This window comes from Stenotrophomonas beteli (assembly GCF_001431665.1).
Classification (GTDB): Bacteria; Pseudomonadota; Gammaproteobacteria; order Xanthomonadales; family Xanthomonadaceae; genus Stenotrophomonas; species Stenotrophomonas beteli.
Genome location: NZ_LLXV01000077.1, coordinates 57,672 through 114,833, shown reverse-complemented (window position 1 = coordinate 114,833; position 57,162 = coordinate 57,672). Strand labels below are relative to the sequence as shown.

The window sequence follows — 57,162 nt, the reverse complement described above, 5'->3', positions numbered from 1 at the left end:
CGCCAGCTGCGGGGTGCGGTGCTGGTGGAGTTCGGCGCACTGGGCACGCTGGCCGCGCTTCTTGCGGTGGGTGCGGCCGCTGCCATCGGCGTGGCGGTCTCGCAGAAGGTGTTCGAGCTGCCCTTGCTGCCACCGTGGCCGGGCCTGCTGATCGGCGGCGGGGTCGGCATCGGGTTGAGCCTCCTGGCGGGCTGGTGGGGTACGCGGGCGATCCTGCATACGCCGCCCGCGTTGGCGCTGCGCGAGGCCTGACCCGGCATCCCACCCGAAAGCGTGCCGAGCAAGCTCGGCACCTACCAAAGCGAAGCGAAGGCATCGAGCTTGGCTGGACGCTACCGGGCCTTCTCCACGTACTTGGCGAACACTTCGTCGATCTGCGCGTCCTTCACCTTCTTGCCGGACTGGATCGCTTCGGCCTGGGTGAACAGCGGAATGATCATCGCCATGCCGTCGATCCTGGTCTTCAGGTGCACGCCCGGGGCCTGGTTCAGGAAACCGTCCCAGCGCTGGCGCACCTTGGCCCAGTAACCGGCAGTAGCCTTCCAGTAGTTGCGCGCCGGGGTGAAGTCGACCTCGGTGGTCTTCACGTAGTCGTTGAAGCCGAACTCGCGTGCGATCTCCACCTGGCTGCCGTCGGCGTTGCGCTGCACCTTGGTGTTGAACTGCTCGTGGGTCCAGCCATTGGGCGTGAGCGTGTGGCGGTTGACCACGGCCAGCGCGTTGTAGTCGCTGCGCTGGGTGTACTCACGACGCGGCAACGGCCGCCAGCTCAGGTCGCTGGTCCAGCTCGGCACGTTGTTGGTGTACGTCCATTTACCGGTGCCGCAGTAGCGCGGTGCGTCGCTCACTTCGTACACGCACTGGGTCCAGGCGCCCTGGTTCACCGCTGCGGGAATGCGGCGTACCTGCCAGGTCTGGTCGGCGCTGAACTCGAAACGGTTCGGTGCTTCGTAGACCCAGTCCTGGCGCCAGTGCTTGGTGATGTGGCCGCTCTTCTCGTCCAGCAGCAGGTGCTGCAGCACGATGCGCTTCGGCGTGTCCTCGACCACGATCACCAGTTCGTTGCCGCCGCTGCGCATCGCCGGGGCGCGCTCGTAGCCCGGCTTCAGCAGCACGGTCTCGTCGAACGCGAAGTCCACGGTGTACTCACCCTGCATGGCCAGGATGCTGTCGTGGTCGCGGGCGATATCGGAGGGCTGCGCACTGGCGACGCCGCTGGCGGCAAGCACAAGCAGGGCGCTGGCTGTCTGGAACTTCATCGGGTCTTCCTTCGGGGTTGCAGGTGTAGTGAGAGGCCGTCCGTGGCCGACAGGCGTTCCATCAGCAAAGGATCACAGGCGGATCAGCGGCAGCTCGCCGGAGATGCGGGCCGCCGGTCGCCGCGCGGCATCGGCGCAGCAGCAGTCATCGATCACCAGTTCGCCTTCGGCGCCTTCCATGCGCGCGATGCGGCGCGCCGTGGCTGCGCCCAGCGAGGACAACGTCGAGAGGCTTGCAGCGAGGGTGCGGCCATCGTCGGCGGCATGCAGGCGCAGCGCACACAGTCGCCAGCGCTGGCCACCGAGATGGCCGGCCAGGCGTCGCCACAGGCGTTCGCCGACACTGCCATCGCTGTCATGCTCCGGGCCCGGCGGCAGCGCCGCGACCAGCCGGTCCCAGGCCAGGAAATCGCTGTCGGGCAGCAGGTACAGCCGCCACACGCAGCGTCCGCGGGCATCGAGGAAACACAGGCTTTCGCGCACGCCCTCGCTGTCCACGCCCTGGCAGGCATGCACGCGTATTGCCTGGCGCCAGCCACCGAGCTCGTTGCCGTCGGCGCGGTACAGGCACAACACGGTGCCGAGCGTGGCCAGCTGTGCCGGCGTCGGCCAGGCCGCGCTGCCCTGCGCGGCGATGGCGTCGTTCCTGCGTGCGGACAAGGCTCGGCTCATGAGGTCACCAGGACACGGCAAGGCTGGCCGACAGGGTGCGGCCCGGGCTGGTATAGCGGTCCAGCACGCGGCTGCTCGGCGACAGCGTCGAACCCACGTTGGACCAGTCGATGTAGCGCTTGTCGCCGAGGTTGAAGACGCCAACGTTGAAGGTGGCGCCCGGGGCGAAGTTCCAGTGCGCCATCAGGTCGGCCACACCGTAGCCGGCCGGGCGGTAGACCGTGGCCGCGGTGACACGGTCCTTGCGCTTGACGAAGGTACCGGCCAGTTCGACGCCCCAGCTGTCGGTGTCGTACATCAGGCCGACGGTGCCGCGCAGCGGGTCGACCGAATCCAGCGGCGTGCCTTCGGTCTTGTTGTCGCCACGCGACCAGGCCACCGAACTGCGCAGCGCCCAACCCTGCAGCACCGGGCTGAGCTGCCCGAAGTCGACGCCGGCCTTCAGTTCGGCGCCGTAGATGCGTGCGTCGGCGATGTTGCGCGACTGGAACACCATCAGGCCCTGTGCGTTGGTACCCACCAGCGACTGCGACTCGATGAAGTCCTTGTACTCGTTGTAGTAGCCACTGACGCTGACGTAGGCGGCCGGCGACAGGAAGCGCAGGCCCAGCTCCATGCCATCGCTGGTTTCCGGCTTCAGGTCCGGATTGGGAATGGCGGTGTAGCCGAAGGCGAAGTTGGTGAAGCCGAGGTTGACGTCGTTGTACGGCGGCGAGCGGAAGCCGTGCGCGTAGCCGGCGAACAGCGACCATTCGTCGGTGAAGCGGTAGACCAGGCCGAACTTCGGCGAGACGCTGGTCTTGGTCAGCGTGGCCACCGCCACGCCGGGGTTGTCTTCGGCGAAGATGCTGTCCACCTCCGGCTTCAGTTCGTAGCGGTCCACGCGCACGCCCGGCACCAGCGACAGCTTGCCGTTGGCCATGCGCATTTCATCCTGCGCATACAGGCCCAGCTCGGTGGTCTTGCTGATCGGGAAATCGCGTACCGGGAAGACGTCGGGCAGGAGGGTGGTGCTGGTCTGGCCATTGGCCAGCACCTGGAAGCCATCGCGCTTCTGGCGGATCTCGGTGCGTGCGCCCTCGAAGCCATAGGTCAGCGCGTGCTCGACGCTGCCGGTGCTGAGGGCCTTGTTGAACTGTGCCTGCAGGCCATAGACGCGCTGGTCGAAATTGAACTCGCGGTGGCGACGGCTGCGGTTGGCACGGTCCTCGTCGGTGATCTGGGTGGTTTCGCTGTGCTGGGTATACAGCTGCCAGTGCAGGCTGTCGGCGAAGCCCTTGTCCAGCGCATCCATTTCATGGGCGAACGACACGCGGGTACGGTTCTGCGTGTCGCGCGCCTTCATGCCGGTGGTGGTGGTGCGGTCGATCGAGGACAGCACGTTGGTATCGGTGTTGTCTTCGTTGCCTTCCACGGTCAGGCGGAAGCGCTGGTCCTGGCTCGGTGCGTAGACCAGCTTGGCCAGCCCGCTGCGACCGTCGCGGTCCTGCGGATTGGCGGCGGTACGGGTGTTGTCCAGGCTGCGCACATCGCCCTTGTTGCCGGTTTCCTGGCCCTGGCGATGGTTGATGTTGACCATGCCGCTCCAGTGCTCACCACCGAACGCGCTGGTCACGCCGCCGAGCAGGCCCTTCCACTCACCGTCATAGCCGAACTTCAGCCCGACGTAGCTGTCCTTGCCGTCCTTCAGGTAATCGGCCGGATCCTTGGTGACGAAGGCGACCACACCCCCGAGCGCGTCGGAACCGTACAGCGAGCTGGCCGGGCCGCGCACGATCTCCACGCGCTTGAGCGTGTCCAGGTCGGTGAAGTTGCGGTTGGCGTTGGAGAACGAGCCGATGTTGAAGCTGGTGGGCATGGCGATGCCATCGGTCTGCACGCGCACGCGGTTGCCGTCCAGGCCGCGGATACGGATGCTGCCCAGGCCGAAGCGCACGGCGCTGCGGCTGACCGACAGGCCCGGCTCGTAGCGCAGCAGATCCTTGATGTCCTGCACCAGGTGGCGATCCATCTGCTCGCGGTCGATCACATCGACGGTAGCGGCAACGTCGCTGACGGCGCGCTCGGTGCGCGTGGCGGTGACCTGCACGCGGTCGAATTCGCGCGCCTCGGGGGCGGCGCTGGCAGCGTTAGCGGCGTGGGCGGACAGCGGCAGCGCGATCCAGACGGCAAGGCAGAGGGCGGTAGGGCGGGTCATCGGGTTCGGTCGGTCAGGCAGGGGAACCCCCGGTCACCGGCACACCCGGAAGGTGCACGCGGTAGACCGAGGGGGAGAGAGCGGGCGCGGACGGGTCGCCCACCCTGCCGGCGCTGCCGGCAGGAGGGAGGGAGGCGGACGACCAGACCGCGATTACTTGGTCAGGATCAGCTTGTCGTTGCTGGTGTGCCGCAGGCGGTAGAAGCGGTCGCCGTGCTGGATCAGGATTTCACGACGGCCCTTGAGCAGGGCTTCGCTGTCGATGACCTCTTCCGGCGGAACGACACGGACTGGACGATCGCGGAGGGTCAGCGTTTCGGGGCGCAGCAGTACAGGTTGAGCATTCATGAGCATCTGGACTCGTGCGAGGGACGAGTCAAATGATAATGATTCTCAGTTGACAATCAACAACCATTCTCAATTTCATTGATGAGATTAATGATCGAATTCGAAAATTCGATAGATCACATCAATTCAAGAAGGCCGCGGCGCCTCTGTAGAGTCGAGCATGGCTCGACGCTACAAAGGGCTGTCAGCCGAAGGCGGCTTCGATCTCGGCCCAGCCGGCCGCATCCACCTGCTCCAGCACGTCCAGTGCCTGCAGGTTCTGCAGCAGCTGCTCCACCCGGCTGGCGCCGAGGATCACGCTGGAGACGTTCGGGTTGCGCAGGCACCAGGCGATGGCCAGCGTGGCCGGGGCGTGGCCCAGCGCGCGTGCCACCTCGCTGAAGCGCCGCACCTGGCCCAGCCGGGCCTCGGCGTCGGCACCCAGCACCAGGGCCTGCAGCCATTCCATGCCTTCCCGGCCCAGCCGCGCGTCGGCAGGAATGCCCTGGTCGTACTTGCCGGTCAGCAGGCCCGAGGCCAGCGGCGAGAAGATGGTGGTGCCCAGGCCAGCGCGGGCGTACAGCGGCGCGTACTCGACCTCGACCCGCTCGCGGTGCAGCAGGTTGTACTGCGGCTGCTCCATCGACGGGCCCTGCAGGTTGCGCGCCTGCGCGATGTCCAGCGCCTGCTCGATCTGCGTGGCCGACCATTCCGAGGTGCCCCAGTAGAGGATCTTGCCCTGCCGTACCAGGGTGTCCATGGCATGCACGGTCTCGGCGATCGGGGCGTCTGGATCCGGGCGGTGGCAGTAATAGAGGTCCAGGTAGTCCACCCGCAGGCGCTTGAGTGCGGCGTGGCAGGCATCGGTCACATGCTTGCGCGACAGCCCGCGCTGGGTCGGCCGCGGGTCCTGGGCACTGCCGAAGAACACCTTGCTGGAGACACAGATGCCGTCGCGCGGCAGGCGCAGGTCGGCGATCACATCGCCCATCACCTGTTCGGCGCGGCCGTTGGCATAGCCCTCGGCGTTGTCGAAGAAGTTGACGCCGTGGTCCCAGGCGGCGGCCACCAGGTTGCGGGCCTCGTCGCGCGGGATCTGGTCACCGAAGGTCACCCAGGCGCCGAAGGACAGGGCGGAAATCGGCAGGCCGGTGGAGCCCAGGCGACGGTAGTGCATGCAAATCTCCTGCTGCGGGCCCGCATCCGGGCCGGGATCGAGCCCCATTCTACCTGCCGCCGCTGGGCGCAAGCCCTTGCCGTTGCTGGCCTGATCGGTACCGATGGGTGCGCACACGCTGCTTTTCCTTGCCCCGGCCCCTGCCCTGCACTAGGCTTCCCGTTTTTCGCGACGCCCCAGGGGAGTCACTCACATGGTCGAAGGTTTGGGCAGGATCGGCTTCGGCCTGTTCGGGTTGGCGGTGCTGATCGGCATCACCTGGTTGTTTTCCAACAACAAGCGTGCGGTTGACTGGAAGCTGGTTGCCACCGGAATCACCCTGCAGATCGCGTTCGCGGCGCTGGTGATCCTGGTGCCGGGCGGGCGCGACGTGTTCGACGCGCTGGGCAAGGGCTTCGTCAAGATTCTCAGCTTCGTCAACGAGGGCTCGGGCTTCATCTTCGGCTCGTTGATGGACACCAAGAACTACGGCTTCATCTTCGCCTTCCAGGTGCTGCCGACCATCATCTTCTTCTCGGCGCTGATGGGGGTGATGTACCACCTCAACGTCATGCAGGCGATCGTGCGCGTGATGGCGTGGTCGATCACCAAGGTGATGCGCGTGTCCGGCGCGGAAACCACCAGCGTCTGCGCCAGCGTCTTCATCGGCCAGACCGAGGCGCCGCTGACCGTGCGCCCGTACATCGCCAGGATGACCCAGTCCGAGCTGCTGACCATGATGATCGGCGGCATGGCCCACATCGCCGGCGGCGTGCTGGCGGCCTACGTGGGCATGCTCGGCGGTGGCGACCCGGCGCAGCAGGCCTTCTATGCCAAGCACCTGCTGGCGGCGAGCATCATGGCCGCACCGGCCACCCTGGTCGTGGCCAAGCTGCTGATTCCGGAAACCGGCACCCCGCTGACCCGCGGTACGGTGAAGATGGAAGTGGAGAAGACCTCCAGCAACATCATCGATGCGGCCGCGGCCGGCGCCGGTGACGGCCTGAAGCTGGCGCTGAACATCGGCGCGATGCTGCTGGCCTTCATCGCCCTGATCGCGCTGCTGAATGCCCCGCTGACCTGGTTCGGCGATGTGACCGGCCTGGCCGCTGCCATCGGCAAGCCGACCAACCTGTCGACCATCTTCGGCTACGTACTGGCCCCGATCGCCTGGGTGATCGGCACCCCGTGGGCTGATGCCACCACCGTCGGTTCGCTGATCGGCCAGAAGGTCGTGATCAACGAGTTCGTCGCCTACACCGAGCTGTCGCAGATCGTGAACGGCCAGATCCCCGGCGTGAGCCTGTCCGCCGAAGGTCGCCTGATCGCCACTTATGCACTGTGCGGCTTTGCCAACTTCAGCTCGATCGCGATCCAGATCGGCGGCATCGGCGGCCTGGCCCCGGAACGTCGCCACGACCTGGCCAAGTTCGGCCTGCGCGCGGTGCTGGGCGGTACCATTGCCACCTTCATGACGGCGACCATCGCCGGCGTGCTGACGCACTTCAGTTGAACCCCTGGTTGAGAAAAGATTCCCTATGAGCAGCAGTGTCGTTGTCGTCGGTTCCTTCAATGTCGATCACGTGTGGCGGTGCGAGTCGCTGCCGGCACCGGGTGCGACCATTGCCGGCCGTTACAGCACCGGCCCCGGTGGCAAGGGCTTCAACCAGGCCGTGGCCGCCTGCCGTGCCGGTGCCGACACCCACTTCGTGTGCGCGCTGGGCGATGACGCCGGTGGCGCCACGGCACGCGAACTGGCTGCGCACGATGGTTTCGGGCTGATTGCCGAAGCCAGCAGTGAGCCGACCGGCACCGCAGGCATCTACGTCGATGCCCGCGGCCGCAACACCATCGTGATCGGCCCGGGCGCCAACGCCGCGCTGGGCACCGATTTCCTGCAACAGCAGCAGGCCATGCTGACCAGCGCCAAGGTGGTGCTGGTGCAGCTGGAATCGCCGGTGCCGACCATCGAAGCCGCACTGGCCACGGCCCGCGAAGCCGGCGTCACCACCGTGCTCAACACCGCGCCGGCCGACGCGCCCTCGACCATCGGTCTGCTCAAGCTGGCCGATGTGATCACCCCGAACGAGACCGAGTTCGCCGCCCTGCTCGGCCGCCATGTCGGTGAGCGCGTGGATGCCAACGATGTCGCCGCGCTGGACGGTGCCAGCCTGCACGCGCTGTGCCGCAAGCTGGTCGGCAACGGTACGGTGGTGGTGACCCTGGGCTCGGTGGGCGTGTTCGTTTCGCATGCCGAGGAGAACCTGCGCGGCGATACCCAGCCGTACTACCGCGTGGGTGCAGAACAGGTACAGGCGATCGACACCACCGGTGCCGGTGACGCCTTCAACGGTGCGCTGGCCGCGTCGCTGGCGCAGGTGGCTGATGCCCCGTTCGCCCGCCACGTGCGCTTCGCCAACCAGTTCGCCGGCCGTTCGACCGAGAAGGAAGGCGCCGCTGCGGCGATGCCGCGCTTCACCCCGACCGACGCCGAAGCAAAGTAGATCCACGCCACGCGTGGATGAAGAAGCCCGGGTGTGCAGACACCCGGGCTTTTCTGTTTGCCCTTCAATGAGGCAGATCCACGCCATGCGTGGATGAACGAGACCGGGCAAGCCGCCGCAGCAGCAGGCCCGCGACGATTGCCAGCAGCGCCACGGCAGCGGCCACCACGCCCAGCGAGGCAAGCCCGAAGCGTTCGATGGCGCCACCTCCCAGCAGCGCGCCCAGGCCGATGCCGGCGTTGGCCGCGGACACATTCAAGGTTCCCGCCAGCGCCTGCGCCTGCGGCGCCGCACGCATCACCCGCACCTGGCACAGCGGGAACAATGCGGTATGCGCCACACCCCACAGGGCCAGTGCGATCAGCACGAACGTGCCGTGGCCGGCCAGGCCGACACTGGCCAGCATACCCAGCGCCAGCACCGCGCAGAACACCAGGGTCGCGCCCAGCGGCGCACGATCGACCCAGCGCCCACCCAGTGCATTGCCGATCAACCCGACAGCCCCGAAGCCCATCAGCCACCAGCCCACCTGTGCCGCCGGTACCTGCATCAGCCGCTCCAGCACATCGGCCAGGTAGATATAGGCAGCAAACATCGCGGTGAACACCAGCACCGACAGCAGCACATCGCCCAGCAACTGCGGCTGGCGCAGCACTCGTGCCTGTTCGCCCAGCGCGCGCCGCGGTCCGGCCACGGTGTCCGGCATCCACAACGCCAGCGCGCCGGCCATCAACAGCGACAGGGCCGCCAACAGCCAGAAGCTGCCGCGCCAACCGAGGGCGTCGGCGGCCAACGTACCCAGTGGGATACCGAACAGCATTGCGGCGGTGATACCCAGGTAGACCCGCGCGACCGCACGACCGCCCTGCCCTGCAGGGGCCAGCTGCGCAGCAGTCTCACTGGCGATGCCCCAGAACACCGGCAGGGCCAGTGCCGGCAGCACCCGCGCCAGCGCCAGCAGCCACGGCTGCGTGGCCATCGCGGCCAGCGCGTTGGAACCCGCGAACAACAGCAGGATGGCCACGAACAGGCGGCGCCGGCCGACGTGTGACAGCAGCGCGGTCAACGGTGGCCCGGCCAGCATCACGGTGAACGCGAACAAGGTAACCAGCTGCCCGGCGCGGGCGATGCCCAGGCCAAGGTCGCGCGCCAGCGCCGTCAACAGGCCGACGATCAGGAACTCGGTGGTGACGATGACGAAGGCGGACACCGCCAGCAGGACAACCGAAAGGCGTGCGCGGCCGTTTGCGCGGACAGCGGCCGCGGCGGAATCGAGGGAGGACATGGGCGGGCATCAGAACAGGGGCCGCCAGCCTATTTCCTCCCCGGATTCCGATTGCTGCTATGTTTTCCATCGATTCCGGACAGAAATTCCCCATGCTTCCCACCGAGCGCCTGCGCGGCATCGAGGCCTTCGTCGCCACCGCCGATGCCGGCAGCTTCACTGCCGCCGCCGAACGCCTGCACCTGACCAGTTCGGCGGTGGGCAAGACCATCGCACGGCTGGAGGCACGCCTGGGCGCGCGGTTGTTCGAGCGCAGCACGCGCCGCCTTCGCCTGACCGAGGCCGGTGAGGGCTTCTACCGCACCTGCGTGCGGGTGCTGGGCGAGCTGGCCGATGCCGAGTCGGTGCTGGTCTCGCACGCAGACGCGCCCGTGGGCCGCCTGCGGGTGGATGCGCCGGCCACCTTCGGGCGCCTCAAAGTCTGGCCGTTGCTGCTGCAGCTGGCCGCAGAGTTTCCACAGTTGCATCCGCAGGTGACCTTCAGCGACCGCTTCAGCGACCTCGCCGAGGACGGCGTCGACCTCGCCGTGCGCATCGGCGGTCCCGAGCCGCTGCCCGCCACGCTGGGCAGCCGCCTGCTCGGTTACGAATGCCTGCGCTTCTGCGCCTCCCCGGCCTACCTGCTTCGGCATGGCCAGCCCCGCTCGGCCGCAGAGCTGGCCGGGCATGACGGTGTGCTGTTCGGACGCGCGGACGGCAGCATCGGGCCGTGGCAGGTGGCCGATGGCAGGCAGCGCAGTACACCGCTGCAGGCCCGCGCGCGCCTGGTGGTTGGCAGCGCCGAGGCCCAGGTGGCGGCGGTCGAGGCCGGCTTCGGCATCGCGCAGCTGGCCACCTGGCTGGTCGATGACGCGCTGGCGCGCGGCAGCCTGGTCTCGATCCTGCCGTCACTGGACTGCCGCGGCCTGCCGCTGCGCCTGCTGTGGCCGCAGGGCCGGCAACGGCTACCACGCGTGGACGTGGCCCTGGACCGTCTCGGCGCCGGGTTGCAGATCGATCCGCCGCGCTGAGCGAAGCGCCATCGGCGGCGGTCGCATCGAACAGCTGCGACTGCCGGTCGCATTGCCCGCATCCCGCCCCTCACCCACCATCCGCGCAGCGTTTCAGCGTGGGCAGGACATGGACGGATTCCCCTGGTTGCTGGTTGCCGCCGCCGGTAGTGCCATCGCAGCCTTGCTGCATATCGGCTGCATCGCCTTCGGCGCCGCGTGGTACAGGTACTTCGGTGCCGGCCAGCGCATGGTCCGGCTGGCACAGGCCGGGCATTGGTGGCCGCCGCTGATGACGGCCGGCATCACCGCTGTGCTGGTGGCCTGGACCCTGTACGCACTGGCCGCCGCCGGCTGGCACTCGCCGCTGCCGGCCAGCCGCCTGGTGCTGCCTGGCATCGCCGCGCTGCTGTTGCTGCGTGCCGCGATGGGCTTGGTGCTGGCGCTGCTCCGCCCCGGCTACAACGGCCGGGGCTTCTGGATGGCCAGTTCACTGGTCTGCCTGGGCCTGGGCCTGGCCTTCGCCATCGGCACCGGCCAGGCCTGGGAAAGCCTGGGCTAGCCGCCCACCATCGCCCGCGCGTGGGGACGGTGGAAGCAACCGTCAAGCATCTGCTGATGCCGGTACGGCATGAGGTCGGTGCGGATCGGCCTGAATCCAGGCCCCGCCGACGCCGCCCGGCCTCCGCCCACGCCCTACAATGGGCGCATGCAGATTGGCCCGTACACCATTGCCCCGAACGTCGTGCTGGCGCCCATGGCCGGCGTCACCGACAAGCCCTTCCGCCTGCTGTGCAAACGGCTGGGCGCGGGCCTGGCCGCGTCGGAAATGACCATCAGCGACCCGCGCTTCTGGAACACGCGCAAGTCGATCCACCGCATGGACCATGACGGCGAGCCCGCACCGATCAGTGTGCAGATCGCCGGCACCGAGCCGCAGCAGCTGGCCGAGGCCGCACGCTATAACGTCGACCACGGCGCGCAGATCATCGACATCAACATGGGCTGTCCGGCCAAGAAGGTGTGCAACGCCTGGGCGGGCTCGGCGCTGATGCGCGACGAGCACCTGGTGGCGCGCATTCTGGAGGCGGTGGTCAACGCGGTGGACGTGCCGGTCACCCTGAAGATCCGTACCGGCTGGGACTGCGACCACCGCAATGGCCCGGTCATTGCCCGCATTGCCGAAGACAGCGGCATCGCCGCGCTGGCCGTGCATGGCCGCACCCGCGACCAGCATTACACCGGCCAGGCCGAGTACGCCACCATCGGCGAGATCAAGGCTGCGCTGCGCATTCCGGTCATCGCCAATGGCGACATCGATTCACCGCAGAAGGCCGCCCACGTGCTGCAGCAGACCGGGGTGGATGCAGTGATGATCGGCCGCTCCGCGCAGGGCCGGCCGTGGATCTTCCGCGAAGTGGCGCACTACCTGGCCACCGGCGAGGAACTGCCGCCGCCGTCGCTGGGCGAAGTGCGCGACATCCTGCTCGGCCACCTGCACGCGCTGCATGCCTTCTATGGTGAACCGCAGGGCGTGCGCATCGCGCGCAAGCACCTGGGCTGGTACGCCAAGGATCGTCCGGAGAACGCCGCGTTCCGCGCGGTGGTCAACCGTGCCGAAGACCCGCAGAGCCAGATCGCGCTGACCACCGAGTACTTCAACCGCCTGATCGCCGGGGAACCGGCGCTGTCTTCGGCGGCCTGAGCCGCCAGCCCCGCGTTTCCGAACAGTCGAGCCAGCTCGACGCTACAAGAGCCCGCCGTCATGACTCCGCCGATCTCCTCCCCGACCTACCTGCACGGGTTCTCCGGCACCGAGCAGCAGCGCCTGATGACCCAGGCCCGCCTGCTGGAATCGAGCATCTTCGGCCAGATCGACTACAGCGGCGCGCGGCGCCTGCTGGAAGTGGGCAGCGGCGTGGGAGCACAGACCGAGATCCTGCTGCGCCGTTTTCCCGAGCTGCACGTGACCGGGGTGGACCTGAGCGAAGCGCAGCTGGCGACCGCACGCGAGAACCTGGCCCGCACGCCGTGGTGCAGCGACCGCTACACGCTGCAGCAAGCCGATGCCGGCGAGCTGCCGTTCGAGGCGCGCAGCTTCGATTCGGCCTTCCTGTGCTGGGTGCTCGAGCATGTACCGGCGCCGGCGCGGGTGCTGAGCGAGGTGCGCCGGGTGCTGGCACCGGGTTCGCCGGTGTACATCACCGAGGTGATGAATGCCTCCTTCCTGCTCGACCCCTATTCGCCGCACATCTGGCGTTACTGGATGGCCTTCAATGACTTCCAGTACGACCATGGCGGCGACCCGTTCGTCGGTGCAAAGCTGGGCAACCTGCTGCTGGCCGGTGGCTTCCGCGACGTGCACACCGAGATCAAGACCATCCACCTGGACAACCGCGAACCGGCGCGTCGCAAGACGATGATCGCGTTCTGGGAACAACTGCTGCTGTCGGCCGCCGACCAGCTGCTGCAGGCCGGCTCGGTGGACGAGGAAACCGTGGAAGGCATGCGGCGCGAGTTCCGCCTGGTGCAGAACGACCCCAACGCGGTGTTCTTCTATTCGTTCGTGCAGGGCCGCGCGACGGTGTATTGAGGGCCGAACCAGGCCCTGCCTGGCCGTCGCGCCGATGTTGCGCATCCACGCAAGGCGTGGATCTACGGCGGGGTGTGCCAGATGCGCTGCCACATCACCGCCAGCCGGCCCTTCATCTCGGCCCGTGCCTGCGGGCTGCTGTAGTCGGCACGCAGCTGCTCGGGCGTGATGCCCTGCCACTGCCCGTCCACCTGCTCAGCCACCACGAAGTTGAAGGTGTAGTCCGGCTCCAGCCCCATGCGCAGGTCACTCAGCACCAGCCGGCCGTCCACCACCTGCGCACGCATGAAACCTCGGTTGAACCACTGCAGCCGCTGCACGGCGGGAATTGCAGACGCTTCGCGCAGTGCCTGCACGTTGGACGGATGGCCCTCGAACTGCATCGGCCCATGGTCGGCCAGCAGCGAGCGGTCAGCCACCACGTAGCCGCTGGGTGTCATCGCCACCACCCGCCACAGCAGGGTGTTGAACGGCATCGGCACCGAAAAGCGCGGCGCATCGCCCAGCCCCATCGCCGCCAGGCTCTGCTGCGCGGCACGATCGACCTGGGCCTTGGCAATCAGGCCCCAGCCCAGGTAGCCGCTGCTGACCAGCAGCGCCACGCCCAGCACCGTGCCTGCCCACGGCCGCGCGCGCCCGAACCAGGCCAGAACGCAGCCCAGCAGCAGCCACACGGTGTAGGCCGGGTCGATGATGAAGACGCTGGAGCCCATCGTCGGGTGTGGTCGCAACGGCCACCACAGCTGGGTGCCGTAGACGGTGAACGCATCCAGCACGGGATGGGTGAGCAGCGCGAGCTGGATCGCCCAGAACCAGCGCAGCGGTGACTGCGCGACGCGGCCGTTGCCGAAGCGCTTGAACAACCACCAGATCAGCGTGGCCACCCAGGGCAGCACCAGCAGTGAATGGCTGAAGCTGCGGTGCTCGATCATGTTGGCGACCGGGTCGGCGGCGGTGAAGCCCAGCCACAGCGCATCGAGGTCCGGCAGGGTGCCGAGCGCGGCACCGGCCAGCAGGGCCGCGCGGCGATGGCCGGGCGGAGCGATGGCAGCGGCGACGGCGCCGCCGAGCACGATCTGGGTCAGGGAATCCATGGGCCGATGCTAGCGGCTTGCGGGCGGTGCATGTAGAGCCGCGCCCATGCTCGGCTGACCTTCGTTGCGTCCAACAGCAGAGCACCGCTCGCGCTCTTCTGTAGAGGCACATCTCCCGCGCGCGGCCGTCGAGCATGGCTCGACGCTACAGGGCATCTCAGGCCGCTTGCTTGACGCGCGCGCCCGGCAGCTCCACCAGGGTCTGGCCGTTGTGGTCGAGCAGGCGCAGCGCGCCATCATGGTCTTCGGCCAGCGCGGTCAGGCTCTCCACCCAGTCGCCGTCATTGGCGTAGACCAGGCCATCGCGTTCAACCAGCGCGGCACGATGGATATGCCCGCAGACGATGCCATCCAGGCCGCGCCGGCGCACGTCGTCCAGCCCGGCCTGCACGAAACGCTCGATGTAGCGCTCGGCCGCACCGCTGCGCTTCTTCAGGAACTCCGACAGCGACCAGTAGCGCATGCCCAGCCGACGCCGCACTGCATTCAAGGCCTGGTTGCCGGTGAGGATGCGGTAGTACAGCCAGTCACCGAACTTTTCCTGCAGGCCACCGAAATGGGTCACGCCGTCGTAGTCGTCGCCATGTGCGACCAGCAGGCGGCGGCCATCGGCGGTCACGTGGATGGCGCGCCGGCGCACCTGCATCGCGGGCAGCATCAGCCCGCACACCTGGCGCAGCGAGGCATCGTGGTTGCCCGGGATGTAGATGATCTCGGTCCCCGCACGTCGCAGCGCGTGCAGGGCCTGGATGACCTCGCTGTGCGACTGCCGCCAGTTGGCACGGCGGTGTGCCATCCACCACAGGTCGATGATGTCACCGACCAGGTACAACCGTTCACAGCGCAGCGGCGAGAGGAACCGTGCCAGCTCGGCGGCATGGCAATGACGCGAGCCCAGATGCACGTCGGAGACGAACACTGCGCGCCGCTTCGGCACCAGGTTCGCCAGCGTGCTCATGCCGCTGCCCCCGCGTCGCGCAGATAGCGCTTGCGCTTGTGCGGCCGGATCGCGCACAGGTCCACCTCGATCAGGCCATCGATCGAATCGCTGAAATCAGGATCGACACCGAAGGCAAGGAAGCGTGCACCGCCGGGTTCGCACAGATCGGTGTACTGCCGGTACAGCGTCGGCACGCCGGTGCCGAGCGCGGCCAGGTTGGCCTTCAGCACATCGAAGGCAGCGCCCGCATCCAGTTCGCCGAAACTCGGTGGCGCGGCGAAGTACTGGAACGGCCGGTTCGATTCGGCCAGCCCGGCAGTTCCGCTGTAGTAGCGCTGGTAGTACGCCACCAGCTGCTCGCGCGCATCACGCGGCAGCGCCGCACTGATCGACACCGCGCCAAACAGGTAGCGGATGCCCGGCCGGCACTGCAGGTAGGCGCCGATGCCCTGCCACAGATAGTCCAGGCTGCGGCTGCCCCAGTAGTCGGGCACCACGAAGCTGCGGCCCAGTTCCAGGCCCTCGGCGATGTGGCTGATGGCGTCGTCGGAATAGCGGAACAGCGACGCGCTGTAGAGCCCGGACAGGCCGTGCCGGGCCAGCGCCTGGGCGCCGCGCATGATGCGGTAGGCACCGGCAATGCGCTGCGCCGCCGCGTCCCAGATCACGATGTGTTCGTACTGCGGGTCGTAGTCGTCCAGGTCGCGGCTGCGGCCGGTGCCCTCGCCCACCTGGCGGAAGGTCAGTTCACGCAGGCGGCCCAGTTCCAGCAGCAGTGGTGAGCCTGCATTGCAGCTGGCCAGCAGGATCTGCTTGCCGTCGGCGGTCTGGCCCAACTGCGTGGCCGCCGCGATGCCCACGGCGACCTGCGAGGGCGGCACCGGGGCGGCCAGCGGCTCGGGGCCCGCGCAGGGAACCTCTGTGCCGGCCGAACCATTGCGGCCCAGCGCGTACAGCGCGCGGCGCACGGCCAGCAGCTGCGCCCCGGGATCGCCCGCCTTGGCCAGCTGCATCGGCTCGCCGATGCTCAGCCGTAGCGGGCGGCCACGGCGGGTGAACATCTCGCGTGCCAGCAGGGCGGTACCGGCCGGCTTGAACAGGGTCGAAGCGCCGTAGAACAGCGCCGAGTTGCGCGCCTCCACCCGCACCGGCAGCACCGGCGCACCGGCCGCGCGGGCAAAGCGGACGAACCCGCGCTGCCAGCGGCCATCGCGGATACCGCGCAGCGACAGCCGCGAGACCTCGCCGGCCGGGAACACGATCACGCACTGCTCGGCGGCCAATGCTTCCTCGACGGCATGCAGGCTGCCGCGCTGTGCCTTCCCCCCCAGGATGCGCACCGGCAGCAGCAGATCCTGCAGCGGCGCGATCGCCCCCAGCAGGTCGTTGGCCACGATCCGCACGTCGCGGCGGACGCGGCCGACCGCGTCCAGCAGCGCCAGTGCATCCAGCGCCCCGGACGGATGGTTGGCGACGATCAGCAGGCGACCGGTGGCCGGAATCTTCGCCAGGGCGGCAGGATCCACCTGGTACTGGCCGTCGATGAACTCCAGGCCGGCGGCGACGAAGCCGAAGCCGCGCAGGCCCGAGCTGCGCTGCAGGAAGGCCTCGATCTGGTCCAACCGCGACCAGCGGCCCACGCTGCGCAGCAACGGCCGTGCCAGCTGGCCACGGCGGCCATGGAACCAATCGGGGAAACGTTGCTGGAGACGCTGTTCGAGTTCCTGCATGGCGGATCCACTGATGCCCGGCGGCCGGATTGGCCGACAGCCTGCGCCCGGCAGGCGGCAGCCAGATGGCGGTTCTGGGGCAGAACGATGACGGCCGGCGCGCCTTGACGGCAGGGTCGCGGCCTCCGCGGTCGGGGGAGGGCCAGCCCCCGCCCTTTGTCACGCTGGTGGAACACTGGGCCTCGAGGCTGGGCCCCAATCCCGTCGCGACGGCCCCTGCCGGGCCTACGCGGGCTTAACCACCGGCAACCGGTACCGGTTCACAATGCACAGGCGGCGCACCCCGTGTATCATGCGCGCCCATCTTTCCATCCGAATCAAGGGATATACCGCCTGATGTCCAGCTATCTCTTCACCTCCGAGTCGGTCTCCGAAGGCCATCCGGACAAGGTTGCCGACCAGATCTCCGATGCGGTGCTGGACGCGATCCTGACCCAGGACCAGCGCGCCCGCGTGGCCTGCGAGACCATGGTCAAGACCGGCGTTGCCATCGTGGCCGGTGAAATCACCACCAGCGCCTGGATCGACCTGGAAGCACTGACCCGCAAGGTCATCACGGACATCGGCTACGACAGCTCCGACGTCGGCTTCGACGGCGCCACCTGCGGCGTGCTGAACCTGATCGGCAAGCAGTCGCCGCACATCGCCCAGGGCGTGGACCGCAAGAAGCCGGAAGAAATGGGCGCGGGCGACCAGGGCCTGATGTTCGGCTATGCCACCAACGAGACCGACAGCTACATGCCGGCGGCGATCCACCTGTCGCACCGCCTGGTCGAGCAGCAGGCCAAGATCCGCAAGAAGAAGAACTCGCCGCTGTCGTGGCTGCGCCCGGACGCCAAGAGCCAGGTCACCCTGCGCTATGAAAACGGCGTGGTCTCGGCCATCGACGCCGTGGTCCTGTCGACCCAGCACGCCCCGGGCATCAAGCAGAAGGACCTCATCGAGGCCGTCCGCGAAGAGATCATCAAGCCGGTGCTGCCGGCCAAGTGGCTGCACAAGGGCACCAAGTTCCACATCAACCCGACCGGCAAGTTCGAGATCGGCGGCCCGGTGGGCGACTGCGGCCTGACCGGTCGCAAGATCATCGTCGACACCTACGGCGGCTGGGCCCGTCACGGTGGTGGCGCGTTCTCCGGCAAGGACCCGTCCAAGGTCGACCGTTCGGCTGCCTACGCGGCCCGCTACGTCGCCAAGAACGTGGTCGCCGCCGGCCTGGCCGACCGTTGCGAAGTGCAGGTCTCCTACGCCATCGGCGTGGCTGAGCCGACCTCGATCTCGGTCACCACCTTCGGCACCGGCAAGATCAGCGACGACAAGATCGAGAAGCTGATCCGCAAGCACTTCGACCTGCGCCCGTACGGCATCATCAAGATGCTGGACCTGATCCACCCGATGTACCAGCAGACTGCGGCCTACGGCCACTTCGGCCGCAAGCCGAAGGAGTTCAGCTACCTCAACGGCGAAGGCGAGACCGTCAACGCCACGGCCTTCTCCTGGGAGAAAACCGACCGCGCCGCCGCCCTGCGCGCCGATGCGAAGCTGAAGTAAGAAGCACGAAGGGCCGCGCAAGCGGCCCTTCTTTTTCTGTAGAGCCGAGCCATGCTCGGCTTTCTTTTTGCCTGCGGGCCAGCCCATGCAGTCGAGCATGGCTCGACTCTACAAAGGCGATGCGTGCCCGATACAATCCGCCGCATGTCGACCGAACTGAAAACCCACCAGCTGTCCATGACCGTGCTGATGTCGCCGGAGATGGCCAATTTTTCCGGCAAGGTCCACGGCGGCGCCATCCTGCGCCTGCTCGACCAGGTGGCCTACGCCTGCGCCAGCCGTTACGCCGGCCGCTACGTGGTCACCCTGTCGGTGGACCAGGTGATGTTCCGCCAGCCGATCGCGGTGGGTGAACTGGTCACCTTCCTGGCCTCGGTGAACCATACCGGCACCTCGTCGATGGAGATCGGCATCAAGGTGGTGGCCGAGGACATCCTCAAGCGCAGCGTGCGCCACGCCAACAGCTGCTTCTTCACGATGGTGGCGGTGGATGAGGAAGGCCGGCCGACGCCCGTCCCGCCCTTGCAGCCGGCCACGTCCGACGAAAAGCGCCGCCAGGCCGCCGCGCAGATCCGTCGCCAGCTGCGCCAGGAAATGGAACAGCGCCATCTGGAACTGCTGGCGTCGAACCCGCCCTCGCCGGAGGAATGAGGTAGTGCCGGCCGCTGGCCGGCAACCTCGCGCGTGCTGCCAAACATCATGAGGGTGCCGGCCAGCGGCCGGCACTACGCTTTCGAATTCGCCGGGCCACGCCCGGCGGATGCGCAAGGTCAGCCGGTGTTCTGCACGCCCTGCGAAACACCGTTCACGCACGCCACCAGCGCGCGCAGCAGATCATCATCCTCGCGCCCGCTGGCCCGCCAGCGCTGCAGCAGGTCCACCTGCAGCACGCTGATCGGATCGACATAGGGATTGCGCAGGCGGATCGACAGCGCCAGCCGTGCATCATGGTCCAGCAGCGTCTGCTGGCCCATCAACGCCAGCAGCCAGCGCCGGGTCAGTTCCAGCTCGCGCTGTACCTGCGGGAAGAAGCGCCCGTGCAGGTCGCCCGACAGCTTCGAGAACTGCTCGGCGATGGTGACATCCCCCTTTGACAGCACCATCGCGATGTCATCCAGGAAGGTGCGGAAGAACGGCCAGTCCCGCGCCATCTCGCGCAGCGTGCCCTCGTGGCCGGCCTCCACGGCCGCCTGCAGGCCACTGCCCACGCCATACCAGCCGGGAATGACTGCACGCGCCTGGCTCCAGGCAAACACCCACGGAATCGCGCGCAGGTTGCCCAGCGCCGCATCCTGGCCAAGCCGGCGCGACGGCCGCGAGCCCAGCGTCATCCGTTCGATCACGTCGATGGGCGTGGCGGTGCGGAAGTAATCCATGAAGCCGGCCTGGCCGACGAAACCGCGGTACACCTCGCTGCTGGCAGCGGACACCACATCCATCACCGGGCGCCAGCCGTCCTCGCGCGGCTCGGCGGCGCGTGGGCGCAGGCTGGCGCGCAGCACCGCGCCGGCGGCCTGTTCCAGCGACCGCAGCGCCAGCGCACGGATGCCGTACTTGCGGTGGATCACCTCGCCCTGCTCGGTGACCCGCAAGCGGCCATCGATGCTGCCGCGTGGCGAGGCATCCACGGCATGGGTGGTCTTGCCGCCACCACGGCTGATCGAGCCGCCGCGGCCATGGAAGAAGGTCAGGCGGATGCCAGCCCCGGCGGCCTCCTCCAGCAGTTCCACCTGCGCACGTTGCAGGCCCCAGCGCGAAGCGGCGATGCCACCGTCCTTGCTGCTGTCCGAATAGCCGAGCATCACCATCTGCACGTCGCCACGCGCACGCAGATGCGCGCGGTAGACCGGGTCGGCCAGCAGATCGCGCAGCGTGGCGGTGCCACGCTTCAGGTCGTCCACGGTTTCGAACAGCGGGGCGATATCCAGGGGTACCGTGCCATCAGCATCGACCAGGCCACCGCGCCGCGCCAGCGCCAGCACCGCCAGCACGTCGCTGCGGTCGTGCGCCATCGAAATGATGTAGCTGCCGAGCGCATCGCCACCATGCCGTGCGCGGGCATCGGCCAGTGCGGCGAACACCGCGTCCAGGCGCGCGTTGCCGTCGTCATTGCCGACCGGCAGCGGCGCTTCGCCGCTGGCATGCGGGCCCAGCAGCCGCGCCCGGCCCAATGCATCCAGCGCCTGCCACGCGTCCTCGCCGCCCAGCACCGACGCCAGTGCACGTGCATGCACGCTCGATTCCTGGCGCACGTCCAACCGCGCCAGGTGGAAGCCGAAGGTCTTCACCCGCCACAACAGGCGCTGCACGGCGAAGCCACCGGCATGTTCGCCGCGGTTGGCGCGCAGGCTGTCGAGGATCAGCTGCAGGTCGTCGATCAGCTCGTCCGGGCCGGCGTAAGCGCCCTCGCTGTCATCCAACGTGGCCTGCAGGCGTGCGCGCATGCGGTCGTTGAGCAGGCGGTACGGCATGTCGGCATGGCGCGGCCGCGACTGCACCTGCGGCAGCAGGTGCTGGTACTGCGCCACGCGCGCCTGCAGCGCATCACTCACCCCCACCCGCTCGGTGGACTGGCTGAGCAGGCTGGCCAGCTGCAGCAGTTCCTTCTGGTAGCGCCCCAGCACCGCCTGCCGCTGTGCGTCCAGCGTATTGCGGATGGTGGTGGCGTCCACGTTCGGATTGCCGTCCATGTCACCGCCCACCCAAGTGCCGAAGCGCAGCAGGCGCGGCAGCGGCAGTTCTTCGCCATAGGTATCGCGCAGCGCCTGCTGCAGCGATTCGTACAGCACCGGGATCACCCGGTACAGCACCTGCACCAGGTAGAAGCCGACGTGCTCGCGTTCGTCATCGACAGTGGGCCGCACCGGCGAAGAGTCGGTGGTCTGCCACGAGGCGGTCAGCGCCATGCGGAAGCGCGCGGCATCGGCGGCCGCCTCGCCCGGCGTGCGCTGGCCGTCGAGGTTGTCGACCAGGCTGGCCACCATCAGCTGCTCTTTTTCCAGCAGTGCGCGGCGCACCGCTTCGGTCGGGTGCGCGGTGAACACCGGTTCGATGTCGATGCGTGGCAACCACTGCGCCAGTTCGTCCAGGCCCACGCCCTGCGCCTTCAGGTGCTGCAGGGCATCCTGCAGGCCATCGGGCTGCGGCGCGGCGGTGCCGGCGCGCTGGTAATCGCGGCGGCGGCGGATGCGATGCACGCGCTCGGCGATGTTGACCACCTGGAAGTAGGTGCTGAACGCCCGCACCATGGTTTCGGCCTGCTGCGGCGTGCGCCCGGCCAGGCCTTCGGCCAGCTCCGACAGCGGCGCCTGGTTCTCACGGCGGGCGATGGCGCGGGTACGTACCTCTTCGACATCGTCGAGGAAAGCGGCCGATACCTGTTCCACCAGCAGGTCGCCGACCAGTGCGCCGAGCCGGCGCACGTCATCGCGAAGCGGAAGATCGGGAGAAGCAAACTCGATGCTGCTGCGGTACTCGTTCATCGGCGACGCACAGGCCTCGGTCAACGGATCCAGACCCCAAGCCTATCCCAGATCGGGCGTCGTGCTGCGATGCAAAAATGGTTTCATCTGCACGTATCCACGGCAGACACAGCCGAGCATGGGCTCGGCTCTACAACCATCATGGCGCGCGACACCGTATAGCGCCCGAGCCCATGCGCAGCCGCACAGGCGGCCCCCGTTGCAGGGGCCGCCATCATCGCGCGCGGATCAGCGCTTCTTCTTCGCCTTGACCTGCCCGGCCGGGCCAATGGTCTGCTCCAGCCAGCGCTCGCTCTCGGCCAGCATGGTCATGATCGATTCGCGTGCGCGGTAGGCATGCGATTCGTTCGGCAGCATCACCAGTCGTGCGGTGCCACCCAGGCCCTTCACCGCGGCGAACATGCGCTCGCTCTGGATCGGGAACGTGCCGGAGTTGTTGTCGTCCACGCCATGGATGAACAGGATCGGATCCTTGATCCTGTCGGCGTAGTTGAACGGCGCCATCTTCTGGTAGACGTCCTGCGCCTGCCAGTAGTTGCGCTCCTCCGCCTGGAAGCCGAACGGGGTCAGCGTGCGGTTGTAGGCGCCGCTGCGCGCGATGCCGGCCTTGAACAGGCGCGTATGCGCCAGCAGGTTGGCGGTCATGAACGCACCGTAGGAATGGCCACCGATGGCGATGTGGTCGCGATCGGTCACGCCACGCCGCACCACTTCATCCACGGCTGCCTGCGCGTTAGCCACCAGCTGTTCGATGTAGGTGTCGTTGGGCTCCTTGTCACCCTCGCCGATGATCGGCATCGACGGGCTGGCCAGCACCACGTAGCCCTTGGCCAGGAACGCCTGCGGGCCCCAGTAGCTGACCGCGTTGAAGCGGTACGGCGAATCGGTCACCTGGCTGGCCGCAGCCGCACTCTTGAACTCGCCCGGGTAGGCCCACATCAGCAGCGGCCGCGGGCCGTCGCGCTTGGGGTCGTAGCCCGGCGGCAGCAGCAGGGTCGCGGTCAGATCGACGCCATCCTTGCGCTTGTAGCGGATCTGCTCCTTCTGCACGCCCTTCAACTGCGGCAGCGGATGAGCGAAGTGGGTCAGCGCGCGCGGTGCGGCGCTGGCATCGGCCAGCGACTGCACGTAGAAGTTGGCCGGCTCGTCCGGGCTCTCACGGCTCAGCAGCAGCGAGCTGCCCTGGTTGTCCAGCAATGCCACCGGCAGCGAATAGCTCGGCGCCTGCGAATGGAACAGGCGCGTCGCCTTGCCGCTGGCGATGTCGAAGCGGTCCACGAACGGACGGTCACCTTCCGGCGAAGCACCGGCACCGGCCAGATACAGGCTGCTGCCATCGGGGCTGGTCTGCAGCAGCGAGCGGCCACGATCGTCGCTGGACAACTGCGGACGGCCTGGATCGGAATAGCGGTCCTGCGCATCGCGGTCCCACAGCAGGCGCGGCTCGGTACCGGCGTTGTCCGGGGCGATCAGCCAGGTCTTGGTCCTGCGGGTCTTCCACCACGACTCGGTCAGCAGCGCTAGGTCACCACGGCCCCAGCTGATGCCGGCCAGGCGGCTGCCAAGCTGGGCCAGCGTCACCGGCGGTTTGTCGAACGGGGCGGCCTGCATCAGTACCGCATCGCGCACCCTGGCCTCCCTGTTCGGGTCGCCGCCGTCCTGCGCTTCGGCCCAGACCAGGGTGGCGTCAGCATCACCGCGCCAGCTGATGTCGCGCACGCCGGTCACTTCGGCATCGTTGCCGGTCGGCAGGCCTTCCACCAGCGGGCGCACGGCCACGGTGTGCACCAGCTTGCCGCTGGCACGGTCGATCACTTCAATGCGGCGCGGGAAACTGCTCACCGGCACCACGTAGGAGTACGGCCGCTGCACCGGTTGGCGCAGCACGAAGCGGCCATCCGGCGACACCGAGAAGCCCATGAAGATGCCCGCCGCGCCGATCGCGCGGGTGCTGCCATCCAGGCCGACTTCCATCGGCTGGGTGGTGGCGTAGTAGTCGAACTGGCGCGCGTCGGCCTCGTTCTTCAGCAGGTCCTGGTAGGTCCGGATCGACACCACGCCGCCGCCCTGACTGGTCTGCTGGACGGCGGGGCCGGTCGGGATGCCGTCGGAGGCCGGGGCGGGCCCCAGGTTCGCCGGGCGGGTGAACACCACCAGCCCCCGGCTGTCGGGCAACCACTGGTAGCCACTGCCGATCACCGTGTTCAGGCCGGCCACCAGGCGGCGGGCGCTGCCGGCGGCCACGTCCACCAGCCACAGCTCGTTGGCGCCACTGGCCGCGTCGAGCTGGTTGAAGGCCAGCCACTTCTGGTCCGGCGACCACATCACACTGGCAATCGACAGCGTCGCTGGCAGGCCGCTGATCTGCCGCTCCCTGCCGTCGGCCACGTTCATCAGCCACAGCTTCTCGCCGAAGCTGAAGCGGCTGTCGGAGAACGTGCGCGGGTTGATGCGCAGGCCGGCCAGCTTCAGTTCCGGCTGTGCCACCACCTGGATCGAGGGCAGCGACGGCATCTGCAACATCGCGGCCACGTCGCGGCGCGGCGACAGGTACAACGAGGGCGCACGGGGCGCGTCCACCACCGCCTGCAGCGCCGCCGACGGCAGTTCGTAGCCGTTGACGCCCTGGGCCTGTGCGGCCGCGGGCTGCGGCGCTGCCGCCCAGGCCAGCGGGGCCACTGCCAGCAGTCCCATCGACAGGACCAGGCCGGTCCAGCGCCGTGTGCGGCGCGCGTGCATGCTCATCGTTCCACCTGTGTGATGCGTGAAAACACCGACCTTAACAGTCCGTGCACGCGGCCCCATCTGCCGATGGTTGGGTCATCCGGATGTCATGCCGGCGCCGCGATATAATGGCGGTTCTCCCCTGCCGAGGGGCGCTGCGACCGGATCCCCCGAGGCCCGGCCAGGCTCGGTAAGGTGGCTTTGTAACAACGGCGCCCGGCCAGATGCGAGCACCCGCTCGTCCACAACCGGAGCACACCAATGAACGCTGTTGCCAAGACCTTCTCCACCGAAGGTGATTACAAGATCCGCGACATCACGCTGGCCGACTGGGGCCGCAAGGAACTGGACATCGCCGAGCACGAAATGCCGGGCCTGATGTCGATCCGCCGCAAGTACCAGGCCGAGCTGCCGCTGAAGGGCGTGCGCGTGACCGGCTCGCTGCACATGACCATCCAGACCGCAGTGCTGATCGAGACCCTGAAGGACATCGGCGCCGATGTGCGCTGGGCCTCGTGCAACATCTTCTCGACCCAGGACCACGCTGCTGCGGCCATCGCCGCCACCGGCACCCCGGTGTTCGCCTGGAAGGGCGAGACCCTGGAAGAGTACTGGGACTGCACCCTGGATGCGCTGACCTTCACCCTGGCCGACGGCACCCTGACCGGCCCGGAACTGGTGGTCGACGACGGCGGTGACGTGACCCTGCTGATCCACAAGGGCTACGAGCTGGAAAACGGCAGCGACTGGGTCAACACCGCCTCCTCCTCGCACGAAGAGCAGGTCATCAAGAACCTGCTCAAGCGCGTCGCCAAGGAGCGCCCGGGTTACTGGGGCCGCGTGGTCAAGGACTGGAAGGGCGTCTCTGAAGAGACCACCACCGGCGTGCACCGCCTGTACCAGCTGGCCCAGGCCGGCACCCTGCTGATCCCGGCGATCAACGTCAACGACTCGGTCACCAAGAGCAAGTTCGACAACCTGTACGGCTGCCGCGAGTCGCTGGCCGACGGCCTGAAGCGCGCGATGGACGTGATGCTGGCCGGCAAGGTGGCCGTGGTCTGCGGCTACGGCGACGTCGGCAAGGGCTGCGCCGCCTCGCTGCGTGCCTACGGCGCGCGCGTGATCGTCACCGAGATCGACCCGATCTGCGCCCTGCAGGCAGCGATGGAAGGCTATGAAGTCAACACCATCGAATCGACCCTGGGCCGTGCCGACCTGTACGTCACCACCACCGGCAACCGCGACATCATCCGCATCGAGCACCTGAGCGCGATGAAGGACCAGGCCATCGTCTGCAACATCGGCCACTTCGACAACGAGATCCAGGTCGACGCGCTGGTGTCGTTCGCCGGCATCAAGCACGTCAACATCAAGCCGCAGGTGGACAAGTACATCTTCCCGAACGGCAACGCGATCTTCCTGCTGGCCGAAGGCCGCCTGGTGAACCTGGGCTGCGCCACCGGCCACCCGAGCTTCGTGATGTCCAACTCGTTCGCCAACCAGACCCTGGCCCAGATCGACCTGTGGGCGAACAAGGACAGCTACGAGAAGAAGGTCTACCTGCTGCCGAAGAAGCTGGACGAAGAAGTGGCCCGCCTGCACCTGGAAAAGATCGGCGTGAAGCTGACCACCTTGACCCAGGACCAGGCCGACTACATCGGCGTGCCGGTGGAAGGCCCGTTCAAGCCGGACCACTACCGCTACTGATGTCTTGCCCAGGGTCGGATCCCTTTCCGCAGGAAAGGGTTCTGACCCCAGCAACGGATGCACACGGAACGGGCGCCTTCGGGCGCCCGTTCCGTGTTTGCGTGTGGCCGTATAGCCCGCATCCAGCCCCCACAGTAGATCCACGCCATGCGTGGATGCCCTCCGGCAATAGCCTCGGTCAAGGCAACACATTCCGCACGCGCTACGATGCGCCCATGACCCCGGCCATCAACCTGCTCAAGCGCGAGAAGATCGCCCACACCGTGCGCAGCTACGTGCACGATGCCCACGCCGAATCCTATGGCGGCGAAGCCGTCGACAAGCTCGGCCTGGATCCGGCCCAGGTGTTCAAGACCCTGCTGGCCAGCACCGAAACCCACGAACTGCTCGTCGCGATCGTGCCGGTGGCCGGCCAGCTCGACCTGAAGGCGCTGGCCGAAGCGGCCGGCTGCAAGAAGTGCGAGATGGCCGCCGCCGACGCCGCGCAGCGCGCGACCGGCTACCTGGTCGGCGGCATCAGCCCACTGGGGCAGAAGAAGCGCCTGCGCACGTTCCTGGATGACAGTGCCGAAGCGCTGCCCGCGCTGCATGTCAGCGCCGGACGCCGTGGCCTGGAAGTGGAACTGGCACCGGCCGACCTGCTGCGGCTGACCGCCGGCCACTACGCGGCGATCGGCAAGGCACGTTGATGCGCTGGCCGTGGTCCGCAACGCCGTCGCCCCGGCTTGAGGATGCTCAGGCCGATGTGCTGCTGCAGGATCTGCTGTCACGCGACGCAGAGCGCATCACCGACGCCGCCCGCGTCGTCGCACGACTGTTCAGTGCACCGTCGCTGGACGCCTTGGCCGCGCAGGTGGACCTGATCGAACGCAGCTGCCAAGGCATCGCTTTCGGCGGCATGCTGATCAGCAACCAGGCGCATCTGGAGGCTGCCCTGAAACGGCTGCGTTACTGGCAGGCGCACGCAGGCTGCCTGTGCGCGCTCAATCCCGGCTACCCGTTCTTCGATCCGCGCCGCCTGATCGAACAAGGGCAGATGCAGCTGCTCGCGTTGCAGGAGGCCGAGGATGGTTGGGGCGATTGCCACAACGTTGCCTGCACCCAGTGCGGCCAGCATTGGCAGGCGATCGACCGCGAGTACCATTACCCATGGTGGGAGTGGCAAGCTGTCTGAAGGCCAAGCAGCCACGCATGGCGTGGCTCTACTGCAGCCCGATAGATCCACGCCATGCGTGGATGATGGTCATTCCACAAACTCATACCGCATCGGCACGCGCACGATGGTCAGCGCCGGCGCCGGGCTTCCGGTATCGCTACGCACGAATTGCCAACCGCGCAGCTCTTGCACCGCCGCCTCGTCCAGCACCGCATGGCCACTGGAAGTCTCCACGATCACCGCAGCCACGGCACCGTGCACATCGATCAACGCCTTGAGCAGGCTGCGCCCGGAAAGCCCCTGCTCCATGGCTTCGCGCGGATAGCGCGGCAGCTTGCCGCGCGGCTGCACCCAGGGCAGACCTTCGCCAGTGAACAGGTCCTGGCTGCTGCGCGCGGCGCATCGCTTCGGAGTGCGCAGCAGCAGTGATGGCCGCAGGCTGTCTACCGTCACCTCCGCAGGCGCTGCGCAGGCATGCTGCGCCAGCACCTCCAGTACCTGCTGCTGCCGAAGCAAAGCCTTGCCGTCGCTCGCCGTCACCTCGACTACGCAGCGACCGTCCCGCGGCTGCATCGACAATGCAGTCACCTTCGCATCGCGAAGTCCGGGAACCGTGGCCAGCGGTGCGCACGCGGCGCCAGCCGACGGCGTGGCTGCCAGCACCGGAGTGGCGGGCAGCATGCCCGCCAGCAATAACGGAATCATCCTCGTTCCGGCACCCATGCCCCGCCCTCCATGCGATCGCCTACCCCGATCATAGAGCAACCCCGCACGGCACGGCGCTACGTTCCCTTCGGCCTACGGCCGCCAGTTGGCATTGTTCTCCCAGAACTCCACCGAGCGCCGGTAGGCCTCCCGGTCCAGCGGCACACCGGAGCCGCCTTCCTCCACCCCCAGCGCATTGCGCATCATGGTGATCGGCGCCATCGGCACCTCCTCCGGTTCGGCGGTGTAGATGCAGCCGACGATGCCCCAGTCGGCCTGGATCGGTGAACCTTCCCTGGCCAGCTGCTCGGCGCTGTACAGGATCACCACCAGGTAATTCGCACGCGGCGATTCCACGCCTTCGAACCAGCGCACCAGCACTGGCAGCTCATCGCGGTTGCGCGCCTCATAACCGCTGCGCAGCAGGTGGCGGTTGGCCTCGGTGACCGGCACGGTCAGGCAGCGCGTGCTGGTCCAGTTCTCGTAGACGAACAGCTTGCAGAACGGTGCATAGCCATCGAGCACCTTCAACGGCGCATGCGCATTGAGGTGGGCCTCGAACTGCTCGGCAGTGCAGTCCTGGATGGTGTTGCCGCGTGGCACGCGCGGGAACAGTCGGGGGCGGGCGAAATCGGTGAGGACGATGGACATGGCAGGGCGTGATCAGGGGTTCCACCGCACAGGGTAACCGCCCCGGAGGCAGGCCGGACCGGATGCCGATCGTCACTGGCGCCCGCGTCCGGCTTGCAGCACTCTGCGGGCGACCCAATGCAAGGATCGCCGGCTCATGGATGCAGCACGCGCGTTGCCCCGATCCGCCCGCCGTCGGCGGTGGCCGATCGTACTGGTTGCCCTCCTGCTGGTGCCGCCTTTGCTGTTCGCCGCCGCCCTGGTCTGGCCACTATCGGCACCGCCGTTGCCCGAGCCGGGCAGCAGCCGCGTGATCGTCAACGCACGGGTGGTGGACGTCGTGCACGGGCAGGTCAGCGAGCCGACCACAGTGACGGTACGCAACGGCACCATCACCGCCCTTGGTGAAGACCCGCAGGACACGCAGCTTCCCGTGCTCGACGCCGGTGGCCGCTGGTTGCTGCCCGGCTTCTGGGACATGCACACCCACGCTCTGCAGCTGTCACCGCAACTGCAGTTTCCGCTGATGCTCGCCAACGGCATCACCGGCACCCGCGACATGATGGACTGCCCACAGGCCACCGATCCGCTGATCGCCTGCGTGGCCGACAAGCGCCGCTGGACCGCACAGGCCATCGCCGGGCAGCAGGTCGCGCCGCGCTTCATGCAGGTCGCCAGCTTCTATTTCGAAGACGCTTCGCTGTCGCCGGAGGCTGCCGCGTTGCGGGCACGCACGTACAGCGCGCGTGGTGTCGACGCGCTGAAGGTCTACAACCGCCTGCGCGCGGATACCTACCAGCGGCTGGCCATCGAGGCTCAGCAGCTGCATCGCCCGTTGGTCGGCCATCTGCCCAGGGCGGTACCGCTGGAAGACGCCCTGCAGGCGGGTCAACGCAGCTTCGAACATGCACACCTGTTCGTGCGCCATTGCTTCGACAACGCCGCCGCATGGCGTGGCGGCATGCTGGATGGCGAAGACCCGACCGCTCTGGCCGAACGGATGGTCAGTGGTCATCAGCCCGCGCTTTGCGAAAAAGCGTTCGGCCAGATGCAGGCCAGCGGCGCAGCATTCGTGCCAACCCACATCACCCGGGAGGAGGATGCGCGCTCACGCGATCCCGCCTTCGTCGACGATCCGCGCCTGGCCTATCTGGACCCGCTCTCACGCTGGGCGTGGCGTGATGACCTGCAGGCCACCGTGGCGCGCTATCCCGGCCGACGCGGCGAAGACGCACTGAAGACCTACTTCGAGCATGGCCTGGCGCTCACCGGTGCGGCGCATCGTGCCGGCGTCACCGTCCTGGTCGGCACCGACACCGGGCCAGGCGGCCTCCGCTACCACGATGAACTGCAGTGGCTGCGGCACGCCGGCCTGAGCCAGGCCGATGTGCTGCGTGCGGCCACGCTGCAGGCCGCGCGTCATCTGCAACTGCAGGCATCCCATGGCAGCGTCGAGGTCGGCCGGGCCGCCGACCTGGTACTGCTCGATGGCGATCCGCTGCTGGACACCGGCAACACCCGCCGCATCCACGCCGTGCTGCTGGCCGGCCACCTGTACGACCGCCCGCGCCTGGACGCGCTGCGGGCGTATGCCCGTGCGCAGGCACGCTCGCCGGCGGTGATGGCGCGCCTGCTGTGGGGATTCATCACCAGTCCGGTCAGTGCCGAGCTGTAGCCCCCTTCCCGCGCGAATGCCCGCCAGGGGGCCGCCTCCCCCCTCACAACCTCCTTGCACATCCATCTTGATGAAGCGATATACTAACCCCCATCCGTCGCCGCCGCCCGCGCCATGACCGCCATCAGCTTCGAGTTCTATCCGCCCAAGACCGATGAACAGCGCAGCCAGCTCGACCGTGCCGCGACCCGGTTGAAGGACTACGCCCCCGACTACGTGTCGTGCACCTTCGGCGCCGGTGGTTCGACCCTCAGCTACACCTCCGAGACCGTACGCCATCTCAACCAGCACCACGGTTTCGACGCCGCACCGCACCTGTCCTGCGTCGGCGGCACCCGCCAGGAAATCCGCGAGCTGCTCAAGCTGTACCGCGCCATCGGCTGCCGGCGCCTGGTCGCGCTGCGCGGCGACCTGCCGTCGGGCATGGGCTTTCCCGGTGACATGCGCTACGCCGCCGAACTGATCGACTTCATCCGCGCCGAGCACGGCGATGCGTTCCATATCGAAGTGGGTGCGTACCCCGAAACGCATCCGCAGGCCTCCGACGCACTGGCCGACCTGAAGCATTTCAAGGCCAAGATCGATGCCGGTGCCGATGCGGCGATCACCCAGTACTTCTTCAACCCGGACGCGTACTTCCATTTCGTCGACGAAGTGCGGCGGCTGGGCGTGCAGGTGCCGATCACCCCGGGCATCATGCCGATCGCCAACTTCAGCCAGCTGCGCCGCTTCTCCGAACAGTGTGGTGCGGAGATTCCGCGCTGGATCAGCCGCAAGATGCAGGCCTATGGCGATGACGCCGAATCGGTGCGTGCATTCGGCACGGAAGTGGTGGCCCGGCTGTGCCAGCGCCTGATCGAAGGCGGCGCACCCGGTCTGCACTTCTACACCCTGAACCTGGCCAAGCCGACCACCTCGGTGCTGAAGCTGCTGCAGGGCTGAAAGCACGGCGCGCAAGCGTGATCGGCGCTACCCTGCGAGGATGATCCGGCTTTCCTTCCTGCTGTTGCTGCTGCCGCTGTGCGTGCTGTCGAGCGTCGCCCACGCACAGTCCACGCGCCTGAACCGCTGCACCGATGCGCAGGGGCAGAGCGTCTACACCGACCGGCCCTGTGACAGCGTGGGTGCACGCTCACGGCTGCCGCCGCCGGCACCCACCGGCAACACCGCCCCGCGCGACACCCTGGGTGCGCGCTGCCCACGGCGCCTAAGCGAGCTGGTGGACGCACTGCGCACCGGTATCGTCAGCAACGACGTGAACCGGCTGTCCTCGCTGTACCTGTGGGGCGCGGTGTCGGACGCGGGTGCACAACGCATCCTGGGCCAGCTGGAATCGCTGGCCCGGCGGCCGCTGGTGGACGTGGTGCCGGTGTACCCGCGGCAGGATCAGGACGCCCTGCAACAGGAGGTTCAGCGCCCTGCTGCGCAGGAATCCGACCCCGAGCCGCCAGTGGCACGTCATCCAGTCGGCCTGCGCCTGGAGCAGACGCTGCCGGGCAGCGCGGCGCGCGCGTCCACCGTGCTGGGCCTGCGGCGGCAATACGGGTGCTTCTGGATCACGTTGTGATCAGGAGGGGTCGGATCCCTTTCCAGCGGAAAGGGTTCTGACCCCCGGATTCCGGCGATCGGGTCAGAGCCCCGCGTTGCGGGGATCCGACCCTGTTTGCATCACGCCGGCCACAGCCCTCGGATGGCAGCGATGCCCTGCCCGCCATGGCGGCGCGCTTCGGTGATGTGGCCGCTGCCCATGCCACCCAGCGCGTAGATCGGCAGTGACACCTGTGCACGCAGCTCGGCGAACGCATCCCACCCCAGCGGCACGGCCCCGGGATGACTGGCGGTTTCCTGGACCGGGCCGAGCACCGCGAAGTCACAACCCAGCTGCTGTGCAGCCTGCAGCTGCTGCAGGTCGTGGCAGGACGCGGCGACCAGCTGCCCTTCCGGCAATGGGCGCTGCGGCAGCGCCAGCAGCTGTTCACTGCCCAGATGCACGCCCACCCCCAGCGCACGCGCCAGTTCAATATCGCGGTTGAGCAACCACTGCACGCCACTGCGGCGATGCGTACGCAGCACCTGCTCGAGCATCGCCTGCCGCTGCGGATGGGCCGGCGGCAGGCGCAGCTGGATGCGCTGCTGGCCGGAGGCCACCGCGTGCTGCAGCTGGTCGTGCCAGCGCTGCACGCCATCGGCCGCGTCCGCCGGCGCCGGGGTGATCAGATAGCGGTCGGGCTGGCGCAGCGCGGCCACCACCGGCAGGTCGGCCGGCGGCATCGAATAGCGGCCCAGCTTGTCCTGCGCCACCCAGGTGATCGCCTGCCCTTCGCGGCCGCGTGGCGTGCCCTTCCAGCTGCGCACATGGCGCACTTCCAGGGTCAGGTGCTTGTCGGGGTAGCGCTGTGGCACATCCATCAGCCACTCGCCGACATCGGCCTCGATGCCCAGCTCTTCGCGCAGTTCACGCACCAGTGCCTGTTCGGAGGTTTCGCCGGGTTCGCGCTTGCCGCCCGGAAATTCCCACAGCCCGGCCATGTCGCGGTTGCCGGTACGGCGGTTGAGCAGCACGCGGCCACGGGCGTCGGTGATGACGGCGGCCACGACGTGGATCGATCGGGTGGGAGAAGGCATGAGGGGAGCATGCCCAGAACAGGGCGGCCGGCGCAATCACATCGGAGGGTGGCATCGTCCTGCGCAAAGGAAAGGCCCCGCTTTCGCGGGGCCTTCCGGGGTCAGCTCAGCTGGCCGTGGCAGTGCTTGTACTTCTTGCCACTGCCGCAGGGACACGGGTCGTTGCGGCCGATCTTGGGCTCGTCGCGCTGCATCTGCGCCACACCCTGCCGCGCGGCCTGCACCTGTGCGGCTTCCTCGTCGGCGCTGTAGCCACCGGCGTCCTGGTGCTGGAACTGCGACTGGCTCAGGCGCGCTTCGACCTGCTGGCGCTCTGCCGCTTCCAGTGCCTGCACTTCCTCGTCGCTGCGGATACGCACGCGGGCCAGCAGGGTCACCACTTCGCGCTTGACGTTCTCCAGCATGTCCGAGAACAGCTCGAAGGCTTCCTTCTTGTACTCCTGCTTGGGCTGCTTCTGCGCGTAACCACGCAGGTAGATGCCCTGGCGCAGGTAATCCATCCGGGCCAGGTGCTCCTTCCAGCTCTGGTCCAGCACGGTCAGCATCACATGCTTTTCCAGCGCGCGCATGGTCTCTTCGCCCAGCCCGGCTTCCTTCTCGGCGAAGTGCTGGTTGACGCGCTCCTGCACCTTCACCGCGATGGCTTCGGCGTCCAGCTCCTCGTGCGACTTGACCAGGTCGGTCAGCGACATCTGAAGGCCGAAGTCCGACTCCAGGGTCGCTTCCAGGCCACGCAGGTCCCACTGCTCGTCGATCGAATTGGGCGGCACGAAGCGGGCCACGATGTCGAAGATCACGTCGTCGCGGATGCCATCGACGTTGTCCTTCACCGACTCGGCGTCCAGCAGCTCGTCGCGCTGGGCGTAGATCACCTTGCGCTGGTCGTTGTTGACGTCGTCGAAGTCCAGCAGGTTCTTGCGGATGTCGAAGTTGTGCGCTTCCACCTTGCGCTGCGCCTTCTCGATCTGGCGGCTGACCAGGCGGTCCTCGATGACGTCGTCTTCCTTCATGCCCATCATGCGCATGGCCTTCTGCACCCAGTCGGAGGCGAAGATGCGCATCAGGTTGTCTTCCAGCGACAGGTAGAAGCGGGACGAACCCGGGTCACCCTGGCGGCCGGAACGGCCACGCAGCTGGTTGTCGATACGGCGCGATTCGTGGCGTTCGGTACCGACGATGTGCAGGCCGCCGGCGGCCTTGACCGCATCATGGCGCTTCTGCCACTCGGCCTTCACTGCCGCCTTCTGCTCGTCGGTCGCGCCTTCGCCCAGCTCGTGGATTTCCGCTTCCAGCGAACCGCCCAGCACGATGTCGGTACCACGGCCGGCCATGTTGGTGGCGATGGTCACCGCGCCCGGACGGCCGGCGTTGGCGACGATGGTCGCTTCGCGGTCGTGCTGCTTGGCATTGAGCACTTCGTGCTTCACGCCTGCCTTGCGCAGGTGCTCGGACAGCATTTCCGAGGTTTCGATCGAGGTGGTGCCGACCAGCACCGGCTGGCCGCGCTTGGCGCACTCTTCGATGTCGGCCAGCACCGCATTGAACTTGCCCTTGCGGTTGAGGAACACCTGGTCCGGGCTGTCCTTGCGGATGGTCGGGCGGTTGGTCGGAATCACCACCACTTCCAGGCCGTAGATGCTCTGGAACTCGAACGCTTCGGTATCGGCCGTACCGGTCATGCCGGACAGCTTCCTGTACATGCGGAACAGGTTCTGGAAGGTGATGCTGGCCAGCGTCTGGTTCTCGCGCTGCACCGGCACGCCTTCCTTCGCTTCCACCGCCTGGTGCAGGCCGTCGGACCAGCGACGGCCGGACAGGGTGCGGCCGGTGAACTCATCGACGATGACCACTTCGCCGTCGCGCACGATGTAGTCCACGTCACGCTGGTAGATGGCGTGCGCGCGCAGTGCGGCATTGAGGTGGTGGACCACGGTCAGGTTCTGCGCCGCGTACAGGCCCTCGGTCTCGGCATTGAGGATGCCGGCCTCGACCAGCAAGCGCTCGGCGTGCTCCATGCCCGCTTCGGACAGGTGCACCTGCTTGCCCTTCTCGTCGACCCAGAAGTCGCCCTCGCCGTCTTCGGCTTCCTGCTTGACCAGGTTCGGCACGACACGGTTGACGCGGATGTACAGCTCCGGGGAGTCGTCGGCCGGGCCGGAGATGATCAGCGGGGTACGCGCTTCGTCGATCAGGATGGAGTCGACTTCGTCGACGATGGCGTAGTGCAGGCCGCGCTGGTAGCGGTCGGCCTTGGACAGCGCCATGTTGTCGCGCAGGTAGTCGAAACCGAATTCGTTGTTGGTGCCGTAGGTGATGTCGGCGGCGTAGGCTTCGCGCTTGTCGCTGTGCGGCATGCCCGGGTACACCACGCCCACGCTCAGGCCCAGCCAGTTGTACAGCTTGCCCATCTGCGCGGCGTCGCGGCGGGCCAGGTAGTCGTTCACGGTGACCACGTGCACGCCCTTGCCTTCCAGCGCGTTCAGGTACACCGGCAGGGTCGCCACCAGGGTCTTGCCTTCACCGGTGCGCATTTCTGCGATCTTGCCCAGGTGAAGCACCATGCCGCCGATCAGCTGCACGTCGTAGTGGCGCATGCCCAGCACGCGGCGGCCGGCTTCGCGGCAGACCGCGAATGCTTCCGGCAGCACCTTGTCCAGGGCTTCACCGCCAGCGATGCGCTGCTTGAACTCCGGCGTCTTGGCCTGAAGCTGCTCGTCGGAAAGCTTCTCGATCTCCGGTTCCAGCGCATTGATCTTGGCGACGATGCGGTTGAGCTGGCGCAGCTGTCGTTCGTTACGACTGCCAAATACGCGGGTAAGCAGGCTGTTGATCATTGAAGGAACCGGGTTGGATGGACACGACGCCCGGCCTCCCCTTGGGATCCGTCCGCCGCAAACGAAACAGGGCGCTTGGCGCCCTGTCGATGGCAACACCCATTGTAGCTTGGGACGGGCGCGAGGGGTTTCAACCCCGAGGGGTAGTGCCGGCCGCTGGCCGGGTACGCGTCAGCGCATACGCGCTGGCGCTCCCACGCTTCGCTGCGCGAACCGCGGGCCCCGCTTACCTCGCCTCCACACCCCCGCGCCTACGGCGCTGCCCCCGTACTCCGGGGGCGGTAGTGCCGACGGCAGCCGGCACCCCAATGTGGGATCAGCCGCGGCTGATCCGCCCGACCGGCGTGTTGCCGCCGTCGCCGAGGAACTTGCGCGGGTTGACCACGTTGCCGTTTTCCCACACCTCGAAGTGCACGTGGGCGCCGGTCGAACGGCCGGTGGAACCGGCCTTGGCCACTTCCTGGCCGGCACGGACCAGATCGCCGACCTTCACCACCAGGCGCGAATTGTGCGCGTAGCGGGTGACATAGCCATTGCCGTGATCGACATCGACCACGTTGCCGTAGCCGCCCTTCACGCCGGCGAAGCTGACCACGCCCTCGGCCACCGCCATCACCGGGTCACCGACCCGGGCGTGGAAGTCCATGCCCTTGTGGGTGGCGGCACCGCGGCCGAACGGGTCGGCACGGGTGCCGAAACCGGAGGTCACATAGCTGTTGCGGATCGGCATGCGCGAGGGCACGGCGTTCTGCTGCAGCTGGTGGTCGAACATCAGCGATTCCATCACCGACAACTGGCGGCCTGAAGCAGCGAAGCGCTGCTCCAGCACCTGTAAGTCGGCGTTGACGTCCTTCACCGGGATGTCCGCGGCCGGGCCGCCGGCATCGCCGTCACCGAGGCCGGGGGTCTCGTTGAAGTCGAATTCGCCGTCTTCCAGCTTGCCCATCTGGGTCAGCCGTTCGCCCAGCGCATTAAGGCGGGTGGCCTGGGCCTGCAGCTCGCCGAGGCGGGCCGCCAGCGCGTTGACCTGGGTCTGCGCATCGCGCTTGACCTTGGCCAGCTCCGCATCCTGGCGCTCGACCTTGGCCTGCAGCCGCGAATCATTCAGCGCGCTGGCGCCAATGCCGCCGGCAAGGCCGATAATGCAGCCTACCCCGAGCACGCTGCCCAGCAGGGCGCGGGGGCGGTCCTCGAAATAGAACCGCAAACGCGTGATCGGCGACGCCTTGGCCTGTCCTTCACGCGTTTTGATTACGATCTTTTTGAATGCCATCAGTGAGTTTTCATGTCTGAGCCGAAATCCAGCGTTCGCCCCGCGTCAGTGCCGAAACCGGCGCTGGATGCGGTGATGGCGGACAAAAGCGGGAACCCGCTGCGGCGTGCCTTGTGGCTCGACGCGCTGGACCGTCAGTTGCGCCCCCAGTTGCCGCCCCCCTTGCGCAGCCGTTGCCGGCTGGCCAATGTGGACGGGGAACACCTCGTTTTTCTCGTCGAGTCCCCGGTCTGGCATGCCAAGTTGCGGCTTGCCGAGGCCCAGTTGCTCGACGCGGCCCGTTCCATCGGGCTGAAGGCCACCAGGGTGACCATCAAGACTGCGTCCACCACTCCCTCACGCTCCCCAGCGATCGACAACCGGAATGGCCCCCACGCAGTTTCAGCCGCCACGCACAAAGGGCTACGCGACGCCTTGGCTTGCCTGCAGGACATTCCTTCGAAGCCGAAGAAGCGATCCTGAGGGCAACGGAGCATCCGGCTCCGCTCCCCGTCGCACGTGTCACCACGGCGTGAAACATTTCGGGGGCCGGGTCGCATCCTAGCTGCCATCCGGGGGCCTGTCGTTAGATTGTTGTTAAAACTATGTTAAATTCAGGCTTCCGATCCAACAGGTTCACAAAACCGTGACCTCGAACCCGGCTTGACGATCGCCAAGTGGACTGAATGCGCCAACGCCCGCAGAAACGACAACGCCGCCCTTCAAGGCGGCGTTTTTCTTTTTAATTCAATCGATTACGGAACTCAGGCGTAGGCCGGCGTGGCGTATTCCACCGGATCCGGCGTGGCCGGCGAGTCGAAGGTGACCCATTCCCAGGCCGTGGCGTCGGCCATCAGTGCCCGCACCAGCTTGTTGTTGAGTGCATGGCCGGACTTGAAGCCTTCATAGGCACCCAGCACCTGGCCACCGGCCAGATAGAGGTCACCGATCGCATCGAGAATCTTGTGGCGCACGAATTCGTCGGCGTAGCGCAGGCCGTCTTCATTGAGCACGCGGAACTCGTCCAGCACGATCGCATTGTCCATCGAGCCGCCCAGGCCCAGGTTGCGCTCGCGCATGTACTCCAGGTCGCGCATGAAACCAAAGGTGCGCGCGCGGGAGATTTCCTTGGTGTAGGCCAGCGTCGAGAACTCGATTTCCTGGCGCGACTGCTTGGCCGGGATCATCGGGTGGTCGAACTGGATGGTGAAGCCCAGCTTGTAGCCCTCGTACGGGGTGAAGCGGGCCAGCTTGTCGCCCTCGGTCACTTCGACGGTCTTCAGCACGCGGATGAAGCGCTTTGGCGCATCCTGTTCCACGATGCCGGCCGACTGCAGCAGGAACACGAACGGACCGGACGAACCGTCCATGATCGGCAGCTCGGCCGAGGACAGTTCGACGATGATGTTGTCCACACCCAGGCCGGCCAGTGCCGACATCAGGTGTTCGACGGTCTGGATCTTGGCGTCGTTGCAGGTCAGGCCGGTGCACAGGGTCACTTCGGTGACCAGCTCGGCCTTGGCCGGCACTTCCACCACCGGGTCCAGATCGACGCGGCGGAACACGATGCCATGGTTGACCGGTGCCGGGCGCAGGGTCATGTAGACCTTGTCACCGCTGTGCAGGCCAACGCCGGTGGCGCGGATCGTGTTCTTGAGGGTGCGTTGCTGGATCATGGGGGATGGCCGGAAGTGACACATTAGATTAACACGCACGCTCCCCTACCCTGGCTGAAACGCCAGTAAAGCTGCCGGCAGGACACACCGGCGCGCCAATGGGACGCGCGTGAAGCAGGGCGGCCGGGCCCATCCTGGCCCGGCGCCCGCGTTTTCAGGACATGGTGGCGCAACCCGGGGAGGACAAGCCCCGGGCTACCCCGCTCAGTCCGCCTGGCGGCGCAGGAAGGCCGGGATGTCCAGGTAATCGTTCGGCAGTTCCGCCGCGGCCGGGGCCGAAGCGGCCGGCGCCGACGGGGTGGAGGCCGCCGCGGTGTCGCTGCTGGCACGACGCAGGCCCAGGCCCATGCCGCCGACGGCCTTGGACACGGCGTCGCCGCCATTGTCGAAGTCGCCGAACTCCGGCTGGCCGGTGGTGGCGTTGCGGACCAGCTTGATCGGCGCACGCTCGCCCGGACGCTGGGCCTTGCTGGCCGAGACACGGTTCAGGCCGGTGGCGACCACGGTCACGCGCACCTCGTCCTGCATGTCCGGGTCCAGCACGGTACCGACCACCACGGTGGCGTCTTCGGAAGCGAAGCCATCGATGGTGCGGCCGATCTCGTCGAACTCGGCCATGGTGAAGTCGGCGCCGGCGGTGATGTTGACCAGGATGCCGTTGGCACCGGCCAGGTTCACATCGTCCAGCAGCGGGTTCTGGATCGCCGCTTCGGCGGCCGCCTGGGCGCGGTCATCACCACGGGCGGTGCCGGTACCCATCATCGCCAGGCCCATTTCGGACATCACGGTGCGCACGTCGGCGAAGTCGACGTTGATCAGGCCCGGACGCACGATCAGATCGGCAATGCCCTGCACGGCGCCCTGCAGCACGTCGTTGGCGGCACGGAAAGCCTGGATCATGGTCGCGTTGCGGCCCAGCACGGTGATCAGCTTCTCGTTCGGGATGGTGATCAGCGAGTCGCAGTGCTGGCTCAGCTCCTCGATGCCCTTCAGTGCCACCTGCATGCGGCGACGGCCTTCGAACGGGAACGGCTTGGTGACCACGGCCACGGTCAGGATGCCCATTTCCTTGGCCAGCTGGGCCACCACCGGCGCAGCGCCGGTGCCGGTGCCACCGCCCATGCCAGCGGTGATGAACACCATGTCCGCGCCCTGCAGCGCGTCCATGATGCGCTCACGGTCTTCCAGCGCGGCCTGGCGGCCGACTTCCGGGTTCGCGCCTGCGCCCAGGCCCTTGGTCACGTTGGTACCCAGCTGCAGCTGCAGCTTGGCACCGCAATTCTTGATGGCCTGCGAGTCGGTGTTGGCGGTGATGAATTCCACGCCGTCCACCGCCGAGTTGACCATGTGCGCCACGGCATTGCCGCCGCCGCCGCCCACGCCAACCACCTTGATCACCGCATTGGGTGCCATCTTTTCGATCAGTTCAAAATGCGCCATGTCCGTGTCCTCGTTGTATCCGCTTTGGCTGGCATGGGCATTCGGGCGTCCTGCCCTCGTGCTGCATGCCGACGTTGCGGCTGTGTGGGTTGTGTGTTGCCGGTGTTGCATCGTGTTGCCGGTGTTGCTGCCGGGGGTCACCCGGGTGTTGCCAGGGCCGCGTCAGAACTCGCCGCGGAACCAGGTCTTCAATTTCTTGAACATGCTGCCGGCGCGCCCGGTGGGCAGTGACGGGCGACGCGGGTGTTCGATCTGGCTGCCCATCAGCAGCAGGCCCACGCCGGTGGCGTGCACCGGGTTGCCGACCACTTCGCCCAGGCCGGTCACATGCTGCGGGATGCCCACGCGCACCGGCATCTGCAGCATTTCCTCGGCCAGTTCGACCACGCCTTCCATCTTCGAAGCGCCACCGGTCAGCACCATGCCGGCGCGCACCAGTTCTTCGAAGCCGGAGCGGCGCAGTTCGGCCTGCACCATTTCGAAGATCTCCTCGTAACGGCCCTGCACCGCCTGCGCCAGCGAGTGGCGTGGCATGCGGCGCGGCGGACGATCACCCACCGACGGCACCTGGATGCTCTCCTCGGCAGTGGCCAGCTGGGCCAGCGCGCAGGCGTAGCGCACCTTGATCTGTTCGGCTTCCGGCGTGGGCGTGCGCAGCATGTGCGCGATGTCGTTGGTCACGTGGTCGCCGGCAATCGGCAGCGAGGCGGTGTGGCAGATCGCGCCCTGCACGAACACGGCGATGTCGGTGGTGCCGGCGCCCATGTCGACCAGCACCACGCCCAGTTCGCGCTCGTCGGCGGTCAGCACCGCCACGCTGGAGGCCAGCGAGGACAGCACCAGATCGTCCACCTGCAGGCCGCAGCGCTGCACGCACTTGCTGATGTTGGCCGCGGCCGACTGTGCGCACACCACCAGGTGGGCATGCACTTCCAGGCGCACGCCGGTCATGCCGACCGGGTTGCGGATGCCTTCCTGCGAATCGTCCAGCACGTACTCGCGCGGGATGGCGTGCAGGATCTTCTGGTCGGCCGGAATCGCCACTGCCTTGGCCGCGTCCAGCACGCGATCCAGGTCGCCCCAGGTCACTTCGCCGTCGCGGATCGGCACGATACCGGGCGAGTTCTTGCACTGCACGTGGTTGCCGGAGATCGAGGCGTACACCGAGCGGATCTCGCAGCCGGCCATCAGCTCGGCTTCTTCCACCGCACGCTGGATCGACTGCACGGTCGATTCGATATCCACCACCACACCGCGCTTCAGGCCGCGCGATTCGTGCGAGCCGATGCCGATCACTTCGATCGGGTTGCCCGGCGAATACTCGCCCACCAGCGCCACCACCTTGGAGGTGCCGATGTCCAGGCCAACGATCAGCGATTTGTCACCCTTGCGATTCATGTCCTTTCCTGCGTCCTGCTGGCCGGGGTCGCCGGCGTTTTCGCCGGCGTGGCCGGGGTACCCCAGCTCAGCGTGAAACCATTGGTGTAACGGAGGTCGGCGCGCTCGATCGGCGCGTCCTGGCGGTTGAGCTGCGGCAGCACCTTGACGAAGCGCTGCAGGCGCGAGCGCGCGTCGTCACGGCCGACCACCACTTCAGTGCCGTTGCTCAGCACCAGTGACCAGCTGCCGCGTGCATCCATCGTTACCCGGCGCACATCGACACCGGCCGGTGCGAACAATGCACGCGAGTCGCTGTACAGCTTCATCACTTCTTCGGTCTGGCTGTCCGGGCCGTCCAGCTCGGGCAGTGCCAGATCGGACAACTTCTTCGGCGTGGGGAACAGCTTGCCCTGCTCTGAGACCAGCCGGTCGTTGCCCCAGCGCGCGAACGGCTTGTGCTCGACCAGGGTCACTTCCAGCACGTCCGGCCACTGCTTGCGCACCCGCGCGCTCTCCACCCACGGCAGGGTTTCCAGCGCATTCTGGGCATCCTGCAGCTTGACCGCGAAGAAGCCGGCGCGCGCGTACGGCAACAGCACCTGCTGCAGCTGCTCGGCCGGCACCCGCTTGAATTCGCCATGCACGCGCAGCTTCGCCAGCGGCCAGCGCTCGGCGCCGACCCAGCCATTGACCACGGCCACCACCGGCAGTGCAACCACCGACAGCGCCAACAGCCAGACGAAGATGCGCAGCAGCGCGTTCATGCGTGCGCGGCCTCCAGAGTCTGTTCCAGCACGCGCCACACCAGCTCTTCAAAGCTGATGCCGGCCTGGCCTGCGGCCTTGGGCACCAGTGAATGGCTGGTCATGCCCGGCGCGGTGTTCACTTCCAGCAGGAAGAAGCGGCCGCTGCTGCGGTCACGCATCACGTCCACGCGGCCCCAGCCACGGCAACCGGCGGCGCGGAACGCGGCCAGCGCGATGCGGCGGATTTCTTCTTCGTCGTCACCGTCCAGGCCCGGGCACAGGTACTGGGTGTCGTCGGCGATGTACTTGGCGTTGTAGTCGTACCACTGGCCCTTGGGCACGATGCGGATCGACGGCAGCGCGACATCCCCCAGGATGGCCACGGTCAGTTCGTCGCCGACCACCATCTGCTCCATCAGCAGCTGGCCGTCGTAACGCGCAGCCAGGGCCACGGCCTCATCCAGGCCGGCTTCGTCGGTCACCCGGCTGATGCCCACGCTGGAGCCTTCATTGGCCGGCTTCACCACTACCGGCAGGCCCAGTTCGGCCGCCAGCGCATGTACATTCGACGCATCAACCTTCCTGTACTGCGGCGTCGGCAGGCCCAGCGACAGCCACACCTGCTTGGTGCGGATCTTGTCCATGCTCAGCGCCGAACCCAGCACGTCCGAACCGGTGTACGGCACGCCGAAAGCGGCCATCAGGCCCTGCACGATGCCGTCCTCACCGCCACCGTTGTGGCCGTGCAGGATGTTGAACACGCGGTCGATGCCGCCAGCGGCCAGCGCCCTGGCCAGCGCCGGAATGCCATCCACCGCGAACGCATCGACGCCGCGCGACTGCAGCGCTTCCAGTACGTTGCGGCCCGAATCCAGCGATACCTCGCGTTCGCTGGAGCTGCCACCGAGCAGCACGGCGACGCGGCCGAACCCGGCCGGGTCGGTCACGCGCAGCGGCGGGAAGGTCAGCGCGCTCACGCCTCGCCCTCCACCTTGAAGCCTTCCACCGCGATCTGGGTGGCCACGGCGCCGATATCGCCCGCGCCCATCATCAGCAGCAGGTCGCCGTCCTGCAGCACGTCCGGGAGCACGCTGGCCAGCTCGGTGGCCTTGCCCACCACCACCGGCTCGCTGCGGCCGCGCGCGCGGATGGCGCGGGCCAGCGCATGCGAATCGGCACCGGCGATCGGTTCCTCACCGGCCGGGTAGACCTCGCTCAGCACCAGCGCATCGACGCTGGACAGCACGGCGGCGAACCTGTCGAACTGGTCGCGGGTACGGCTGTAACGGTGCGGCTGGAACGCCACCACCAGGCGCTTGTCGGCCCAACCACCGCGGGCGGCGGCGAACACGGCTTCCAACTCGCTGGGGTGGTGGCCGTAATCGTCGATGATGCGGACCTTGGCACCGCTGGCGGTGGTCACTTCACCCAGATCGTTGAAGCGGCGGCCGACGCCGGCGAAGGCTTCCAGCGCACGCGCGATCGCGTCCGGCGCCACGCCCAGCTGCCAGCCCACCGCAGCGGCGGCCAGTGCGTTCAGCACGTTGTGCTTGCCTGGCAGGGCCAGCACCACTTCCTGGCTGGTGCCCTGCGGCAGGCGCAGGGTGAAGCGCATGCGCGAACCTTCCTGCACCACGTTCTCCGCACGCACGTCGGCCTGCGGGCTCATGCCGTAGCTCATCACGTGGCGCGGGGTCTTCGCCGCCAGTGCAGCCACTTCCGGATCGTCGATGCACAGCACCGCCAGGCCATAGAACGGCAGGCGCTGCAGAAACTCGGCGAACGCGGCCTGCACGCGGGCAAAGTCGTTGCCGTAGTTCTCCAGATGATCGGCATCAATGTTGGTGATGATCGACATCAGCGGGTTCAGGCGCAGGAAGCTGCCATCGCTCTCGTCGGCCTCGGCCACCAGCCACTGGCCACCGCCCAGCTTGGCGTTGGCGCCGGCGGCCAGCAGCTGGCCACCGATCACGAAGGTCGGGTCCAGGCCACCCTCGCTCAGCACCGCCGCTGTCAGGCTGGTGGTGGTGGTCTTGCCATGGGTACCGGCCACGGCAATGCCGCGGCGGAAGCGCATCAGCTCGGCCAGCATGGCCGCGCGCGGCATGATCGGAATGCGCTGGCTGCGCGCTTCCATCAGCTCCGGGTTGTCTTCGCGGATGGCGCTGGAGACCACCACGCAGTCGGTGCCCAGCACGTTGGCCGCAGAGTGGCCGCGCATGATGCGCGCACCCAGGCTGGCCAAGCGGCGCGTGGCACCGTTGTCGGCGTTGTCCGAGCCGGACACCTCATAGCCCAGCGTCAGCATCACTTCGGCGATACCGCTCATGCCGGTGCCGCCGATGCCGACGAAATGCACGCGCGGGAACGCGCGCACCAGGTCGTTGGTGTCGTGCAGGCGACGGATCATGCGCGGCCTCGCGCAGGGCAGGCGCAGTGGCATGCCTTCTTCATACAGCTTCCTCAAGAATGATATCGGCGATGCGCTCGGCGGCATCGACCTTGGCCAGGGCACGCGCGGCTTGCGCCATCTGCATGCGGCGGGCGGGATTTTCGGACAGATCGCGCAGCAGTGCGGCAATGCCGCCGGCCAGCGTTCCGTCCTGCTTCAGCAACACCGCCGCGCCGCGCTCGACCAGATACTCCGCATTACGGGTCTGGTGATCGTCGACGGCGGCAGGGAATGGCACCAGCACGCTGCCGACGCCAACCGCGCACAGCTCGGCCAGGGTCGACGCGCCTGCACGGCACACCACCAGGTCGGCCCAGGCGAACGCTTCGGCCATGTTGGCGATGAACGGGGTGATCTCAGCCTGTACACCGGCCTTGGCATAGGCCTCGACCGCCTCGGCATGCAGCTTCTCGCCACTCTGGTGGCGCACCTGCACCGGCACGTCCGTACCCAGCGCCGTGATGGCCTGCGGCACACCGGTGTTGAGCGCGCGCGCGCCCTGGCTGCCGCCGACCACCAGCACGCGCAGCGGGCCGTGGCGGCCGGCGAAGCGCTGTTCCGGCGGTGCGATGGCGGCAATCTCCGCACGCACCGGGTTGCCGACGAACTCCTCGCCCTTGGCGAAGGTACCCGGGAAACCGGTCAGCAGGCGGCGTGCGTAGCGCGACAGGATGCGGTTGGTCAGGCCCGGCGCGCGGTTCTGCTCATGCACGATCAGCGGCAGGCCGTGCAGGCGCGTGGCCATGCCCCCGGGACCGGAGGCGAATCCACCGAAGGCCACCACCGCGCGCGGCTGGCGCTTGCGGATGATCATGCCGGCCGCACGCAGCGCGCGCATCAGCCTCCACGGCGCACCCAGCAGGGCCAGCTTGCCCTTGCCGCGCAGGCCGGTGATGGCCAGCGTGTCGATGGCGATGTCGTGCTGCGGCACCAGGCGGGTTTCCATCGCGCCCTCGGCACCCATCCAGGTGACCGGCACGCCGCGCTCGCGCAGCACGCGGGCCACGGCCAGGCCGGGGAAGATGTGGCCGCCGGTACCACCGGCCAGGATCATCACCGGGCGGGCGTTGGAAGCGCTGCTCATGACAGCCTCCCGAAGGTCGGTTCCACGCGCGACTGCAGGCGGCTGGTGCCACGTGCAGCGTTCGGCGCAGCGGCAGCCACCGGGGCGGCGCTCGTCGGTACGCTGGCCGCCGCAGGTGCGGCAGCGTCGTCCCTCGGCTCGGCAGCGGCGTCTTCAGCGCCACCGCCGATCCGCACGGCCTGGCGTCGCTCGGCACGCTTGAGTTCATAGGACACGCGCAGCAGCAGGCCCATCGCCACGCAGGTCATCAGCACCGACGAGCCGCCGGAGGAAATCAGCGGCAGGGTCAGGCCCTTGGTCGGCAGGATGCCCAGGTTCACGCCGATCGAGACGAAGGTCTGCATGCTGATCCACAGGCCGATGCCGAAGGCGATATAGCCGGAGAAGTGGCGCTTCATTTCCACGCAGCGCATGCCCAGCCAGAAGGTGCGGCCCACCAGCAGCGCGTACAGGGCCACGATCACGCAGGTGCCCAGGAAGCCGAATTCCTCGGCGGTGACCGAGAAGATGAAGTCGGTGTGCGCCTCGGGCAGGTAGTACAGCTTCTGCACCGAGTTGCCCAGGCCAACGCCGGTCCATTCGCCGCGGCCGACCGCCATCAGCGCGTTGGACAGCTGGTAGCCGTCTCCCTGCTGGTCGGCCCACGGGTCCAGGAACGAGGTGATGCGGCGCATGCGGTACGGCTCGATGATCGCCAGCGCGCTCATGCCGACCAGGCCGATGATCACCGGCATCGACATGCGCGGCATGTTGACCCCGCCCAGCACCAGCATGCCGGCGGTGATCGCCAGCAGCAGGGTCGAGGAACCGAAGTCCGGCTGCAGCAGCAGCAGCACCACCAGCGCGCCGGCCACGCCCAGCGGCTTGAGCATCGCCGGCCAGGTCGCGTTGACCTCGTCGCGGAAGCGCACCAGGTAGCTGGACAGCCACACGATGTAGAGCACCTTCACCGCTTCGACCGTCTGGAACTTGGAGATGCCCAGGTTGATCCAGCGGCGCGCGCCGTTGACGGTGCTGCCCAGGCCCGGCGCGAACACCGCCAGCAGCAGTACGAAGCAGCCCAGCAGCAGCATCTGGTTGTACTGCTCGATGGACTTCAGCTCGGTACGCGCGGCAATCACTGCCAGCACGATGCCAACCGCCAGGAAGATCAAGTGGCGGTTGAGGTAGTAGAACGGGCTGCTCATCAAGGCGATCGAGCTGGACGCCACCATCACCACGCCGACACCGGTGAGCGCGATGATCGCGCCCAGCAGCCACTTGTCGTAGCTGCCTTCGATGGCTTCAAGGCGTGTTGCCTGGCGGGACAGGTCGTTCATCTCAGCGCACCTTCAACGTGGCCAGGCCGATCAGCACGAGCACGACGGAGATGATCCAGAAGCGCACGATCACGCGCGGTTCGGGCCAGCCCTTCAGTTCGAAATGGTGGTGGATCGGTGCCATGCGGAACACGCGCTTGCCGGTCAGCTTGAACGAAGCCACCTGGATCATCACCGACAGCGTTTCGATGACGAACACGCCGCCCATGATCACCAGTACCAGCTCCTGGCGGGTGATCACCGCGATCGTGCCCAGCACCGCGCCCAGCGACAGCGCGCCGATATCGCCCATGAACACCATGGCCGGATAGGTGTTGAACCAGAGGAAGCCCAGGCCAGCGCCGGCAATGGCCGCGCAGATGATCACCAGCTCGCCGGCACCCGGGATCTGCGGGATCTGCAGGTAGTTGGCGAACACCACGTTGCCCGAGGCATAGGCGAACACGCCCAGCGCGCAGGCCACCAGCACGGTCGGCATGATCGCCAGGCCGTCCAGGCCGTCGGTCAGGTTCACCGCGTTGGAGAACCCGACGATCCAGAAGTAGGCGATGGCCACAAAACCGATGCCGGCCAGCGGCAGCGCCACCGACTTGAACATCGGGATATAGAAGGTCAGCGCCGCCGGTACATCAGCGGTCTGGAACAGGAAGATGCCCGCGGCCAGGCCGAAGATCGACTGCAGCAGGTACTTCCAGCGCGACTTCAGGCCGTTCGGGTCGCGACGGACGATCTTGATCCAGTCGTCATACCAGCCGATGGCGCCGAAGCACAGCATCACCGCCAGCACCAGCCACACGTAGCGGTTGCGCAGGTCGGCCCACATCAGCACCGACAGGGTGACGGTGAGCAGGATCAGCGAGCCGCCCATGGTCGGCGTGCCGGCCTTGGAGAAATGGGTCTGCGGGCCGTCGCTGCGGATCGGCTGGCCGCCCTTGAACTGGGCAAGCTTGCGGATCATCGCCGGGCCCAGCCACAGCGACAGGAACAGCGCCGTCAGCGCGGCAAGGATGGCGCGGAACGTCTGGTAGTTGAACAGCCCGAACAGGCTCTCCAACTGCTGCAACCATCGAGCCAGTTCATACAACATGCGGGGATTCCTCTCCTTGCGCCAGCAGCGCTTTGACGATCAGGTCCATGGCACTGCCACGGGAACCCTTGACCAGGCAGCGCACACCAGCGTGCAACTCGTCCTGCAGCGCCTGCGACAGCGCATCATGGGTGGCGAAATGGCGGCCACCTTCACCGAAGGCGGCCGCAGCGGCGGCACTGAGCGGCCCCAGCGCGTACAGCCGCTTGAGACCGGCCGCGCGTGCGCGCAGGCCAGCCTGGGCATGCAGCGCCCCGGCATCCGGGCCCAGCTCACGCATGTCGCCCAGTACCAGCCAGCCCTCTTCCGGGGCCGCGGCCAGGGCGTCGATGGCCGCAGCCAGCGAACCCGGGTTGGCGTTGTAGCTGTCGTCCACCAGCACCGCACCGTTGCGTAGCTGGTGCGCGATCTGGCGCCCCGGCACCGGCTGTGCCTCGGCAAGCCCGGCCGCAACCAGCGCCAGATCGATACCGGCAGCCAGCGCCAGGCTGGCGGCGGCCAGCGCGTTGCTGACGTTGTGGCGACCCGGCAGGCCCAGCACCACGCGGGCCTCGCCGGTCGGCGCGACCAGCACGAACTGGCTGCCCTGCGCACCGGCACGGATATCGCGCGCGGTGACCTCGGCAGTGTGCTCCAGCCCGTAGCGCAGCACGCGGCAGCGCGGTGGGGTGCCGACAAAATGCTGTTCGAACCAGCGCCCGTAGGCATCGTCCACGTTGATCACCGCCACGCCATCGGCCGGCAGCGCTGCGTAGATCGCGCCCTTGGTCACGGCCACGCCGAGCAGGCTGCCCATGCGCTCCAGGTGCGCCGGGGCGACGTTGTTGACCAGCGCGTAGCGCGGACGGGCGATGTCGGTGAGGTAGGCGATGTCACCCGGCTTGCCGGCGCCCATCTCGTAGACGGCGTAGTCGGCATCTTCCGGCGCGTCGATCACCGCCAGCGGCAGGCCGATCTCGTTGTTGCGGTTGCCCGGGTTGGCATAGACCACCTTGTGCGCATCGCGCGCCACCTGCTGCAGGATCGACAGCAGCAGGCTCTTCACGCTGGTCTTGCCGTTGCTGCCGGTGATCGCGAACACCTCTGTACTGCGGTCGCGCTGCATGCCGGTGGCGATCTTCGCCAGCGCCAGCTCGCTGTCGGCCACCAGCACCTGCGGCACGTCCAGCGGCAGCAGGCGCTCGACCAGCAGCGCGCTGGCTCCGCGCGCCAGTGCGTCGGCGGCGAAGTCATGACCGTCGAAACGCTCGCCCCGCAGCGCCACGTACAGGCTGCCCGGGCCGAGGCTGCGGGTGTCATTGCTGACCGCATCGATGGCCACGTCGTCGCCGTGGATCTCGCCGCCGGCCCAGTGTGCGATCAGCGAAAGCAGGGTGCGCTTCATGCGATGCCCTCCCCGGCCTGCGGGCCCTCTTCCGCGTCCTGCGGCCGGGCCACCAGTGCATCCACGCGCGTCGCAGCTAGAACACCGGCCTTGGCCGCCAGCGCAGCGGCAGCCACTTCGGTGTCGTCGAAATCATGGCGCACGCCGTTCACTTCCTGGTACGGCTCGTGGCCCTTGCCGGCGATCAGGATGATGTCGCTGGCACCGGCGCGCTTCACCGCCAGGCCGATCGCGCGCGCGCGGCTGCGCTGCACGGTCACGGCATCGGCGTTCTGGAAGCCGGCCAGGATGTCGGCCACGATCACGTCGCCATCCTCGCCACGCGGGTTGTCGTCGGTGACGATGACCTGGTTGGCCAGGCGCTCGGCAATGGCGGCCATCTGCGGGCGCTTGCCGGTGTCACGCTCGCCACCGCAACCGAACACGCAGAACAACGCGCCGTGCAGGTGGCCGTGCAGGCTGTCCAGCGCCTGTTCCAGCGCGTCCGGGGTATGCGCGTAATCGACCACCACGGTCGGCAGGCCGTCTTCGCCGCCCAGGCGGTTCATGCGGCCACGGATCGGCTGCAGCGCCGACAGCACCTCGGCAACACGCGGCAGCGGCTGGCCCTGCGCATGCAGGGTGCCGGCCACGGCCAGCAGGTTGTCCACGTTGAAGCGGCCCAGCAGCGGCGACTGCACGGCAGCACGCTGGCCGTCGATGATCAGTTCGAAGGCGATGCCACGGCCGTCCAGCTGCAGCGCTTCGGCGCGCACGTTGGCATCGGCCGCACCGCGCGAGCTCAGGCCGATCGGCTGCACGCCCGCCGGCAGGCCGGCGAACAGCTGGCGACCGAACCCGTCGTCAAGATTGATCACCGCCGCCTTCAGGCCCGGGCGATGGAACAGCCGCGCCTTGGCCGCGCCGTAGCTGGCCATGTCGCCGTGGTAGTCCAGATGGTCACGGGTGAGGTTGGTGAACACCGCCACGTCGTAGTGCACGGCATCCACGCGGCCCTGGTCCAGCGCATGCGAGCTGACCTCCATCGCCACCGCGCGCGCACCGGCGTCGCGCAGCTGCGCCAGCAGCGCATGCATCTGCAGCACCAGCGGCGTGGTGAAGCCGGTCGGCTCGACCGCACCATAAAGTCCGGCGCCCAGCGTGCCGATACTGCCACTGGGCGTTCCGAGCAGGTGCCAGGCCTGGGCCAGCAGCTGCACGGTGGAGGTCTTGCCGTTGGTGCCGGTCACGCCGACCATCGCCATCGCCCGCGACGGTGCGCCATGGAACTGGTCGGCCATCGCGCCCATGCGCGCACGCAGGCCCGGCACGGCGATCGCATCGGCCGGTGCCGGCAGCTCAGCCGGTGCCGGCGGTTCGAACAGGATGGCACTGGCACCGGCCGCGCGCGCCTGCTCGACAAAGCCCAGGCCATGCGCGCCGAAACCGGCGATGGCGACGAAGGCATTGCCGGGACGCACGTCACGGCTGTCCAGCACCAGGCCGGTCAGAACGGGATCGTGGCCCGCCAGGGCCACATCCGGAAGCAACTGCGAAAGCAACATCGAAGGACTCATTGCGTGCCTCCCGTAGCGGGCGGCGTCTGGGCGTGCGCGCTCGGCAGCGCAGCGTCGAATTCAGCGGCGGCATCGACCGGCAGTGCGGCCTCGGCCGGCGGTGCAGGCAGGATCGAGGCCGAATGGCCGACCTTGCCGGACTGCTGAGCAGCCAACCACGACTGCAGGTCGTCCAGCGGCACGTCCATCAGGCGCAGCGTGCCTTCCATCACGTTGTGGTAGACCGGCGCCGACACCAGGCCGCCGTAGAACTTGCCGGCCTGGGGGTCGTTGATGACGATGACAGTGGCGAAGCGCGGGTTGGTGGCCGGCACCACGCCGGCGAACAGCGCGTTGTAGTGGCCGCGCTCGTAACCGCCCGGGCCGGTCTTGCGCGCGGTACCGGTCTTGCCGGCCACGCGGTAGCCCAGCACCGCCGCCTGCTTGGCGCCGCCCTGGGTCACCACGGTTTCCATCATCGCCACCACCTGCCTGGCGACGCTCTCATCGATGATCTGATGCGCCTCGTTGCGCTGGCCCTTGACGAAAGTCGGCGCGATCAGCTTGCCGCCATTGGCCAGCGCCGAATAGGCGGTGGCGATCTGCAGCGGCGTCACGTTCAGGCCGTAGCCGTAGGACATGGTGGTCTTGGTGGCACCGTCCCAGTTGGCCGGGCGTCGCACCACGCCACCAGATTCACCCGGAAAGCCGCTGTGTGGCACCGAGCCATAGCCAAAGCGGCGCACGCCGTCATAGAACACCTGGTCCGGCATCTTCGCCGCTACCTTGGCCGCGCCGATATTGGAACTGCGGGTGATCACACCGGTCACGTTCAACACGCCGTTGTTGCGCGGCACGTCGCGGATGGTGAAGCGGGCGACCTGCATGTAGCCCGGGTTGGTGTCGATGACGGTGTCCTTGGTCACCGCACCGGCCTGCAGCGCGGTGGCGATGGTCAGCGGCTTCATCGTCGAACCCGGCTCGACCAGGTCGGTCACCGCGCGGTTGCGGCGCGTATCGGGGATCGCGCCGGTCAGCGAGTTCGGGTTGTAGGTCGGCAGGTTGACCATGGCCAGGATCTCGCCGGTGGTCACGTCCATGATCACCATCGAACCGCCGGCCGCCTTGTTGGCCACCAGCGCGTTGCGCAGTTCCTTGAAGGCCAGGTACTGGATGCGGCGGTCGATGCTGAGGGTCAGGTCCTTGCCCGGCTCGGCGGCGCGCAGCAGATCGCTTTCGACGGTCTCGCCCTTGCGGTTGCGGATCACCCGCTTCGCACCCGGCTTGCCGCGCAGCCATTCGTCGAACGCCAGCTCCAGGCCTTCCTGGCCGCGGTCGTCGATGTTGGTGAAGCCCAGCACATGCGCCATCGCCTCACCCTGCGGGTAGAAGCGGCGGAACTCGCGCTGTGCGGCCACGCCCGGAATCTTCAGCGCGACCACCTTCTCTGCCTCGTCCGGATTGATCCGGCGGCGCAGGTACATGAATTCCTTGTCCGACTTCTGCGACAGGCGGCTGCTCAGCTCATCCACCGACATGCCGACCGCCTGGGCCAGCTCCGGGATGCGCTCGGGCGAACGCAGCAGGTCCTGCGGGTTGACCCAGATCGAGGCGACCGGCGTGGACACCGCCAGCGGCTCGCCGTTGCGGTCGGTGATCATGCCGCGCGAAGTCTTGATCGGCAGCTCGCGCAGGTAGCGGGCCTCGCCCTGGCGCTGGTAGAAATCGCTGTTGATGATCTGCACGTAGGCCGCGCGGCCGACCAGCGACACCGAGCACAGGCCGAGCGCAAGGGCGACCCAGCGCAGGCGCTGGCGCAGGTTGAAGGCGTTGCGCGGGCGGTTGCGGCCGGTCTTGCTCATGGGCGCACCACCACGATGTCGGCGGCCTCGGGGAACTTCATGCCGAGCTTTTCGCGGGCGATGCGGTCAACGCGGTTGGCTTCGGCCAGCGTGGCCTGCTCCAGCTGCAGGCGGCCGAATTCCAGGTTGATGTCATCGCGCTTGCGCTCGGCGCGCGACAGCTCGATGAACGTCTGCCGATGACGGTGACGCACGAACACGACGCCAATCGCCGAGGCAACGGTCGAGGCCAACAGGATGATCAGCAGCAGCCGGCTCATGCGCTGGCCTCCCGCTTCTGCGCCACGCGCAGCACGGCGCTGCGCGCACGCGGGTTGGCAGCCAGCTCTTCGTCGGTGGCCTTGATGGCCCCACCGATCAGGTCCAGCGTCGGCACGAACGCCACCGCCTCAGGCAGGCGGCGGTTGGCCGGCGGCGCCTTGGCCAGGCGGTTCATGTACTGCTTGACGATGCGGTCTTCCAGCGAATGGAAGCTGATCACCGCCAGCCGGCCACCGGGCTTGAGCCGTTCCACCGCCGCACCGAGGCCGGCTTCCAGATCGGCCAGCTCGCGGTTGATGTGGATGCGGATGGCCTGGAAGCTGCGCGTGGCCGGGTGGATCTTGTCTTTCCCACGCGGCATCACCGAGGCGATCAGCTCGGCCAGTTCGGCAGTGCGGGTGAACGGCTGCTTCTCGCGGCGGGCCACGATGGCGCGGGCGATGCGCCGGCTCTGGCGCTCTTCGCCGTAGGTCCACAGCACGTCGGCAATCTCGCGCTCTTCCACGCGGTTGATCCACTGCGCGGCGCTTTCACCGCTGTCCGGATCCATGCGCATGTCCAGCGGGCCGTCCTTGCCGAAGCTGAAGCCACGCTCGGCCACGTCCAGCTGCGGCGACGACACGCCGAGATCGAACAGTACGCCGTCCAGGCCTTCGGCCGTCGCATCCCACTGCAGCAGCTGGGCGAAGCTGCCACGGAAGATGGACACGCGCGGGTCCGGCGCGAAATCGCGCTCGGCTACGGCGATGGCTTCCGGATCCTTGTCCATGACCAGCAGGCGCCCCTCGGGACCGAGCTGGGTGAGCACGCCACGTGCATGACCGCCACGACCGAACGTGCCATCCAGATAACGTCCGTTTTCGATCACCCTCAGGCCTTCAAGGACCTGGGTGTACAGGACCGGCAGGTGCACCGCCGGCGACTGCGACACCGGAAGGTGACCGGTCTGCGCTTCTGGGCGCATCCGGGCACCCCGGCTCACAACTTCAGGTCGAGCAACCCATCACCCAGATCCTCGTCAGACAACGTCTGCTGGATCAGGGCCCGATGCGCCTGCTCGCTCCACAATTCGAACTTGTCGCCCATACCGAGCAATACCGCCTTCTTCTCAATGCCCACCGCACCGCGGTGGCTGGCGGGGATGCTGATGCGACCGTTGCCGTCCAGTTCCAGATGGGCGGCCGAGCCGACCAGCTTCTGCTGCAACAGGCGCACGACGCGCTGGGTGTTGGGCTTGGACATCACATCGTCGCGGACCCGCTCCCATTCCGACTCTGCATACAGCCACAGGCAGCCGGCTTCGAACGGGTTGTAGGTCAAAACGAGACGGTTGTTGCTGGCGCGCGCGACGAGGTCGCGGTAAGCGGTGGGAACCGCCATGCGCCCTTTGTCGTCAACTGTGATGGCCGTCTCGCCCTGGAACACGACGCGTGCACCTATCCTTCGCCCGGTGAAACATTGAACCACGAAAACCCACAAAACACCCGGATTTCCCTCTGATGCCCACCTTAGCAGCGGGCGAAGGGTTGTCAACAACTTTTCAGCAGGGAAATCGCCAGCCGCATCAATGGCTTGCAACAACCTTTAGAGAATTGTTCAAGGCTTATCCACAAGTTGCTGATCCGTCTCAATTTTTGAGATTGAACGGAAGTTCAGGGGTGTGGACAGGGCGTGAAACATCGGCTGCGCATTCATCCGCAGCGGGTCGGAAACGGCGCCGGACTGCGCAAACGGTGCACAATGAAGCCATGTGCCTGCTCGCTCTTGGCTGGATGCACCACCCGCGCTGGCGGCTGGTGATGACCGGCAACCGTGATGAGTTCCACGCCCGCCCGACGGCGGCGCTGGCCCCCTGGCAGGACGAGACCTCCGTCATCGGTGGGCGCGACCTGCGCTCCGGTGGCGGCTGGGCCGGGGTGGGTGCTGCGGGCCGGATGGCGGTGGTCACCAATGTCCGCGATCCACTGGCCGCCCAGACCGGCCCATCGCGTGGCGCACTGGTGGCCGACTTCCTGCGTGGCCGCGACCCGGCTGCGGTCCATATCGAGCGTTTGGCGACCGTGGCCGGCGCCTATGCCCCGTTCAACCTCCTGCTGGCCGATCGCGACAGCCTGGAGTACCTGGGCAACCATCCGGCCGAGCGGCAGACACTCGGCCCGGGCGTGCATGGCATGTCCAACGGTGCGCTGGATGCGCCCTGGCCGAAGACCCGGCGGTTGATGGCGGCCCTTGAAGCCTGGCTGCAGAAAGACGGGGTCGGATCCCTGTCGCAAAGCGAAAGGGATCCGACCCCGGACCTGACCCCGCTATGGACCGCGCTGGCCGACGAACACCGCCCCGCCGACAGCGACCTGCCCGACACCGGGATCGGCCTGGAACGCGAGCGCTGGCTGAGCCCGGCCTTCATCCGCGGCGACGACTACGGCACCCGTGCCAGCACGGTGCTGCTGATCGATGCCGACGGCCACGGCGAGATCCACGAGCGCCGCTTCGGCCCGCAGGGTGTCCCCATCGGACAGAGCCACGTCATTTTCTGACCCGGTCGGCACGACCTGCACGCCGTTGTCGCCATCGACGCGGCGGCAGGCGTCATCGCAACAGGCCTGATACGTCATTCAGTTTCCAGCGGCGACCCTGATCCGCCCGTGCCACGGGGCTCCCGGCATCGCAGCCTGCCCACTGTGTCCTTTTCGCATTCGGCACTGTGTCTATAAATGTCGGCCCTGACCTCCCAGGGTGGTCGCGCCCGGCACTTCGCCGCGCGATCGACCGCAACCACAAGGAGGCCCCATGCGCCGCATCCTCATCCTGCTCGCCACCCACCTGCTCACCCTCGGCCTGGGCTTCGGCCTGGGCGTCTATCTCCTGCCGATCCTGATCGCCCCCGATGACCCGCCGGTCGCGCAGGTGCAGGCGGCCATGAAAGACGCCCCCTACCGCACCACCTTTCGCCGCGACCTCAAGGGCAGTGATGCGGTGCATTGGGCGGAAGGCAACGTCAGCGTCAGCCCGCGCCAGGTCGCGTTCGACGGCAAGATGGGTCCGGGACCGGATTACAAGGTGTACCTGGTCCGTGACTTCGTCGACAACAAGGCCGACTTCCTGAAGGTCAAGGCGCAGGCCCAGCGCATCGGCGAGGTGAAGACGTTCAACCGCTTCCTGGTCGAGGTGCCCGCGAACGTGGATGTGGACGACTACACCACGATCGTGGTGTGGTGCGAGCGCTTCTCGCAGTTCATTTCCGCCGGGCAGTACCGCATGCCGGGCTGAGGACCGCGCGACGTCGAGGTAGTGCCTGCCGTTGGCCGGCAGCACTCTGTCCGCCGCTGCTGGCATCGTGAAGCTGCCGGCCAGCGGCCGGCACTACCGATGCGCGGTTCATGCATATAGAAGAAAGAGGCGGAGCCGGCCGATAAGCCGGGTTCTGTCGTGGACAGTCATTCCTCTAGGCGTTACGTCACCGCAACGCTCAAGCAACCTACCCGGATCCAACGCGGGCCGCGCCAAAGGATCCCTATTTGGTCTTGCTCCAGGTGGGGTTTGCCGTGCCGGTCTGTTGCCAGACTCGCGGTGCGCTCTTACCGCACCATTTCACCCTTACCGGCCTTCCGAAGAAGACGTAGGCGGTATCTTTCTGTTGCACTTTCCGTCGGCTTGCGCCGCCCAGGCGTTACCTGGCACCTTGCCCTATGGAGCCCGGACTTTCCTCGGCACCCCCGAAGGGATGACGCGACTGTCTGGCCGGCTCCGCCAGCGCGTATTCTAGCGCACGCACGCCCTTCCTGCCGTGCCGATCGCGGCAGCCGGTTCATCCGTCCACGCTTGGCGTGGATCCACCTATGCTGCTGCCTG

48 protein-coding genes, 1 other RNA gene, 1 pseudogene and 1 riboswitch (1 of these 51 cut by a window edge) are annotated in these 57,162 nt (G+C 67.6%); of the genes and pseudogenes, 18 read left to right on the top strand and 32 right to left on the bottom strand.

The genetic code is table 11. The features are described 5' to 3' along the window. Positions 1–252 carry the final stretch of an ABC transporter permease gene (locus ARC23_RS18325; RefSeq protein ID WP_057498517.1) on the top strand. The gene continues 2,265 nt to the left of window position 1, outside the view, so 252 of the gene's 2,517 nt are visible here — the last part of the coding sequence; the start codon falls outside the window, past its left edge; the stop codon is at positions 250–252. Positions 253–332: 80 nt separating this feature from the next. On the opposite strand, the gene ARC23_RS18320 is transcribed toward ARC23_RS18325, so the two are convergent. The 5 genes from ARC23_RS18320 to ARC23_RS18300 all read right to left on the bottom strand — a co-directional run bounded on the left by ARC23_RS18320 (position 333) and on the right by ARC23_RS18300 (position 5,632). Beyond that, complete coding sequence (locus ARC23_RS18320) at positions 333–1,259, bottom strand: DUF6607 family protein (RefSeq protein ID WP_057498516.1); 927 nt, start codon at positions 1,257–1,259, stop codon at positions 333–335. A gap of 72 nt (positions 1,260–1,331) precedes the next feature. Beyond that, positions 1,332–1,931, bottom strand: a complete 600-nt coding sequence (locus ARC23_RS18315) for a hypothetical protein (RefSeq protein ID WP_057498515.1) — start codon at positions 1,929–1,931, stop codon at positions 1,332–1,334. Positions 1,932–1,935: 4 nt separating this feature from the next. After that, a complete protein-coding gene (locus tag ARC23_RS18310; protein WP_057498514.1) occupies positions 1,936–4,128 on the bottom strand; it encodes a TonB-dependent hemoglobin/transferrin/lactoferrin family receptor in 2,193 nt (730 codons plus the stop codon). 153 nt (positions 4,129–4,281) lie between these two features. Beyond that, positions 4,282–4,476: a hemin uptake protein HemP gene (gene hemP, locus ARC23_RS18305; RefSeq protein ID WP_005412278.1), complete on the bottom strand. Its 195-nt coding sequence runs from the start codon at positions 4,474–4,476 to the stop codon at positions 4,282–4,284. Between the two features lie 184 nt (positions 4,477–4,660). Further along, positions 4,661–5,632, bottom strand: a complete 972-nt coding sequence (locus ARC23_RS18300) for an aldo/keto reductase (protein ID WP_057498513.1) — start codon at positions 5,630–5,632, stop codon at positions 4,661–4,663. Positions 5,633–5,825: 193 nt separating this feature from the next. Here ARC23_RS18300 and ARC23_RS18295 point away from each other — a divergent pair, with 193 nt between their 5' ends. Both ARC23_RS18295 and ARC23_RS18290 read left to right on the top strand, forming a co-directional pair. Then, positions 5,826–7,124: a NupC/NupG family nucleoside CNT transporter gene (locus tag ARC23_RS18295; RefSeq protein ID WP_057498512.1), complete on the top strand. Its 1,299-nt coding sequence runs from the start codon at positions 5,826–5,828 to the stop codon at positions 7,122–7,124. A 25-nt stretch (positions 7,125–7,149) separates the two neighbouring features. Then, positions 7,150–8,115: a ribokinase gene (locus tag ARC23_RS18290; protein ID WP_057498511.1), complete on the top strand. Its 966-nt coding sequence runs from the start codon at positions 7,150–7,152 to the stop codon at positions 8,113–8,115. Between the two features lie 64 nt (positions 8,116–8,179). Here the strand turns inward: ARC23_RS18290 and ARC23_RS18285 are convergent, their stop codons facing one another. After that, positions 8,180–9,400 carry an MFS transporter gene (locus tag ARC23_RS18285; RefSeq protein ID WP_057498510.1) on the bottom strand — a complete coding sequence of 407 codons (1,221 nt, stop codon included), beginning with the start codon at positions 9,398–9,400 and terminating at the stop codon, positions 8,180–8,182. A gap of 92 nt (positions 9,401–9,492) precedes the next feature. On the opposite strand from ARC23_RS18285, the gene ARC23_RS18280 reads away from it, so the two are divergent. The 4 genes from ARC23_RS18280 to ARC23_RS18265 all read left to right on the top strand — a co-directional run bounded on the left by ARC23_RS18280 (position 9,493) and on the right by ARC23_RS18265 (position 12,982). Beyond that, positions 9,493–10,410: a LysR family transcriptional regulator gene (locus ARC23_RS18280; protein WP_005408112.1), complete on the top strand. Its 918-nt coding sequence runs from the start codon at positions 9,493–9,495 to the stop codon at positions 10,408–10,410. 109 nt (positions 10,411–10,519) lie between these two features. Beyond that, positions 10,520–10,951: a hypothetical protein gene (locus tag ARC23_RS18275; RefSeq protein WP_057498509.1), complete on the top strand. Its 432-nt coding sequence runs from the start codon at positions 10,520–10,522 to the stop codon at positions 10,949–10,951. Between the two features lie 147 nt (positions 10,952–11,098). Then, positions 11,099–12,094, top strand: coding sequence for a tRNA dihydrouridine synthase DusB (dusB, locus tag ARC23_RS18270; protein ID WP_057498508.1), 996 nt, complete (start codon positions 11,099–11,101; stop codon positions 12,092–12,094). Between the two features lie 60 nt (positions 12,095–12,154). Next, positions 12,155–12,982 carry a methyltransferase domain-containing protein gene (locus ARC23_RS18265; RefSeq protein ID WP_057498507.1) on the top strand — a complete coding sequence of 276 codons (828 nt, stop codon included), beginning with the start codon at positions 12,155–12,157 and terminating at the stop codon, positions 12,980–12,982. Between the two features lie 62 nt (positions 12,983–13,044). Here ARC23_RS18265 and ARC23_RS18260 read toward each other — a convergent pair whose 3' ends face one another. From ARC23_RS18260 to olsF, 3 genes are all read right to left on the bottom strand, one after another. Further along, positions 13,045–14,076 (bottom strand): metal-dependent hydrolase, encoded by a 1,032-nt coding sequence (locus ARC23_RS18260; protein ID WP_057498506.1) that lies wholly within the window; start codon positions 14,074–14,076, stop codon positions 13,045–13,047. A gap of 157 nt (positions 14,077–14,233) precedes the next feature. Then, a complete protein-coding gene (locus tag ARC23_RS18255; RefSeq protein WP_057498505.1) occupies positions 14,234–15,034 on the bottom strand; it encodes a UDP-2,3-diacylglucosamine diphosphatase in 801 nt (266 codons plus the stop codon). Continuing rightward, a complete protein-coding gene (gene olsF / locus ARC23_RS18250) occupies positions 15,031–16,746 on the bottom strand; it encodes a bifunctional ornithine lipid synthase OlsF (protein ID WP_057498504.1) in 1,716 nt (571 codons plus the stop codon). Before olsF ends, ARC23_RS18255 begins: the two co-directional genes overlap by 4 nt. A 336-nt stretch (positions 16,747–17,082) precedes the next feature. Between olsF and metK the strand changes: the two genes are divergently transcribed. Both metK and ARC23_RS18240 read left to right on the top strand, forming a co-directional pair. Continuing rightward, positions 17,083–18,294, top strand: a complete 1,212-nt coding sequence (metK, locus tag ARC23_RS18245; protein ID WP_005408103.1) for a methionine adenosyltransferase — start codon at positions 17,083–17,085, stop codon at positions 18,292–18,294. 144 nt (positions 18,295–18,438) lie between these two features. Then, on the top strand, positions 18,439–18,945 hold the full coding sequence (locus tag ARC23_RS18240; protein ID WP_057498503.1) for an acyl-CoA thioesterase: 507 nt from the start codon (positions 18,439–18,441) through the stop codon (positions 18,943–18,945). 119 nt (positions 18,946–19,064) lie between these two features. On the opposite strand, the gene ppc is transcribed toward ARC23_RS18240, so the two are convergent. Continuing rightward, positions 19,065–21,776, bottom strand: coding sequence for a phosphoenolpyruvate carboxylase (ppc, locus tag ARC23_RS18235; RefSeq protein ID WP_057498502.1), 2,712 nt, complete (start codon positions 21,774–21,776; stop codon positions 19,065–19,067). A gap of 228 nt (positions 21,777–22,004) precedes the next feature. Continuing rightward, positions 22,005–24,521, bottom strand: a complete 2,517-nt coding sequence (locus ARC23_RS18230; RefSeq protein WP_057498501.1) for a S9 family peptidase — start codon at positions 24,519–24,521, stop codon at positions 22,005–22,007. Between the two features lie 120 nt (positions 24,522–24,641). Further along, positions 24,642–24,725, top strand: a riboswitch (S-adenosyl-L-homocysteine riboswitch). Positions 24,726–24,761: 36 nt separating this feature from the next. On the opposite strand from ARC23_RS18230, the gene ahcY reads away from it, so the two are divergent. The 3 genes from ahcY (at position 24,762) to ARC23_RS18215 (ending at position 27,381) form a co-directional block, all read left to right on the top strand. Further along, complete coding sequence (gene ahcY, locus ARC23_RS18225) at positions 24,762–26,207, top strand: adenosylhomocysteinase (protein WP_057498500.1); 1,446 nt, start codon at positions 24,762–24,764, stop codon at positions 26,205–26,207. A 215-nt stretch (positions 26,208–26,422) separates the two neighbouring features. After that, positions 26,423–26,896 (top strand): Cys-tRNA(Pro) deacylase, encoded by a 474-nt coding sequence (gene ybaK, locus ARC23_RS18220; RefSeq protein WP_057498499.1) that lies wholly within the window; start codon positions 26,423–26,425, stop codon positions 26,894–26,896. Next, the gene (locus tag ARC23_RS18215) at positions 26,896–27,381 is read left to right on the top strand and encodes a hypothetical protein (protein WP_057498498.1); all 486 of its coding nucleotides are present in this window, start codon (positions 26,896–26,898) and stop codon (positions 27,379–27,381) included. The genes ybaK and ARC23_RS18215 overlap by 1 nt, the downstream gene beginning before the upstream one ends. Positions 27,382–27,450: 69 nt before the next feature. Here ARC23_RS18215 and ARC23_RS18210 read toward each other — a convergent pair whose 3' ends face one another. Next, positions 27,451–28,086, bottom strand: coding sequence for an energy transducer TonB (locus tag ARC23_RS18210; RefSeq protein ID WP_057498497.1), 636 nt, complete (start codon positions 28,084–28,086; stop codon positions 27,451–27,453). 75 nt (positions 28,087–28,161) lie between these two features. Further along, the gene (locus ARC23_RS18205; RefSeq protein ID WP_057498496.1) at positions 28,162–28,719 is read right to left on the bottom strand and encodes a DUF3228 family protein; all 558 of its coding nucleotides are present in this window, start codon (positions 28,717–28,719) and stop codon (positions 28,162–28,164) included. 136 nt (positions 28,720–28,855) lie between these two features. Here ARC23_RS18205 and ARC23_RS18200 point away from each other — a divergent pair, with 136 nt between their 5' ends. The 3 genes from ARC23_RS18200 (at position 28,856) to ARC23_RS18190 (ending at position 31,940) form a co-directional block, all read left to right on the top strand. Beyond that, entirely contained in the window at positions 28,856–30,373 is a 1,518-nt protein-coding gene (locus ARC23_RS18200; RefSeq protein WP_057498495.1) for an amidohydrolase family protein, read from the top strand. 114 nt (positions 30,374–30,487) lie between these two features. Continuing rightward, positions 30,488–31,315, top strand: a complete 828-nt coding sequence (gene metF / locus ARC23_RS18195) for a methylenetetrahydrofolate reductase [NAD(P)H] (RefSeq protein ID WP_057498494.1) — start codon at positions 30,488–30,490, stop codon at positions 31,313–31,315. A 40-nt stretch (positions 31,316–31,355) separates the two neighbouring features. Further along, on the top strand, positions 31,356–31,940 hold the full coding sequence (locus tag ARC23_RS18190) for a DUF4124 domain-containing protein (protein ID WP_057498493.1): 585 nt from the start codon (positions 31,356–31,358) through the stop codon (positions 31,938–31,940). 101 nt (positions 31,941–32,041) lie between these two features. Here the strand turns inward: ARC23_RS18190 and ARC23_RS18185 are convergent, their stop codons facing one another. The 3 genes from ARC23_RS18185 to ARC23_RS18175 form a co-directional block, all read right to left on the bottom strand. Next, positions 32,042–32,998 (bottom strand): Nudix family hydrolase, encoded by a 957-nt coding sequence (locus tag ARC23_RS18185; RefSeq protein WP_057498492.1) that lies wholly within the window; start codon positions 32,996–32,998, stop codon positions 32,042–32,044. Between the two features lie 101 nt (positions 32,999–33,099). Further along, positions 33,100–35,832: a preprotein translocase subunit SecA gene (secA, locus tag ARC23_RS18180; protein WP_057498491.1), complete on the bottom strand. Its 2,733-nt coding sequence runs from the start codon at positions 35,830–35,832 to the stop codon at positions 33,100–33,102. A 316-nt stretch (positions 35,833–36,148) separates the two neighbouring features. Further along, on the bottom strand, positions 36,149–37,105 hold the full coding sequence (locus ARC23_RS18175) for a M23 family metallopeptidase (RefSeq protein WP_057498490.1): 957 nt from the start codon (positions 37,103–37,105) through the stop codon (positions 36,149–36,151). 12 nt (positions 37,106–37,117) lie between these two features. Between ARC23_RS18175 and ARC23_RS18170 the strand changes: the two genes are divergently transcribed. Next, positions 37,118–37,567, top strand: a complete 450-nt coding sequence (locus tag ARC23_RS18170) for a DciA family protein (RefSeq protein WP_014035989.1) — start codon at positions 37,118–37,120, stop codon at positions 37,565–37,567. 281 nt (positions 37,568–37,848) lie between these two features. On the opposite strand, the gene lpxC is transcribed toward ARC23_RS18170, so the two are convergent. From lpxC to mraZ, 15 genes and pseudogenes are all read right to left on the bottom strand, one after another. Beyond that, entirely contained in the window at positions 37,849–38,760 is a 912-nt protein-coding gene (lpxC, locus tag ARC23_RS18165; protein ID WP_057498489.1) for a UDP-3-O-acyl-N-acetylglucosamine deacetylase, read from the bottom strand. A gap of 204 nt (positions 38,761–38,964) precedes the next feature. Continuing rightward, positions 38,965–40,200 carry a cell division protein FtsZ gene (gene ftsZ, locus ARC23_RS18160; RefSeq protein ID WP_057498488.1) on the bottom strand — a complete coding sequence of 412 codons (1,236 nt, stop codon included), beginning with the start codon at positions 40,198–40,200 and terminating at the stop codon, positions 38,965–38,967. 162 nt (positions 40,201–40,362) lie between these two features. Then, the gene (ftsA, locus tag ARC23_RS18155) at positions 40,363–41,598 is read right to left on the bottom strand and encodes a cell division protein FtsA (RefSeq protein WP_005408083.1); all 1,236 of its coding nucleotides are present in this window, start codon (positions 41,596–41,598) and stop codon (positions 40,363–40,365) included. 68 nt (positions 41,599–41,666) lie between these two features. Beyond that, positions 41,667–42,344 (bottom strand): annotated as a pseudogene (locus tag ARC23_RS18150) (cell division protein FtsQ/DivIB); the annotation flags it as partial. Next, complete coding sequence (locus tag ARC23_RS18145) at positions 42,341–43,303, bottom strand: D-alanine--D-alanine ligase (protein ID WP_057498486.1); 963 nt, start codon at positions 43,301–43,303, stop codon at positions 42,341–42,343. The pseudogene ARC23_RS18150 and the gene ARC23_RS18145, both read right to left, overlap by 4 nt. Further along, a complete protein-coding gene (murC, locus tag ARC23_RS18140; protein WP_057498485.1) occupies positions 43,300–44,736 on the bottom strand; it encodes a UDP-N-acetylmuramate--L-alanine ligase in 1,437 nt (478 codons plus the stop codon). The genes ARC23_RS18145 and murC overlap by 4 nt, the downstream gene beginning before the upstream one ends. Positions 44,737–44,776: 40 nt before the next feature. Next, positions 44,777–45,862, bottom strand: coding sequence for an undecaprenyldiphospho-muramoylpentapeptide beta-N-acetylglucosaminyltransferase (gene murG / locus ARC23_RS18135; protein WP_057498484.1), 1,086 nt, complete (start codon positions 45,860–45,862; stop codon positions 44,777–44,779). Further along, positions 45,859–47,181 (bottom strand): putative lipid II flippase FtsW, encoded by a 1,323-nt coding sequence (ftsW, locus tag ARC23_RS18130; RefSeq protein WP_057498483.1) that lies wholly within the window; start codon positions 47,179–47,181, stop codon positions 45,859–45,861. Before ftsW ends, murG begins: the two co-directional genes overlap by 4 nt. Before the next feature lies 1 nt (position 47,182). Next, the gene (gene mraY / locus ARC23_RS18125; RefSeq protein ID WP_057498482.1) at positions 47,183–48,268 is read right to left on the bottom strand and encodes a phospho-N-acetylmuramoyl-pentapeptide-transferase; all 1,086 of its coding nucleotides are present in this window, start codon (positions 48,266–48,268) and stop codon (positions 47,183–47,185) included. After that, the gene (locus ARC23_RS18120; RefSeq protein ID WP_057498481.1) at positions 48,258–49,652 is read right to left on the bottom strand and encodes a UDP-N-acetylmuramoyl-tripeptide--D-alanyl-D-alanine ligase; all 1,395 of its coding nucleotides are present in this window, start codon (positions 49,650–49,652) and stop codon (positions 48,258–48,260) included. The genes mraY and ARC23_RS18120 overlap by 11 nt, the downstream gene beginning before the upstream one ends. Next, positions 49,649–51,208, bottom strand: coding sequence for a UDP-N-acetylmuramoyl-L-alanyl-D-glutamate--2,6-diaminopimelate ligase (locus ARC23_RS18115; RefSeq protein WP_238985270.1), 1,560 nt, complete (start codon positions 51,206–51,208; stop codon positions 49,649–49,651). Before ARC23_RS18115 ends, ARC23_RS18120 begins: the two co-directional genes overlap by 4 nt. Continuing rightward, positions 51,205–53,049, bottom strand: a complete 1,845-nt coding sequence (locus ARC23_RS18110; protein WP_057498480.1) for a peptidoglycan D,D-transpeptidase FtsI family protein — start codon at positions 53,047–53,049, stop codon at positions 51,205–51,207. Before ARC23_RS18110 ends, ARC23_RS18115 begins: the two co-directional genes overlap by 4 nt. Next, positions 53,046–53,309: a cell division protein FtsL gene (gene ftsL / locus ARC23_RS18105; RefSeq protein ID WP_005412242.1), complete on the bottom strand. Its 264-nt coding sequence runs from the start codon at positions 53,307–53,309 to the stop codon at positions 53,046–53,048. Before ftsL ends, ARC23_RS18110 begins: the two co-directional genes overlap by 4 nt. Further along, positions 53,306–54,274, bottom strand: coding sequence for a 16S rRNA (cytosine(1402)-N(4))-methyltransferase RsmH (gene rsmH / locus ARC23_RS18100; protein WP_057498479.1), 969 nt, complete (start codon positions 54,272–54,274; stop codon positions 53,306–53,308). Before rsmH ends, ftsL begins: the two co-directional genes overlap by 4 nt. Before the next feature lie 14 nt (positions 54,275–54,288). Then, the gene (gene mraZ, locus ARC23_RS18095; RefSeq protein ID WP_004143635.1) at positions 54,289–54,735 is read right to left on the bottom strand and encodes a division/cell wall cluster transcriptional repressor MraZ; all 447 of its coding nucleotides are present in this window, start codon (positions 54,733–54,735) and stop codon (positions 54,289–54,291) included. A gap of 323 nt (positions 54,736–55,058) precedes the next feature. Here mraZ and ARC23_RS18090 point away from each other — a divergent pair, with 323 nt between their 5' ends. Beyond that, a complete protein-coding gene (locus ARC23_RS18090) occupies positions 55,059–55,847 on the top strand; it encodes an NRDE family protein (protein WP_057498478.1) in 789 nt (262 codons plus the stop codon). A 253-nt stretch (positions 55,848–56,100) separates the two neighbouring features. After that, complete coding sequence (locus ARC23_RS18085; RefSeq protein WP_057498477.1) at positions 56,101–56,580, top strand: DM13 domain-containing protein; 480 nt, start codon at positions 56,101–56,103, stop codon at positions 56,578–56,580. A gap of 127 nt (positions 56,581–56,707) precedes the next feature. Here the strand turns inward: ARC23_RS18085 and rnpB are convergent. Beyond that, positions 56,708–57,059, bottom strand: an RNA gene (gene rnpB / locus ARC23_RS18370) — RNase P RNA component class A. Positions 57,060–57,162: the final 103 nt, after the last annotated feature.

Coding starts and splice junctions, on each gene's coding strand:
- ARC23_RS18320 (WP_057498516.1), bottom strand. CDS start 1,259: ATGAAGTTCCAGACAGCCAGCGCCCTGCTTGTGCTTGCCGCCAGCGGC.
- ARC23_RS18315 (WP_057498515.1), bottom strand. CDS start 1,931: ATGAGCCGAGCCTTGTCCGCACGCAGGAACGACGCCATCGCCGCGCAG.
- ARC23_RS18310 (WP_057498514.1), bottom strand. CDS start 4,128: ATGACCCGCCCTACCGCCCTCTGCCTTGCCGTCTGGATCGCGCTGCCG.
- hemP (WP_005412278.1), bottom strand. CDS start 4,476: ATGAATGCTCAACCTGTACTGCTGCGCCCCGAAACGCTGACCCTCCGC.
- ARC23_RS18300 (WP_057498513.1), bottom strand. CDS start 5,632: ATGCACTACCGTCGCCTGGGCTCCACCGGCCTGCCGATTTCCGCCCTG.
- ARC23_RS18295 (WP_057498512.1), top strand. CDS start 5,826: ATGGTCGAAGGTTTGGGCAGGATCGGCTTCGGCCTGTTCGGGTTGGCG.
- ARC23_RS18290 (WP_057498511.1), top strand. CDS start 7,150: ATGAGCAGCAGTGTCGTTGTCGTCGGTTCCTTCAATGTCGATCACGTG.
- ARC23_RS18285 (WP_057498510.1), bottom strand. CDS start 9,400: ATGTCCTCCCTCGATTCCGCCGCGGCCGCTGTCCGCGCAAACGGCCGC.
- ARC23_RS18280 (WP_005408112.1), top strand. CDS start 9,493: ATGCTTCCCACCGAGCGCCTGCGCGGCATCGAGGCCTTCGTCGCCACC.
- ARC23_RS18275 (WP_057498509.1), top strand. CDS start 10,520: ATGGACGGATTCCCCTGGTTGCTGGTTGCCGCCGCCGGTAGTGCCATC.
- dusB (WP_057498508.1), top strand. CDS start 11,099: ATGCAGATTGGCCCGTACACCATTGCCCCGAACGTCGTGCTGGCGCCC.
- ARC23_RS18265 (WP_057498507.1), top strand. CDS start 12,155: ATGACTCCGCCGATCTCCTCCCCGACCTACCTGCACGGGTTCTCCGGC.
- ARC23_RS18260 (WP_057498506.1), bottom strand. CDS start 14,076: ATGGATTCCCTGACCCAGATCGTGCTCGGCGGCGCCGTCGCCGCTGCC.
- ARC23_RS18255 (WP_057498505.1), bottom strand. CDS start 15,034: ATGAGCACGCTGGCGAACCTGGTGCCGAAGCGGCGCGCAGTGTTCGTC.
- olsF (WP_057498504.1), bottom strand. CDS start 16,746: ATGCAGGAACTCGAACAGCGTCTCCAGCAACGTTTCCCCGATTGGTTC.
- metK (WP_005408103.1), top strand. CDS start 17,083: ATGTCCAGCTATCTCTTCACCTCCGAGTCGGTCTCCGAAGGCCATCCG.
- ARC23_RS18240 (WP_057498503.1), top strand. CDS start 18,439: ATGTCGACCGAACTGAAAACCCACCAGCTGTCCATGACCGTGCTGATG.
- ppc (WP_057498502.1), bottom strand. CDS start 21,776: ATGAACGAGTACCGCAGCAGCATCGAGTTTGCTTCTCCCGATCTTCCG.
- ARC23_RS18230 (WP_057498501.1), bottom strand. CDS start 24,521: ATGAGCATGCACGCGCGCCGCACACGGCGCTGGACCGGCCTGGTCCTG.
- ahcY (WP_057498500.1), top strand. CDS start 24,762: ATGAACGCTGTTGCCAAGACCTTCTCCACCGAAGGTGATTACAAGATC.
- ybaK (WP_057498499.1), top strand. CDS start 26,423: ATGACCCCGGCCATCAACCTGCTCAAGCGCGAGAAGATCGCCCACACC.
- ARC23_RS18215 (WP_057498498.1), top strand. CDS start 26,896: ATGCGCTGGCCGTGGTCCGCAACGCCGTCGCCCCGGCTTGAGGATGCT.
- ARC23_RS18210 (WP_057498497.1), bottom strand. CDS start 28,086: ATGGGTGCCGGAACGAGGATGATTCCGTTATTGCTGGCGGGCATGCTG.
- ARC23_RS18205 (WP_057498496.1), bottom strand. CDS start 28,719: ATGTCCATCGTCCTCACCGATTTCGCCCGCCCCCGACTGTTCCCGCGC.
- ARC23_RS18200 (WP_057498495.1), top strand. CDS start 28,856: ATGGATGCAGCACGCGCGTTGCCCCGATCCGCCCGCCGTCGGCGGTGG.
- metF (WP_057498494.1), top strand. CDS start 30,488: ATGACCGCCATCAGCTTCGAGTTCTATCCGCCCAAGACCGATGAACAG.
- ARC23_RS18190 (WP_057498493.1), top strand. CDS start 31,356: ATGATCCGGCTTTCCTTCCTGCTGTTGCTGCTGCCGCTGTGCGTGCTG.
- ARC23_RS18185 (WP_057498492.1), bottom strand. CDS start 32,998: ATGCCTTCTCCCACCCGATCGATCCACGTCGTGGCCGCCGTCATCACC.
- secA (WP_057498491.1), bottom strand. CDS start 35,832: ATGATCAACAGCCTGCTTACCCGCGTATTTGGCAGTCGTAACGAACGA.
- ARC23_RS18175 (WP_057498490.1), bottom strand. CDS start 37,105: ATGGCATTCAAAAAGATCGTAATCAAAACGCGTGAAGGACAGGCCAAG.
- ARC23_RS18170 (WP_014035989.1), top strand. CDS start 37,118: ATGTCTGAGCCGAAATCCAGCGTTCGCCCCGCGTCAGTGCCGAAACCG.
- lpxC (WP_057498489.1), bottom strand. CDS start 38,760: ATGATCCAGCAACGCACCCTCAAGAACACGATCCGCGCCACCGGCGTT.
- ftsZ (WP_057498488.1), bottom strand. CDS start 40,200: ATGGCGCATTTTGAACTGATCGAAAAGATGGCACCCAATGCGGTGATC.
- ftsA (WP_005408083.1), bottom strand. CDS start 41,598: ATGAATCGCAAGGGTGACAAATCGCTGATCGTTGGCCTGGACATCGGC.
- murC (WP_057498485.1), bottom strand. CDS start 44,736: ATGATCCGTCGCCTGCACGACACCAACGACCTGGTGCGCGCGTTCCCG.
- murG (WP_057498484.1), bottom strand. CDS start 45,862: ATGAGCAGCGCTTCCAACGCCCGCCCGGTGATGATCCTGGCCGGTGGT.
- ftsW (WP_057498483.1), bottom strand. CDS start 47,181: ATGAACGACCTGTCCCGCCAGGCAACACGCCTTGAAGCCATCGAAGGC.
- mraY (WP_057498482.1), bottom strand. CDS start 48,268: ATGTTGTATGAACTGGCTCGATGGTTGCAGCAGTTGGAGAGCCTGTTC.
- ARC23_RS18120 (WP_057498481.1), bottom strand. CDS start 49,652: ATGAAGCGCACCCTGCTTTCGCTGATCGCACACTGGGCCGGCGGCGAG.
- ARC23_RS18115 (WP_238985270.1), bottom strand. CDS start 51,208: ATGAGTCCTTCGATGTTGCTTTCGCAGTTGCTTCCGGATGTGGCCCTG.
- ARC23_RS18110 (WP_057498480.1), bottom strand. CDS start 53,049: ATGAGCAAGACCGGCCGCAACCGCCCGCGCAACGCCTTCAACCTGCGC.
- ftsL (WP_005412242.1), bottom strand. CDS start 53,309: ATGAGCCGGCTGCTGCTGATCATCCTGTTGGCCTCGACCGTTGCCTCG.
- rsmH (WP_057498479.1), bottom strand. CDS start 54,274: ATGCGCCCAGAAGCGCAGACCGGTCACCTTCCGGTGTCGCAGTCGCCG.
- ARC23_RS18090 (WP_057498478.1), top strand. CDS start 55,059: ATGTGCCTGCTCGCTCTTGGCTGGATGCACCACCCGCGCTGGCGGCTG.
- ARC23_RS18085 (WP_057498477.1), top strand. CDS start 56,101: ATGCGCCGCATCCTCATCCTGCTCGCCACCCACCTGCTCACCCTCGGC.